Consider the following 55,594-nt stretch of genomic DNA (forward strand, 5'->3'; position numbering starts at 1 on the left):
GTGTCGGAGTGCGGGGTGTCAGCCGCATGGATGCGGCTGCCAAGCCTACAAGGACGTACTTGCGGCGTCCCCGCACTCCGACACCGCCCCGCCATTCCACGGAAATCCCGCTCTGGCTGTTGCTGTTGCCGTTGCTTGAGCAGGTGCAGGGCCGCAGGCCCTGCCGACCCACCCTAATCCTCGACCGGGAAGTTCTCGATCGGCTTCAGCACATCGTAGTGCTCGCGATGCAGCTTGCCCTTCAGCTTCGGCAGCTCCGGCAACGGCGCATCCACGCGCGTGTCCGGCAACCGGTCCAGCAGGTTGCGCACCAGCGTCAGCCGGCCCAGCCGCTGGTCGTTGAAATCCACCAGCGTCCACGGCGCCGCCTCGCGATGCGTCGCGCGCAGCATCGCCTCGCGGGCTTCGGTATAGGCGCTGTACTTGCTGCGCGATTTCAGGTCCACCGGGGACAGCTTCCAGCCCTTCAGCGGATCGAGGTGGCGCTCGGCGAAGCGCTTCTCCTGCTGCTCCTGGTCCACGCACAGCCAGTACTTGAACAGCAGGATGCCGTCGTCCACCAGCAGCTGTTCGAACACCGGCGCCTGGCGCAGGAACTGCTGGTACTCGGTCTCGCTGCAGTAGCCCATCACCCGTTCGACGCCTGCGCGGTTGTACCAGCTGCGGTCCATCAGCACGATCTCGCCGGCGGCGGGCAAGTGCGAGGCGTAGCGCTGGAAGTACCACTGCGTGGCTTCGCGGTCGGTGGGCTTGGGCAGTGCCACCACGCGGCACTGGCGCGGGTTGAGGTGCTGGCTGATGGCCTGGATCGCGCCGCCCTTGCCCGCCGTGTCGCGCCCTTCAAACAGCACCAGCAGGCGTTGCCCGCTGTGCTGCACCCAGCGCGCCATGGCGGTCAGTTCCAGCTGCAAAGGCAGCAGCAGTTCGTCGTAGTCCTTGCGCTTGAGCTTGGCCATCGTCACACCCGCGGGGAGGAAGCCCGAGCGTAGCGCAGGGGCTGCCCAAGCGATGTCGACGCTACCTGGTCGCGCTTACCCTGCTGCGCCCGTCCAGCCGTTCTCACGTGCCAGCTGCTGCACCAACGCTGACAGATCGCGGGCAAACCCGCCCATGTCGAACAGCCCGCTGCGCTCGCGCGCCTGTGCCAGTTCAGCGCGCAACGCGGCCAGCGCCGCCGGGTCATTGCCCAGCGCGCTGGCAGTGGTGATGAACGCCGCATCGTCGGCGACATTCATCCGCGCCAGCCCCAGATGGTGGTTGAGGCTGCCGGCCACGCGCGCGGCGAACGTGTCGCCGGGGCAGGTCAGCACCGGGCAGCCGGCCCACAGCGCGTCGGACGCGGTGGTGTGGGCGCTGTACGGATGCGTGTCGAGGAACAGGTCGGCCAGCTGATAGCGGGCCAGATACTGCGGATGCGGCAGTTTGGCCATGAACACCAGCCGCGTTGGGTCCAGGCCAGCGGCCTGTGCGGCGCTGCGCAGGCGGGCGTCGGCATGGCCGGGGCCGGACAGCAGCCACAGCACGCTGCCGGGCACCGCCTGCAGCACTGCGAAGGCGCGGCCCATGCTGCGCGGGTTGAGCTTGTAGCTGTTGTTGAAGCAGCAGAACACGACGCCGTTTCCGGGCAACCCGCACTCGGCGCGGGACGGTGCCGGCTCCAGCATGCGGGTGTTGTCCGAGGGCTGGAAGGCACGCGGCAGGCGCAGCACCCGTTCGCTGTAGTGCGGCTCCAGTGAAACTGGCAAAACGAAGCTGTCGCCGATCACGGCATCCATCCACGGCGCCCCGGACGTGCCGGGGTAAGCCAGCCAGTTCAACTGCAGCGGGGCAGGGCGCATCGCCAGTACCTCCGGCGTGCCGCCGCCGCCCCATCCGCGCAGGTCGAACAGCAGGTCGATGCCCTGTGCGCGGATGCGTGCGGCGGTATCGGCATGTCGCAGGCCAGCCACATCATGCAGCTGTGCCGCTGCCTGCAGCCGCTGGCGGATGCGGCTGCCGTCATCACGATTCAACGCGAACAGATGCAGTTGCACTGCCGGGTCATGACGCAACTGCTCGAACAAGGCCACGGTCAGCAGCCCGGTGGGATGGGCGCCAAAGCCATTGGACAGGAAGCCGACCCGCAAGGGGCCGCGCCCGCGCACCTTCGTGGCGGGAAGGGGACGCACTCCCGAAGCAATCACCGCAGCGCGCGCGCGCGCGCAGGCCAGCTGTTCGGCTGCGGTGGCATCCTCGCTGAGGAACGCGAACGGTTCGACCACACCTTGGCCGCTGGCCAGTGCGCCACGCACTTGTGTGGCCAGTGCGTCCACGTCCTGCCAGTCGCACAGGCGGCGCTGCCAGGCCAGGCGCTGGGCGGCGATATAGGGTTCGCCCGGCATCAGCGCATGCGCGCGGCGATAGGCCGTCGCCGCCCCTTCGGCATCATCGGCATCTTCCAGCGCATGGCCCAGCCACAACGCGATGCCCGGGTGCTGCGGGGCCAGTGCCGAAGCCTGGCCCAGCAGCTTCGCTGCATCGCCATGTGCGCCGGCCATCCAGGCCACGCGGCCCAGCCGCGCCAGCGCTTCGGGGTGGTTGGGGCGCAGTTGCAGTGCGCGTCGTGCGGCCTGCTCGCCGGCAGCGATGTCGCCGGCTTCCAGTTCCAGGTCGGCCAGCATCACCCAGGCCACGAAGTCGCCGGGCTGGCGCGCGATCGCCTGCTGCAGGTGCTGTCGCTGCTGCCAGGCCGTCATCGTGATCAGTCCGCCGACAACTGCGCCAGGGCGTCGACCTGGTGTTCGTGGCTGAGTCGCTGCAGCAGCGGGTCGAGGTCGCCGGCCAGGATGTTGGGCAGGTCGTACAGGGTCAGGCCTTCCACGCGGTGGTCGGTGATCCGGCCCTGCGGGAAGTTGTAGGTGCGGATGCGCTGGCTGCGGTCGCCGCTGCCGACCTGCAGGCGCCGCGATTCGGCCTGCGCCGCGTCCTGGCGCTGGCGTTCGGCATCGAGCAGCTGCGCCTTCAGGCGCTTCATCGCCTTGTCGCGATTGGCGTGCTGGCTGCGTTCGGTCTGGCATTCCACCACTACGCCGGTCGGCAGGTGGGTGATGCGGATCGCCGACTCGGTCTTGTTGACGTGCTGGCCACCGGCGCCGGACGAGCGGAACGTATCCACCTTCAGGTCGGCGGGGTTGATGACGATGTCATCGACTTCGTCGGCCTCCGGAATGATTGCCACGGTGGCCGCCGAGGTGTGGATGCGGCCCTGCGATTCGGTGGCCGGCACGCGCTGCACGCGGTGCGTGCCCGATTCGAACTTCAGGCGCGAGAACGCTCCCCGGCCGACCACGCGTGCCACCACCTCCTTGTAGCCGCCGTGCTCGCCCGGGCTGTCCGATTCGATCTCGACCTTCCAGCCCTGGCGCTCGGCATAGCGGGCGTACATGCGGAACAGGTCGCCAGCGAAGATCGCGGCTTCGTCGCCGCCAGTGCCGGCGCGCACTTCCAGGAACAGGTTGCCTTCGTCGCGCGGGTCGCGTGGCACCAGCAGCAATGCGAGCTCCTGCTCCAGCGCCTGCAGGCGCGCCTGCGCGGCGGCGATCTCCTCGTCGGCCAGCTCGCGCAGATCGGGATCGGCGCGCATGCCTTCGGCGGCGGCCAGGTCGGCCTTGGCACGGGCTTCATCGGCCAGTGCAGTGGCAACCGGTTCAAGTTGGGCGAATTCGCGCGAAAGGTCGCGGAAACGGGTGTTGTCGGCGACCACATCGGGTTCGGCGAGCAGGCGTTCCAGTTCTTCGCGGCGCTCGGCCAGCGCTTCCAGCTTACGGCGCAGGGTCGGCGTCATCGGGTCTCACGGGTGGGTGGCGGTAACCCGGCGTGGCCGGGAACAGGCGCTCGGCGGCGCGGGTCAGGTCGGCATCGCCACTCAGCGCGGCGGCGCGCAGTGCGGCGGTCGGCGGGTGCAGCAGGCGGTTGGTCAGGCCGTGGGCCAGCAGTTCCAGCACTTCGTCGGCGGGCTTGCCGTTGGCCAGCTGCTGGCGCGCGCGCTCCAGCAGCTCGGCACGGGTGGCTTCGCCGAACGCGCGCAGCTGCCGCAGTGGTGCCTGGTGGGCGCTGGCCTGCTGGGTCTCGATGAAGCGCGATACCTGCAGGTCGATGATCGCCTCGGCCTCGGCAGCGGCCTCGCGGCGGCCACGACGGTTGTCTTCCACCGCGCGTTCCAGGTCATCGACGGTGTAGAGGAAGGCGTCGTTGAGCGTGCCGACCTCGGCTTCGATGTCGCGCGGCACGGCCAGGTCGAACAGCAGCATCGGCTTGTGCCGGCGTGCACGCAGGGCCTTGGCCACCATCTCGCGATGGATCACCGGCTCGCGCGCGGCGGTGGCCGAGAACACCACGTCGGCCTCGCCCAGGTGGCGGTCCAGTTCGGTCAGCGGCAGGGCCACGCCGCCATGGCGGCTGGCCAGTTCCTGCGCGTGGGCCAGGGTGCGGTTGGCGATCAGCAGCCGCCGCACCTTGCCTTCACTCAGGTGCCGTGCAGCCAGTTCGATGGTCTCGCCGGCACCGACCAGCAGCACGGTGGAATCGTCCAGACGGGCGAACGCGTTCTGTGCCAGGCGCACGGCCGCCGAGGCCACCGACACCGGGTTGGTGCCGATCTGGGTATCGGTCCGCGCACGCTTGGCCACCGAGAAGGTCTGCTGGAACAGGCGGTCCAGGCGCTGGCCGAGCAGGCCATGGTCGCGCGCGGTCGACCAGGCGTCCTTCACCTGGCCGAGGATCTGCGGTTCGCCCAGGACCATCGAGTCCAGCCCGGTGGCGACCCGGAACAGGTGGCGCACAGCTTCGGCATCGGCATGCTGGTACAGATAGCCCTGCAGGTCACCGGCCTGGCTGCGCAGCCACTGGTCCAGCGCCTGTGCCGACTCGGCCACGGCGTACAGTTCGGTGCGGTTGCAGGTGGACAGCAGCACCGCCTCGGCAATCTGCGGGGTATCGCGCAGCGAACCGAGCGCGCGCGGCAACGCCTCACCGGCGAAGGCCGCGCGTTCGCGCAGCTCCACCGGTGCGGTCTGGTGATTCAGTCCGAGCACCCACAGGGTCATTGTTCAGTTGCTTGCGATAAGCTGCTGGCCATTGGACGACATTTTAAGGCCCCGATGCCGACGATGCCCGCATTGATTCGCATCCCCAGTGTTCTGCTGCTGTCCCTGGCCTGCAGCCAGGCCCTGGCGGCGGTGCCGGCCAAGGCCCCTGTAAGGGCCCCGGCCACTGAGGAACTGGCGCTGGAACCGGTGATGGCCGGTGAGTTCGCGCTGCAGGCCGGCAAGCTGGCCGAGGCGGCGCGCTGGTACCTGCAGGCGGCCCAGCAGACTGACGGCGACGCCGGCCTGGCCGAGCGCGCGACCCGCATTTCCATGCTCGCCAACGATGACGCCAGCGCCGCCAAGGGCCTGGCGCTGTGGCAGCAGCGCGCCCCGCGCTCGTTGACCATGCGCAGCGCCGCCGGTGCGCTGGCCATGCGCCAGGGCGATGTGAAGGCTGCCCGCACCGAGCTGCAGGCGCTGCTGGCCGACCCCGACGAGCGCGGCTGGAGGTTCGCTCTGGCCGCGCTGATCGGCGGTGGCCGCGACCCGGCAGTGCCGGCGCAGGTGCTCGGCGAGCTGGTCGATGCCAATGCGATTCCGCCGAAGATCGAGGCCTGGCAGGAGTTCGGTCGCCTGGCCCTGCGCATGGAAAAGCCCGAGCTGGCGCGGCGGATGATCGATGAGGTGGTCAAGCGCTTCCCGGAAGAGCCACGTGTGGCACTGCTGCGCGCCAGCCAGTTGCAACAAGCGGGCGAGACCGACAAGGCGCTGTCGCTGCTGCACGATGTGGAGCCGAAGACGCGCCAGGACCCGGAACTGCGCAATGCGGTGGCCATCGCCTACGACAGCCTGGGGCAGCCTGCTGCGGCCGAGCGCGTGCTGGCGTTCGGCCCGCAGGACGTGCAGACCTGGGGCATGCGCGCCTCGCTGCTGGCCAAGCAGGGCGACAAGGCAGCGCTGTCCAATCTCTACAACGAACTGTCGCGGCAGGCGGCCAAGCCGGACCCGGCGCAGCGCCTGCTGCTGGGCAAGATCGCCGAGTACCTGAAGCGCTATCCGGAGGCGGTGCAGTGGTACCACAGCGTGCCCGGCGGCGATGAGCTGAGCGAAGCACGCCTGCGTGCGGCCAACGCCCAGGCCCTGGCCGGGCGCCTGCCGCAGGCCCTGGATGAAGTGCACGCGATCCAGTCCGATGCGGTGGTCGATGACGATGTGCGTCGCGACGCCTATCTGCTGGAGGCTGAACTGCGCCAGCGTGGCGATGACAGTGCCGGCGAACTGGATGCATTGGCCCGCGGCCTGGCCGCCTACCCCGATGACAACGGCCTGCTGTACGCCCGTGCACTCGCCTGGGAGCGCCGCGACGATATCCCGCGCGCCGAGGCCGACCTGCGCAAGATCCTGGTGACCGACCCGGAAAACGTGCCGGCCCTGAATGCCTTGGGCTACACCCTGGCCGACCGTACCGGCCGCCTGCAGGAAGCGCTGGAGCTGATCGACCGCGCCCGCGTGGCCGAACCGGACAACGCCGCCATCGTCGACAGCTATGGCTGGGTGCTGTATCGCCTGGGTCGCAAGGAAGAAGCACTGGTGCAGCTGCGCCGGGCCTGGACCCTGGCCAAGGACCCGGAGATCGCTTCCCACGTTGGCGAAGTGCTCTGGGTGCTGGGCAAGCATGACGAGGCCCGCCACTTCTTCGAAGAAGCGGCCAAGCTCGATCCTGAAAACCGCGCGCTGCTGCGCGCCCGCGAGAAATTCAATCCATGAGTGTTTCCCTGATCCGGCCGCTGCTGTTGGCGGCCGTGACCCTGGCGGTGACCGCCTGTACCAGCGTGGGCACGCAGAAGACCCCGGCGCCGGCGGTGGTCGAGGTTGTTTCAGCCGAAGCGGCGCAGGCCGAGGCGGCGCGCGTGGCCGCGCTGCAGGCACAGCCGGACTGGGCTTTCCAGGGCCGGGTCGCGGTCAGCAAGGGCAAGGACGGCGGCAGCGGACGCATCGACTGGAAGCAGGAAGGACGCCGCTATGTGGTCGAGCTGAGCGCGCCGGTGACCCGGCAGAGCTGGAAGCTGGCCGGCGATACCCATTCCGAAGCCGGCCGCCTGGAAGGACTGGCCGGCGGGCCGCGTGACGGCGAGGACGCCCAGCAGCTGCTGCTGGAAGCGACCGGCTGGGACATACCGGTCAACCAGCTGCCGCAGTGGATCCGTGGCCTGGTGGCCGGCGATGCTGCCGGTCCGGAGAAGGTCGAGCGGGACGCTGACGGCCGGCCGCGTCGCATGCAGCAGATGGGCTGGCAGGTGCAGTATCTGGACTGGTACCCGGCCGAGGCCGGACGCCCGGCGCTGCCGCGCCGGATCGAGGCCAGCAATGGCGACGCCAAGGTGCGCCTGCTGGTGGACCAGTGGGGGCAGGGCGCCCCATGAGTGCCGGGCACGATGACGCGGGCTGGTCCTGGTGGCCGGCCCCGGCCAAGCTGAACCTGTTCCTGCACATCACCGGCCGCCGCGCCGACGGCTACCACGAGCTGCAGACCGTGTTCCGCCTGCTGGACTGGGGCGATCGCATTGGCCTGCGCCTGCGTGAAGACGGCCAGGTGCGCCGTGAGGGCGAGGGCCTGGCCGGCGTGGCCGAGGCTGATGACCTGGCGGTGCGTGCCGCGCGCCTGCTCCAGGAAGCGGCAAAGGTCGAGCAAGGTGCAGACATCATCGTCGAAAAGCACGTTCCCGCCGGGGGTGGGTTTGGTGGGGGGTCGTCCGACGCGGCCACGGCGCTGGTGGTGCTGAACCGGCTGTGGCGGGCGGGTCTGGATGAAGAGGCTTTGGCGGCGCTGGGCCTGCGCCTGGGCGCAGATGTGCCGGTATTCGTGCGCGGGCGCAACGCCTGGGCCGAAGGCGTGGGCGAGCGCCTGCAGCCGATCACCCTGGCCCCGGCCTGGTACGTGCTGGTCGAACCGGGCGTTCATGTTCCTACGCCAGCACTGTTTGCAGACCCGGATTTGACGCGCGACAGCCCAGTGGCGAAAATAGAGGACTTCGCTTCCGGGACCCTGGTCGGGAACGCGTTCGAACCGGTGCTGCGCCGCCGTGAGCCTGCCGTCGAGGCAGCGTTCGCCGCGTTGAGCGACATCGGCACGGCGCGGCTGACCGGTTCGGGAAGTGGTTGTTTCGTCGAGTTCGCATCGCAGTCTGCCGCAGAGCAGGGACGGTCGAAGTTGCCGAAGGAGTTGCGGGCAAGGGTGGCAGCGGGCGTAGCGCGTTCGCCACTGCTGGATGCACTCGAGCAACACTGATTTATCACTGCAGGGGCGTCGCCAAGAGGCCCAAGGCACCAGGTTTTGATCCTGGCATTCGTAGGTTCGAATCCTACCGCCCCTGCCAATAGCGGCTGTGTCCGCGCCTTCCAGCGCATCGCCCGCGCGGGACGTGGAAACAACCGCGGTGTTGTCAGCAGCAAGGGTCCATCGGGGTCCTTGCCGACTCCGGATCCCCGCCACTCGTCCCCGCCCGAGACAATCATGATGCAAGAGTCCCCGAACCTGCTGGTCTTTTCCGGCAACGCCAACAAACGTCTGGCGCAGAACATCTGCAAGGAACTGGGGGTTCGCCCGGGCAAGGCGCTGGTCTCGCACTTCTCCGATGGCGAAGTGCAGGTGGAGATCGAAGAGAACGTCCGCAAGCAGGACGTGTTCGTGATCCAGCCGACCTGCGCGCCGAGCGCGGAAAACCTGATGGAGCTGCTGGTGCTGATCGACGCGCTCAAGCGCGCATCGGTGGCCAGTGTCACCGCCGTGGTGCCGTATTTCGGCTACTCGCGCCAGGATCGCCGCATGCGCTCCTCGCGCGTGCCGATCACCGCCAAGCTTGCGGCCAAGATGTTCAGCACCGCGGGCGCTGATCGCGTGCTGACCGTCGACCTGCACGCCGACCAGATCCAGGGCTTCTTCGATATTCCGGTGGACAACGTGTATGCGTCCCCGCTGCTGCTGGCCGACATCTGGCGCGCCTACGGCACCGAGAACCTGATCGTTGTGTCGCCGGACGTGGGCGGCGTGGTCCGTGCCCGTGCGGTGGCCAAGCGCCTGGATGACGCCGACCTGGCGATCATCGACAAGCGCCGCCCGCGCGCCAACGTCTCCACCGTGATGAACATCATCGGTGACGTCGAAGGCAAGACCTGCGTGATGGTCGATGACATCGTCGACACCGCCGGCACCCTGTGCGCCGCTGCTGCTGCCCTGAAGGCGCGCGGTGCGCTCAAGGTCGCCGCCTACTGCACCCACGCGGTGCTGTCGGGCCCGGCGGTGGACAACATCACCAATTCCCAGCTCGACGAGCTGGTGGTGACCGACACCATCCCGCTGAAGGACGCGGCGCGGGTGTGCAGCAAGATCCGCCAGCTGAGCGTGGCGGAAATGCTGGCTGAAACGATGCGCCGCATCGCCTTCGGTGAGTCGGTCAGCTCGCTGTACGTCGACTGAGTTTTCGCCCCTGCCGGCAACGGCGGGGGCATACCCCGGGTGCTTCTGGTCGCGGAAGCATCTTCAACCGCCACGCCGCAGGGCGCGGCAACAACCTGAGTAGTCGAAAATGTCGAAGACCCATGAAATCAAGGTCACCAAGCGTGAACTGCAGCGTAAGGGTGCGAGCCGCCGCCTGCGTCACGCCGGTGTGATCCCGGCCATCGTGTACGGCGGCAACGCCGAGCCGGTCGCCATCAGCCTGGACCACAACGAAATCTGGCTGGCCCAGCAGAACGAGTGGTTCTATGCCTCGATCCTGGACCTGAACCTGGATGGCCAGGTGCAGAAGGTCCTGCTGCGTGACATGCAGCGCCACCCGTACAAGCAGCTGATCATGCACCTGGACTTCCAGCGCGTGAACGAGAACGAAGCCCTGACCGCTTCGGTCCCGCTGCACTTCGTCAACGAAGACACCTCGCCGGCCGGCAAGGCTGCCGACGTCGTGGTCACCCACGAACTGAAGGAAGTGACCATCACCTGCCTGCCGAAGGACCTGCCGGAGTCGATCGAAGTCGACCTGGGCGAGCTGAAGGCCGGTGACGTGGTGTACCTGTCCGACATCAAGCTGCCGAAGGGCGTGGAAATCCCGGCCCTGGCGCTGGGCAAGGACCACGACGACGCCATCGTCACCGCCAAGGCCGGCAAGGCCGACGCGGCCGACGAAGAAGCGGCTGCCGCCGAGTAATACCGCTACGGTGCCTGCCTGCGGGCAGGCACCGTACTGGAAGGAACCATGGCAGGACTGCGACTGATCGTCGGTCTGGGCAACCCCGGATCGGAACACGCCCGGACCCGGCACAATGCCGGGTTTCATTTCGTTGAGGCCCTGGCGGAGAAAGCCGGTGCGCGATGGAATGTGGACAGCAAGCTGTTCGGTGAGACCACCAAGGTCGAGATCGCCGGGCAGACGGTGTGGCTCCTCAAGCCCGCCACCTTCATGAACCTCAGCGGCAAGTCGGTCACCGCCGCGCAGCGGTTCTGGAAGATCGAGCCGGAGGAAACCCTGCTGGCCCACGACGAACTGGACCTGCCGCCCGGCGCGGCACGGCTGAAGTTCGACGGTGGCCACGGCGGTCAGAACGGCCTGCGCGACACCATCCGCCTGCTCGGCCATGGCAAGTTCCATCGCCTGCGCGTGGGCATTGGCCACCCCGGCCACAAGGACCGCGTGGTGGGTTGGGTGCTCGGCCGCCCGTCGAAGGACGATGACGTGCTGATCGCGCGCGCCATCGACGATGCGATCGACGTGCTGCCGCTGGCGGTGCAGGGCGATTTCAACGAAGCGATGAAGCGCCTGCACACCCCGAAATAACCGGTAGGTACCGACCGTTGGCCGGTACGGAGTCAACCAGACCGGTAGGTACCGACCGTTGGTCGGTACGGAGTCAACCAGGCCGGTAGGTACCGACCGTTGGTCGGTACGGAGTCAACCAGGCCGGTAGGTACCGACCGTTGGTCGGTACGGAGTCAACCAGGTCGGTAGGTACCGACCGTTGGTCGGTACGGAGAATGATTGGAAAAGCAGCGCCCACGTCGCTGTTTCCCCAATCACTTTCACCCCAGAGAGCTGTCACCCATGGGTATCAAATGCGGCATCGTCGGCCTGCCCAACGTCGGCAAGTCGACCCTGTTCAATGCGCTGACCAAGGCGGGCATCGCCGCAGCGAACTTCCCGTTCTGCACCATCGAGCCGAACGTCGGCATCGTGCCGGTGCCGGACCCGCGCCTGAACGAGCTGGCGGGCATCATCAACCCGCAGAAGGTCATCCCGACCGCGGTCGAGTTCGTCGACATCGCCGGCCTGGTCGCCGGTGCCGCCAGCGGTGAAGGCCTGGGCAACAAGTTCCTGGCGCACATCCGCGAAGTCGATGCCATCACCCACGTGGTGCGCTGCTTCGAGCACGGTGACATCGTGCACGTGGCCGGCAAGGTCGACCCGATCTCGGACATCGAAACCATCGATACCGAGCTGGCGCTGGCCGACCTGGACAGCGTCGAGAAGGCGCTGAACCGTGCCGAGCGTGCAGCCAAGGGCGGCGACAAGGACGCAGCGGCGCGCAAGCCGGTGCTGGCCAAGCTGCAGGCGGCACTGTCCGACGGCAAGGCTGGTCGTTCGGTCGGCCTGGATGATGAAGAAAAGGCGCTGGTACGCGACCTGTTCCTGCTGACCCTGAAGCCGGTGATGTACATCGCCAACGTGCTGGAAGACGGTTTCGAGAACAACCCGCACCTGGAAGCTGTGCGCGCGCATGCTGCCGCAGAAGGCGCGCAGGTGGTGCCGGTGTCGGCCGCGATCGAGGAAGAGCTGTCACAGCTCGACGATGAAGACCGCGATACCTTCCTGGCCGACCTGGGCCTGAGCGAGCCGGGCCTGAACCGCGTGATCAACGCGGCCTACAGCCTGCTGGGCCTGCAGACCTACTTCACCGCAGGCGTGAAGGAAGTCCGTGCGTGGACGGTGCGCAAGGGTGCCACCGCCCCGCAGGCTGCCGCGGTCATCCACACAGACTTCGAGAAGGGCTTCATCCGCGCCGAAACCATCGCGTATGACGACTTCATCAAGTACAAGGGCGAAGCCGGCGCCAAGGAAGCCGGTCGCCTGCGCCTGGAAGGCAAGGAATACCGCGTGCAGGAAGGCGACATCCTGCACTTCCGCTTCAACGTCTGATCCAGCGGCATCGGATCGACCCCGGACGCCCCGCCTCGTGCGGGGCGTTCGCGTTTCTGAATATGGATAAAAAATCACCACGCTGCGAAACGCTTGCGGCGTGATGTTCGCCGGCACTTGTCCACAGCAAACTCCCATCGCTTTCCACGCCGCATGTGGAAAACCGGCGAAGCCGATGTAGAGCCGAGCCCACGCTCGGCTCCGGCTGGCATCAGCCGAGCATGGGCTCGGCTCTACAAGGGGCTCGCCCGCGCGACCTGGACAGATTTTCACCACGCTTCGAAACGCCTGCGCTGCAATGCTCGCACCCACTTGTCCACACCAAGTTCCCATCGCTTTCCACGCGTGGTGTGGAAAACAACGGGAGGCGTGGATAAAAAATAACCACGCCCGGAAATGCCTGCATCGCAACGCTCGAACCCACTTGTCCACATCAAGTTCCCATCACTCTCCACGCATTGTGTGGAAAACCCCGGTGGCCCGCTCTGATAGCCGCCCACCTTGGTGGGCGCGCGGCGAGACAGTGCCCGCCAAGGTGGGCATCTACCAGAGCGCAAATGACAAGGCCCGCCAATGGCGGGCCTTGTCGTCCACGTCCTGCAAGGCGGCGCGCCTTACAGCGCGGTGCCGCCAAACTTGTGGGTGTACTGCAGGTTGATGGTGCGGCCGACGCTGTCGAACCAGGACACGTCGTAGTACGGGTACGCGGTATACGTGGTGTCCTTCGGCGGCATCTTGTTGAACACATTGACCACCGACAGCGACAGGCGCGAGTGGTCGTCGAAGCGGTACTGCACCGAGGCGTTGTAGCGGTAGGTCGCCTTCACGTACGGGCTGTCGCCGCTGTCCCAGTCGAACGACTGGTCGTAGCTGTCCGAAGTTGGCAGCTTGCCCAGGCGCGAGCCATAGACCGTCGCCGACCACGCGTCCTTCTCCCAGGTCACGCTCAGGCTGGTCTTGGTACGCGGGATGTCGAATCCGCTGTTGACCGCGAACTGGTCCAGGGTCGGGTCACCGGGGTAGCGCTGGAAATCGTGCTTCTTCACCCAGGTGTGGGTGCCGTTGAGGATGAAATCGCCGATGCCGGTCTGCATGCGGTAGCGCAGGCCGACGTCGATACCGGAGGTCGATTCGCGGGCGACGTTGATCGGAGCGACGCGCACGCCGTATAGGCGGCCATCACCGGTGCGGGTGATGCGGTCGAGCGCGTCCACGCAGGTCGGCGAGTTGATGTCGGCAGTACCCAGGCGGCAGTTGGCTTCGTTGGCCAGGAGCGTGCGAACGTCCATGTCCTGCACCTGCTTGCGCATGTCGATGTCAAACCAGTCCACGGACAGGTCCAGGCCGATCGCCGGCGACCAGACGAAGCCTGCACTCCACGAGGTGCTGGTTTCCGGGTCGAGCTGGCGGTTGCCGGTGCGGCTGCGGATCAGGTTGCGCTCGTAGTCGGAACAGTCGCTAGCGCCATCGGCGCGGCAGCTGTACAGGTCTTCGGCGGTGGTCTCGTCGTTGCCCGGTCCGGCGAACACGTAGTGCAGGTCCGGCGCGCGGAACGCGGTGCCATACGAACCGCGCACCAGCAGCGTGTCGATCGGGCGCCATTCCAGACCGCCGCTCCAGGTCGCCTTGCCGATGGTGTGGCCGGAATAGCGGTACTGGTCGTAGCGGCCGGCCACGCTCAGGTTGACCGTCTCGTGCAGCGGCATGCGCAGCTCGGCGGCGGTCGCCCAGCGGTTGCGCGAGCCCTGGCCGTCCGAATCCTTCCAGCTGTAGTAGTAGTACTGCGTGGCCAGCGGATCGGGATTCAGCGCATAGGCCTGCTGGCCCACTTCCACGGTCGCGGCGAACCCGGCATCACCGCCCGGCAGGCCGAACAGCGCGGAATTGGTCAGCGTGAATGCAGCCGTCTCGGTGCGCGACTTCGGCGAATAGGTAGTGCGTGCGGCAATCGAATCGTACTCGGCGCGGGTCAGCGGCCGGTACAGCCGCGACGGGTCCGCGTTGTAGATCGGGAAACCGTCGTCGTCCACGCCCTGCTGCGGGCCCAGGAACAGGTCATTGGCCTTGGCGGCGATGATCTGCGCCCAGCTGATCCGCGACTGGTACTGCGAATGGCTCAGCGCCGCTTCGTAGTCCCAGTTGCCGGCCAGATTGCCCTTGAAGCCGGTGGTCACGCTGAAGGTCTTCTGCGTGCTGCGTACCATCGCATTGCGCAGGCCCCCCATTTCCTCGGGTGAGAACTGGCGCTGCCAGAACTCGATCTCGCCGGTGGCCTGGTTGTTGAAGTAGCCCGACTCATCGCCATTGGCGTCCATGCGGCCCCACTTGGTGACGTCGCGCATCAGCGACATCGTGTGGTAGCCCAGCTGCACATCGGCGAACCATTGCTGGCCGTTGTCGAAGTCGTAGCTCAGCGAGGCGTAGCCATTGGCGCCGCGGCGCTTGCTGAGGATGGTGCCGTAGCCGATCGAGCTGTCGCTGCCGCAGTAGTAACCGTAGCGCGGGCGGTAGGCGCGGTAGGTGCTGCCCTGGTTCTGCCCGGCCAGCGCTTCGCAGGTGGCCGCGCCCGGATCCAGGTAATCGTCGTTGTAGTCCGTACGCAGGTAAGCGCGGCGGGCGATGCGCGAGCCCTCGGTGGGGCCGTCCTGGGTCGAATCCTGGATGTCGCGCTCATAGGCCCACAGCGGGGTCTGCGACTGCAGCTCGACGCTGTACACGGCGTTGAAGTTGCCGCGGCTGAAGCCGCTGGCCAGGCTCATGTCGAACGACTCGCCACCGCCTTCGCTGGTGGTGCCCATGCGCATGTCGATCGTGGTGCCGTCGGCCTTTTTCTTCAGGATGAAGTTGACCACGCCGGCGATCGCGTCCGAGCCGTAGATGGCCGAGGCACTGCCGGTCAGCACTTCGATGCGCTCGATCATTCCCAGCGGGATGTTGGAGACGTCGGTGAAGTTGCTGCGGCCCTTGAACGGCATCGGGAAGTCGGCGATGCGGCGGCCGTTGACCAGTACCAGCGTGTGGTTCGGGCCGAGGCCACGCAGGTCCACCTGCTGGGCGCCGGGCGAGAAGTCGGCGCCGCTGGAGGACTGCTGGCTCTGCGTCTCACCGCCGTTCTGGGTCATTGCACGCAGCACGTCCGGCACGCTGGTGAAGCCGCTGGAGCGGATCTGTTCGGCGTTGATCACCGTGATCGGGGCGGGGCCTTCCACCTGGGCGCGCGGAATGCGCGAGCCGGTGACCTGCACCGCGTCCAGTTGTTGCACCGAAGAGGAAGCCGGTGCCTGGGCCGCCGCGGAAGCAGCCACGCCCATCAACGCCAGCTGGATCGACCACGCCATCGCCTGTCTACGCATGAGGAATTCTCGGAAATGAAGCCGGCCCGCAGAGGAGGGGCCCTGTCCCCCATTCAGATTTCCGGAACGGGCGCGCGCATTTAACGCCTTTTTCATGTCCTTGACTACTGGGTCCCTATCTGGCAAAGAGTGGAAACGCTTGCAAGTCGATTTTGTTCAGGGAGATCAAGATGCGACGCCTCCATCGGACCGTGCGTGCCCCCTTCGCCTGGCTGGCGCTGCTGGTCTTGGCCGTGCCGTTGGTCGCCCTTGCGCAGGACCTGCAGGGCCCGGGCTTCGCCTACTACGAAGCCGGCGATCTCGACGCGCCCCGGCCCGGTCCGCGCGCACCGGCCATGATGCTGATGGGCGGTGGCGAATGGGTGCCGGAGGCCTTCCACTGGTGGCTGAAGCAGGCTGGCAATGGCCGCGTGCTGATCCTGCGCGCTTCTGGCAGTGATGAGCTGCAGGACCGCCTGTACCGCGAGATCGGCGGTACCACCGCAGTGCAGACGCTGGTCTTCGACAGCCGCCGCGGCGCCGACGATCCGGCCGTGCTGCGCGTGGTTGCCGCCGCCGATGCCATCTTCATTGCCGGTGGTGACCAGTCGCGCTACATCCGCTTCTGGAAGGGCACTGCGCTCAACCGCGCGCTGAACGCCCATGTGCGCGCCGGCAAGCCGATTGCCGGTACCAGCGCTGGGCTCGCCATCCTCGGTGGCTATGCCTACGGCGCGATGGACGGCGGCAGCATCACCTCCGCCGGTGCGCTGGCCGACCCGATGGGCAGTGCGGTGACCATGGACAGTGGCTTCCTGCAGATGCCCTACCTGCAGCGCGTGGTCACCGACACCCACTTCGACAAGCGCGACCGGCTCGGTCGCCTGATCGTGTTCGTGGCGCGCGCCGCCCAGGACAGTGGCGACCCCGGCATCGTCGGCATCGGCGTCGACGAGGACACCGCTCTGTGCGTGGAGCCTGATGGCCAGGCGCAGGTCTACAGTGCTGACGGCGAGGGCAAGGTCTGGGTGGTCAGCCCCGGCCGCGATGCCGACCGCCTGGTCGAAGGTGAGCCGCTGCGCTTCCACGCGGTGCCGGTAACGGTGGTCGCCAGCGGCAGCCGCATGCGCCTGGATGACTTCCAGGCCGAGGCCGACTACCAGGCCGTGGCCGACGTCAGCGATGGCGAGATCGAAGTCATCCGCCAGTGACCCGGCGATCCTGTGGCCACGCATGGGATGCTGTAGAGCCGAGCCCGCGCTCGGCTGCTCTTCAATCGAGGCATCAGCCGAGCATGGGCTCGGCTCTACGATGATGCCTCCCTTGCCCACCTGCTGGAGACGTACCCGATGAAACTGCGCCTGGCGCTGTCTATGCTGCTGTCCCTGCCCATGCTTGCCCAGGCCGCACCGGCCGCTTCACCGCTGCTGGTCATCCACGGCGGCGCCGGCGTCGAGCGCAAGGACCTGTCGCCGGCCGAGGAAAAGGCCGCACGTGACGCGCTGCGGGCAGCACTGCTGAAGGGTCATGCGGAACTGGTGGCCGGTCGCCCTGCGCTCGCAGCGGTCACTGCGGCGATCACCGTGCTGGAGGACGATCCCACCTTCAACGCCGGCAAGGGCGCAGTGTTCACCCACGACGGCCGCAACGAGCTGGATGCGGCGGTCATGGATGGCGCGAACCAGGCGGCGGGCGCGGTGGCGGGCGTGCAACGGGTGCGCAACCCGATCCTGCTGGCGCAGACTGTGATGCAGAAATCCCGCCACGTGATGATGGTCGGGCAGGGCGCCGAAGCCTTCGCGGCCGAGCAGGGCATTCCTCTGGTCGATCCCTCCTACTTCCGTACAGAGAAGCGTTGGCAACAGCTGCAGCGCGCCCTCAAGGAAGAGGCCAGTGGCCAGGCACATGCCGACCTGGAGACTGCAAAGCACTTCGGTACCGTTGGTGCGGTCGCATTGGACGCGCAGGGGCATCTGGCCGCCGGCACCTCCACCGGGGGCATGACCAACAAGCGCTACGGCCGGGTCGGTGACTCGCCGATCATCGGTGCCGGCACCTGGGCCGACGCACGCTGCGCGGTGTCCGGCACCGGGTGGGGCGAGTACTACATCCGCACTGCGGCCGCGCACGAGATCTGTGCGCGCATGCGCTACCAGGGGCAGAGCCCGGAGCAGGCCGGCAAGGGCGTGATCAACGAGACGATTCCGCAGATGGGCGGCGACGGCGGTGCGATCGTGCTCGGCGCAGACGGAAAAATGGCCACGCCGTTCAACACCCAGGGCATGTATCGGGGCTGGATCGGCGGCGACGGCGTCCCTCATGTCGCAATTTTCGCCAACGAGACCCTGCCGGTTCCCGGGCAATAACCTTGCGTATCAATGGGTTTGCGACAGCGTGTGAAAAAAATGGAAAAAAGCGTTGACAGCCCCCCGTCCCATCAGCAGAATAAGCGGCTCACCACCACACACCGCAACGCTTCGGCGGCAACGGGTTGGGGTGGTAAGGAGGGATACCCAAGCGGCCAACGGGGGCAGACTGTAAATCTGCTGGCTTACGCCTTCGGTGGTTCGAATCCACCTCCCTCCACCAGTTTCACGTTGTGACATTCCCGGCGCGGGAGTAGTTCAATGGTAGAACCTCAGCCTTCCAAGCTGATGGTGCGGGTTCGATTCCCGTCTCCCGCTCCATTGAATGAACTTTGAATATTATCGAGTTCATGTCATAATGCAAAACTCGGCTCACGTAGCTCAGTCGGTAGAGCACTTCCTTGGTAAGGAAGAGGTCGAAGGTTCGATTCCTTTCGTGAGCACCATCTCAAGCATCACCTCTCAGACGAATTCGAGATAAGCAGCCATGGCCAAGGGTAAGTTCGAGCGCACCAAGCCGCACGTCAATGTCGGCACCATCGGTCACGTCGACCACGGCAAGACCACGCTGACCGCCGCACTGACCAAGATCGGTGCCGAGCGCTTCGGTGGCGAGTTCAAGGACTACTCCTCGATCGACGCCGCTCCGGAAGAAAAGGCACGTGGCATCACGATCTCGACCGCGCACGTCGAATACGAATCCCCGACCCGTCACTACGCCCACGTTGACTGCCCGGGCCACGCTGACTACGTCAAGAACATGATCACCGGTGCCGCCCAGATGGACGGCGCGATCCTGGTGTGCTCGGCCGCTGACGGCCCGATGCCGCAGACCCGCGAGCACATCCTGCTGTCGCGCCAGGTCGGCGTGCCGTACATCGTCGTGTTCCTGAACAAGGCCGACATGGTTGACGACGCCGAGCTGCTCGAGCTGGTCGAGATGGAAGTGCGTGAGCTGCTGAGCAAGTACGACTTCCCGGGCGATGACACCCCGATCATCGCCGGTTCGGCCCGCCTGGCGCTGGAAGGCGACCAGAGCGACATCGGCGTGCCGGCTATCCTGAAGCTGGTCGATGCCCTGGACAGCTGGATTCCGGAGCCGGAGCGTGCGATCGACAAGCCGTTCCTGATGCCGGTGGAAGACGTGTTCTCGATCTCGGGCCGCGGCACCGTGGTGACCGGCCGTATCGAGCGCGGCGTGATCAAGGTCGGCGACGAAATCGAAATCGTCGGCATCCGTCCGGTGCAGAAGACCACCGTGACCGGCGTTGAAATGTTCCGCAAGCTGCTGGACCAGGGTCAGGCAGGCGACAACGCTGGCCTGCTGCTGCGCGGCACCAAGCGTGACGACGTCGAGCGTGGCCAGGTGCTGGCCAAGCCGGGCACGATCAAGCCGCACACCAAGTTCGAGGGTGAAGTCTACGTCCTGTCGAAGGACGAAGGCGGCCGTCACACCCCGTTCTTCAACGGCTACCGTCCGCAGTTCTACTTCCGCACCACCGACATCACCGGCGCAGCTGCACTGCCGGAAGGCGTCGAAATGGTGATGCCGGGTGACAACGTCAAGATGGTCGTCACCCTGATCAACCCGGTGGCGATGGACGAAGGCCTGCGCTTCGCCATCCGCGAAGGCGGCCGCACCGTCGGCGCCGGCGTGGTCTCGAAGATCATCGAGTAAGCCTGCAGTACCGGTGGTTGCATAGCGCCGCCGGTTACGCGAATGGCGGGCCGGGAACCTCGGTCCGCCTTCGCCGTCTAAGGGAAGGCAAGTTTCAACACGTACGCCAGTAGCTCAATTGGCAGAGCAGCGGTCTCCAAAACCGCAGGTTGGGGGTTCGAGTCCCTCCTGGCGTGCCATCTGCCCACCTTATCCAGCGGCCTGGGCCGCTAAAGCAGACACAGCCGGATGAACAGCAAGATCGAACACTCCAAGGACAACTCCGCCAATGGCGGGGATATCGTCAAGTACGTCGCCGCATCGCTGCTGGTGCTGGCCGGTCTGTTCGTCTGGTTCTGGTTCTCCGCCGATTCCGGTCGCGCCACCCAGCTGGGTGCGTGGGCGGGTCAGCTGCGTGCGTTGGCGGTTGTGGTCGGTCTGGTTGGCGGTATCGGCGTGTTCATGCTGACCGGCAAGGGGCGCGACACCCGCGAATTCCTCTCCGAGTCGCGCTTCGAACTGCGCAAGGTGGTCTGGCCGACGCGCCAGGAAGCCATCCGCATGACCTGGGTCGTGATGGTGGTGGTGACCATTCTCAGTCTGTTGCTGGGTGGGTTCGATTACGTCATTCAGTGGCTGGTTCAGTTGTTCCTGAGCCGCTAAGGAGAATTGCATGAAGCGTTGGTACGTCGTTCACGCCTATTCGGGCTTCGAGAAGTCGGTGGCGCAGGCCCTGCGTGATCGCATCGTCCGTGACGGCATGGAAGAGCGCTTCGGCGATGTCCTGGTCCCGACCGAAGAAGTGGTCGAGATGCGCGCTGGCCAGAAGCGCCGCTCCGAGCGCAAGTTCTTCCCGGGTTATGTGCTGGTCCAGATCGAGACCCACGAAGAAGCCGGTATTCCGCGCATCGACAACGAAAGCTGGCATCTGGTCAAGGAAACCCCGCGCGTCATGGGCTTCATCGGCGGCACCGCCGACCGTCCGCTGCCGATCGCCGATTCCGAGGCCGAGGCCATCCTGAACCGCGTTCAGGAAGGTGTCGAGAAGCCGCGTCCGAAGGTGCTGTTCGAGCCGGGCCAGATGGTCCGCGTCACCGATGGCCCGTTCAACGATTTCAATGGCGTCGTCGAAGAAGTCAACTACGAGAAGAGCCGTCTGCGCGTTTCCGTGCTGATCTTCGGTCGCGCTACTCCGGTCGAACTCGAGTTCGGCCAGGTCGAAAAAGCCGTCTGATCCAGCTGCAGAGTCGAGCCATGCTCGGCTCCTGAACAGAAACCGGGCTTGGCCCGGTTTCTCTCGTTTATGTGCCACTTCAGGCATGTGAAGAAAAAACCTGATATAGTGCGCGGCTCCCCGCTGGGAAGCCAGCAGGATGAGGCCGCCGCAAGGCGGCCTTCAGCATGATTTCAAAACGCGATGCCGGGACGCGTGATTCCCGGTCCGATGGGGAGCCTGTTGTCGAAAGGCGCTAGCACCCGGAGAGTACTCACATGGCAAAGAAAGTTGTCGGTTACATCAAGCTGCAGGTGAAGGCCGGTCAGGCCAACCCCTCGCCGCCGGTCGGCCCTGCGCTGGGTCAGCGCGGTCTGAACATCATGGAATTCTGCAAGGCGTTCAACGCTGCCACGCAGAAGCTCGAGCCGGGCCTGCCGGTTCCGGTGATCATCACGGCCTACTCGGACCGTACGTTCACCTTCATCACCAAGAGCACCCCGGCCACCACCCTGCTGAAGAAGGCTGCTGGCATCTCGTCGGGCTCCAAGCGCCCGAACACCGAGAAGGTCGGCAAGGTCACCCGTAAGCAGCTGGAAGAGATCGCCAAGGCGAAGGAACCGGATCTGACTGCCGCCGATCTGGACGCCGCCGTGCGTACCATCGCTGGCTCTGCCCGTTCCATGGGCCTCGTGGTGGAGGGTTAATAAGATGGCACAGACCAAGCGTGAGAAGGCCATCAAGGCCGCCGTCGTTCCGGGCAAGGCATACGCCTTCGAGGACGCGATCAACATCCTGAAGACCGCCACCAAGGCCAAGTTCGTCGAGTCGATCGACGTCGCTGTGCGCCTGGGCGTCGATGCGAAGAAGTCCGACCAGCAGGTCCGTGGCTCCACCGTGCTGCCGGCCGGTACCGGCAAGTCGGTCCGCGTCGCCGTGTTCGCTCCGGCCGGTGCCAAGGCTGACGAAGCCCTGGCCGCTGGCGCCGAAGCCGTCGGTATGGATGACCTGGCCGAGAAGATGCAGGCCGGCGATCTGAACTACGACGTCGTCATCGCGACCCCGGACGCCATGCGCGTCGTCGGCAAGCTGGGCACCGTGCTGGGCCCGCGTGGCCTGATGCCGAACCCGAAGGTCGGCACCGTTTCCCCGAACCCGGGTGAAGCCGTGAAGAACGCCAAGTCGGGCCAGGTCCGTTACCGTACCGACAAGGCCGGCATCATCCACTGCACCATCGGCAAGGCCGACTTCGCCGAAGACGCGCTGAAGTCGAACCTGACCGCGCTGCTGCTGGACCTGATCAAGGCCAAGCCGGCCACCTCCAAGGGCACCTACCTGCAGAAGGTTTCGGTCAGCTCGACGATGGGCCCGGGCGTCACCGTCGACCAGTCGTCGCTGACCCTGAAGTAATTGTTTCAAGCGGTCACGGTACCTTCGGTGCCGTGACCGTGACATTTGAAGGCATCGCTGGCAGTGCATCGCCCGCGGTAGCCGTCAAAGACCGCAGGCGCGGTCGTGGCAATACCGGCGACGGGCACGGAAGCTCGATCTGGCAAGGAGTCGCCGCCGGAGCAGTCATGAGCGCTTAATCGATTCCCCGGAATCACCCTGCGTAGATGGTGCCCTTCTGGAGTTTTTCTGGTTCACGCACGTCTGGGTTTCCCAGGTTGGCCCACTCCAGGTCTAGAACGGCCCACCCCCGGAACATCATCCCGATGTTCCCGGCGTCCAGGACGGATGCCGCACAGGACCGCACACGGCAGGAGCCGTAAGCGGAGTTCAATAGGAGGAGTGCAATGGCTCTCAATCTGTCCCAGAAGCAAGAAGTAGTCGCCGAGCTGGCAGACGTCGCCGCCAAGGCCCACTCCTTGATCGCAGCCGAATACGCTGGCACCACGGTCGCCCAGATGACCGCGATGCGCAAGCAGGCTCGTGAAACCGGTGTTTTCTTGAAGGTTGTCAAGAACACCCTGGCTTCGCGCGCCGTTGAAGGCACCGAGTTCGCAGTCGCCCAGGACCAGATGGTTGGTCCGCTGCTGTACGCGTTCTCGCTCGAGGAGCCCGGCGCTGCCGGTCGCCTGATCAAGGAAGCCGCCAAGGGCAACGACAAGCTGAAGGCTAAGGTCGTCGCCATCGGTGGCGAAGTGTTCCCGGCAAGCCACGTCGAAGTGCTGGCCTCGCTGCCGACCCGCGACCAGGCCCTGGCCATGCTGGCCCGCGTCCTGACCGAGCCGGTCACGATGTTTGCCCGCGCCATCAAGGCCGTTGGCGAGAAGCAGGGTGGTGGCGACGTCGCTGCCGACGCTGCCGAGCCGGCCGCCGAGACCGCCTGAGTTTCGACTTATCGTGGTTCCTGACGGAACCTCAACCCAGAAAATCATCCAAAGGTATTAATCATGTCCCTTACCAACGAACAGATCGTCGACGCCATCGCCGAGAAGTCCCTGATGGAAGTGATGGAGCTGGTCAAGGCCATCGAAGAGAAGTTCGGCGTCTCCGCCGCTGCTCCGGTTGCCGTGGCTGCCGCCGCTGGCCCGGCCGCTGCTGTTGAAGAGCAGACCGAGTTCACCGTCACCCTGAAGTCGGCCGGCGACAAGAAGGTCGAAGTCATCAAGGCCGTCCGCGCCATCACCGGCCTGGGCCTGAAGGAAGCGAAGGACCTGGCCGAAGCCGGTGGCGTCCTGAAGGAAGGCGCTTCGAAGGAAGACGCCGAGAAGATGAAGAAGGACCTGGAAGCTGCTGGCGCGACTGTCGAAGTCAAGTAAGCAGTTACCTTGCATCGTCATCGATTCGCGGCGATGCAGCCAAGGCTGGGGGCGTAAGCCCCCGGCCTTTGGTCGTTGTTGCGGTGGTGTAGAGTCGACTGTTAGTCGACTGCTGTGAAGGAAGTCGACTAACAGTCGACTCTACCTTTTCAAATGCAGGAAAAAAGCCCAACACGGGCTGCAGTCAAACCCCGGCAGGCCAGCGCATGGCGCGGCAGCGGGGGAGTGGAAGCAGACGAGTTGGCAGTTGGAAGTAGCGGGAGAAGGCGTGCTGGTGCCGGCAATACCAGCGACTTCCAACTGACAATTTCAAGTTCCCTTCGGATCGTGGGCGCACGATCCGCACAACAAGGTGGAAGACCTCATGACGTCCTATTCGTTCACCGAAAAAAAGCGTATCCGCAAGGATTTCGGCAAGCAGCGCTCGATTCTCGAAGTGCCGTTCCTGCTCGCCATCCAGGTGGATTCCTATCGTGAATTCCTGCAGGAGAACGTCGATCCGGCCAAGCGCACGGACCACGGCCTGCACGCTGCGCTGAAGTCGGTCTTCCCGATCGCCAGCTACAGCGGCAACGCTGCTCTGGAATACGTCGGCTACAAGCTGGGCGAACCGGTCTTCGACGAGCGTGAGTGCCGCCAGCGTGGCATGAGCTACGGCGCCCCGCTGCGCGTGACCGTGCGCCTGGTGATCTACGACCGTGAGTCGTCGACCAAGGCCATCAAGTACGTGAAGGAGCAGGAGGTCTATCTGGGCGAAATCCCGCTGATGACCGAGAACGGCACCTTCATCGTCAACGGTACCGAGCGCGTCATCGTCTCGCAGCTGCACCGCTCGCCGGGCGTGTTCTTCGACCACGACCGCGGCAAGACCCACAGCTCGGGCAAGCTGCTGTACAGCGCCCGCATCATTCCTTACCGCGGTTCCTGGCTGGACTTCGAGTTCGACCCGAAGGATGCGCTGTTCACCCGTATCGACCGCCGCCGCAAGCTGCCGGTGTCGATCCTGCTGCGCGCGCTTGGTTACAGCAACGAAGAGATGCTGGCCGAGTTCTTCGAGATCAACACCTTCCACATCAACCCGGATGAAGGCGTCCAGCTGGAGCTGGTGCCCGAGCGCCTGCGTGGCGAAACCCTGGGCTTCGACCTCGCCGACGGCGACAAGGTCATCGTGGAAGCCGGCAAGCGCATCACCGCGCGCCACATCAAGCAGCTGGAAGCCTCGGGCATCGCCGCCCTGGCCGTGCCGGACGACTACATCGTCGGCCGCATCCTGTCGCACGACGTGGTCGATGCCTCGACCGGCGAACTGCTGGCCCAGGCCAACGACGAGATCACCGACGAACAGCTGCAGGCCTTCCGCAAGGCCGGCGTGGACGCGGTCGGCACCCTGTGGGTGAACGACCTGGATCGTGGTCCGTACCTGTCCAACACCCTGCGCATCGACCCGACCAAGACCCAGCTGGAAGCGCTGGTCGAGATCTACCGCATGATGCGTCCGGGCGAGCCGCCGACCAAGGATGCCGCGCAGAACCTGTTCCACAACCTGTTCTTCACCTTCGAGCGCTACGACCTGTCCGCGGTCGGCCGCATGAAGTTCAACCGTCGCGTGGGCCGCAAGGAAACCACCGGCGAAGCCGTGCTGTACGACAGCAAGTACTTCGGTGAGCGCAACGACGAAGAGTCCAAGCGCCTGGTCGCCGCCCACGGCGACAGCTCCGACATCCTCGACGTGATCAAGGTCCTGACCGAGATCCGCAACGGTCGCGGCGTGGTCGACGACATCGATCACCTGGGCAACCGTCGCGTGCGCTCGGTCGGTGAAATGGCCGAGAACGTGTTCCGCGTGGGCCTGGTCCGCGTCGAGCGCGCGGTCAAGGAGCGCCTGTCGATGGCCGAGTCGGAAGGCCTGACCCCTCAGGAGCTGATCAACGCCAAGCCGGTCGCCGCTGCCATCAAGGAGTTCTTCGGCTCCTCGCAGCTGTCGCAGTTCATGGATCAGAACAACCCGCTGTCGGAAGTGACGCACAAGCGTCGCGTCTCGGCCCTGGGCCCGGGCGGCCTGACCCGTGAGCGCGCCGGCTTCGAAGTGCGCGACGTGCACCCGACCCATTACGGTCGCGTCTGCACCATCGAAACCCCGGAAGGCCCGAACATCGGCCTGATCAACTCGCTGGCCGTGTACGCCCGCACCAACCAGTACGGTTTCCTCGAGACCCCGTACCGAAAGGTCGTGGACGGCAAGGTCTATGACGAAGTCGAGTTCCTGTCGGCGATCGAAGAAAACGAGTACGTCATTGCGCAGGCCAACGCGCTGACCGACGCCAAGGGCACCCTGACCGAGCAGTTCGTGCCGTGCCGCTTCCAGGGCGAATCGCTGCTGAAGCCGCCGGCGGAAGTGCACTTCATGGACGTCTCGCCGATGCAGACCGTGTCGATCGCGGCCGCGCTGGTTCCGTTCCTGGAGCACGATGACGCCAACCGCGCACTGATGGGCGCCAACATGCAGCGTCAGGCCGTGCCGACCCTGCGTGCGCAGAAGCCGCTGGTGGGTACCGGCATCGAGCGCGCCGTGGCGCGTGACTCCGGCGTGACCGTGAACGCCCGCCGTGGTGGCGAGATCGTGCAGATCGACGCAGCCCGCATCGTGGTCAAGGTCAACGAGGAAGAGATCGTTGGCGCCACCGACGCGGGCGTGGACATCTACAACCTGGTCAAGTACACCCGTTCGAACCAGAACACCTGCATCAACCAGCGTCCGCTGGTCCAGGTGGGTGACGTCATCGCCCGCGGTGACGTGCTGGCCGACGGTCCGTCCACCGACATCGGCGAACTGGCCCTGGGCCAGAACATGCTGATCGCGTTCATGCCGTGGAACGGCTACAACTTCGAAGACTCCATCCTGCTCTCCGAGCGCGTGGTGGAAGAAGATCGTTACACCACGATCCACATCGAAGAGCTGACCTGCGTCGCGCGTGATACCAAGCTGGGGCCGGAGGAAATCTCCGCCGACATCCCGAACGTCTCCGAGCAGGCGCTGAACCGCCTGGACGAGAGCGGCGTGGTGTACATCGGTGCGGAAGTCCGTGCCGGCGACATCCTGGTCGGCAAGGTCACCCCGAAGGGTGAAAGCCAGCTGACTCCGGAAGAGAAGCTGCTGCGCGCCATCTTCGGCGAGAAGGCTTCGGACGTGAAGGACAGCTCGCTGCGCGTTCCGCCGGGCATGGACGGCACCGTCATCGACGTGCAGGTCTTCACCCGCGACGGCATCGAGAAGGACAAGCGCGCCCGCCAGATCGAAGAGTCTGAAATCAAGCGCGTCAAGAAGGACTTCGACGACCAGTTCCGCATCCTGGAGGCCGCCATCTACATGCGTCTGCGTTCGCAGATCGTGGGCAAGGTGGTCAACGGTGGCGCTGGCCTGAAGAAGGGTGACGTGATCACCGACGCGTTCCTGGATGGCCTGAAGAAGGCTGACTGGTTCGCCCTGCGCATGAAGGACGAAGACGCTTCGGAAGCCATCGAGCGCGCACAGAAGCAGATCCAGGCGCACGAGAAGGAGTTCGAGCGTCGCTTCGCCGACAAGCGCGGCAAGATCACCGCCGGTGACGACCTCGCCCCGGGCGTGCTGAAGATGGTCAAGGTGTTCCTGGCCGTGAAGCGCCGCATCCAGCCGGGCGACAAGATGGCCGGCCGCCACGGCAACAAGGGTGTGGTCTCCAACGTGGTGCCGGTCGAGGACATGCCGTACATGGCCTCGGGCGAAACCGTGGATATCGTGCTGAACCCGCTGGGCGTGCCGTCGCGCATGAACATCGGCCAGATCCTGGAAGTGCACCTGGGCTGGGCCGCCAAGGGCCTGGGTCGCAAGATCCAGGCGATGCTGGAAGCCCAGGCGGCGGTGGCCGACCTGCGCAAGTTCCTGGACGACATCTACAACCACGACGATACCAACGTGGCCAACCGTGTCGACCTGTCGCAGTTCAGCGACGAGGAACTGCTGCGCCTGGCCCGCAACCTGACCGACGGCGTGCCGATGGCCACCCCGGTGTTCGACGGCGCCACCGAAGCGGAAATCAAGCGCATGCTGGAACTGGCCGACCTGCCGAGCAGTGGCCAGACCCAGCTGTACGACGGCCGCACCGGTGAAGCATTCGATCGCCACACCACGGTTGGTTACATGCACTACCTGAAGCTGAACCACCTGGTCGACGACAAGATGCACGCCCGTTCGACCGGCCCGTACTCGCTCGTCACCCAGCAGCCGCTGGGCGGCAAGGCGCAGTTCGGCGGCCAGCGCTTCGGTGAAATGGAAGTCTGGGCGCTGGAAGCCTACGGCGCGGCCTACACCCTGCAGGAAATGCTGACGGTGAAGTCCGACGACGTGCAGGGCCGCAACCAGATGTACAAGAACATCGTCGACGGTGAGCACGAGATGGTCGCGGGCATGCCGGAATCCTTCAACGTGCTCGTGAAGGAAATCCGCTCGCTGGCCATCAACATGGAACTGGAAGACAACTGATCCATGCCGGCGCGGCGGCCTCCACCGCCGCGCCGCTGGCAGTGAACTGAAAGCCCATCGACACAGCATTCCTCCTTCTGGAGAACACCATGAAAGACCTGCTCAACCTCTTCAACCAGCAGCGCCAGACGCTGGACTTCGACGCGATCAAGATCGCGCTGGCTTCGCCGGACCTGATCCGTTCGTGGTCCTTCGGCGAAGTGAAGAAGCCGGAAACCATCAACTACCGCACCTTCAAGCCGGAACGCGACGGCCTGTTCTGCGCCGCCATCTTCGGACCGGTGAAGGACTACGAGTGCCTGTGCGGCAAGTACAAGCGCATGAAGCACCGCGGCGTGGTCTGCGAAAAGTGCGGCACCGAAGTGACCCTGGCCAAGGTGCGCCGCGAGCGCATGGGCCACATCGACCTGGCCTCGCCGGTCGCCCACATCTGGTTCCTGAAGTCGCTGCCGTCGCGCATCGGCCTGATGCTGGACATGACCCTGCGCGACATCGAGCGCGTGCTGTATTTCGAAGCCTACGTGGTGACCGAGCCGGGCCTGACCGCCCTGGAACGCCGCCAGCTGCTGACCGAGGAACAGTACCTGCAGGCCCGCCAGGAGCACGGTGACGACTTCGACGCCGCCATGGGCGCCGAGGCCGTGTACGAACTGCTGCGCACGATCGACCTGCAGTCGGAAATGACCCGCCTGCGCGAGGAAATCGCCGCTACCGGTTCGGAAACCAAGCTCAAGCGCCTCACCAAGCGCATCAAGCTGATCGAAGCCTTCCTGGAATCGGGCAACCGTCCGGAATGGATGGTCATGACCGTGCTGCCGGTGCTGCCGCCGGACCTGCGTCCGCTGGTCCCGCTGGATGGCGGCCGCTTCGCGACCTCCGACCTGAACGACCTGTACCGCCGCGTCATCAACCGCAACAACCGCCTGCGCCGCCTGCTCGAACTGAGCGCGCCGGACATCATCGTGCGCAATGAAAAGCGCATGCTGCAGGAGTCGGTCGATGCGCTGCTGGACAACGGCCGTCGTGGCCGTGCCATTACCGGCACCAACAAGCGCCCGCTGAAGTCGCTGGCCGACATGATCAAGGGCAAGCAGGGTCGCTTCCGCCAGAACCTGCTCGGCAAGCGCGTCGACTACTCGGGCCGTTCGGTCATCGTGGTCGGCCCGTACCTGCGCCTGCACCAGTGCGGCCTGCCGAAGAAGATGGCGCTGGAGCTGTTCAAGCCGTTCGTCTTCGCCAAGCTGCAGCGTCGTGGCCTGGCCACCACCATCAAGGCCGCCAAGAAGCTGGTCGAGCGCGAAGAAGCCGAAGTCTGGGACATCCTGGAAGAGGTCATCCGCGAGCATCCGGTGATGCTGAACCGTGCGCCGACCCTGCACCGTCTGGGTATCCAGGCGTTCGAGCCGGTGCTGATCGAAGGCAAGGCCATCCAGCTGCACCCGCTGGTCTGCACCGCGTTCAACGCCGACTTCGACGGTGACCAGATGGCCGTCCACGTGCCGCTCTCGCTGGAAGCCCAGCTGGAAGCGCGTGCGCTGATGATGTCGACCAACAACATCCTGTCGCCGGCCAACGGCGAGCCGATCATCGTGCCGTCGCAGGACGTCGTGCTGGGTCTGTACTACATGACCCGCTCGCTGGAGAACAAGAAGGGCGAGGGCATGGCCTTCGCCAACATCGCCGAAGTCAAGCGCGCCTACGACAACCGCGTGGTGGAACTGCACGCCAAGGTCAAGGTCCGCATCACCGAGGTGGTGACCGACGAAGATGGCAACAAGCAGAACAAGACCTCGATCGTGGACACCACGATCGGTCGCGCCCTGCTGGCTGAAATCCTGCCGGAAGGCCTGCCGTTCGCACTGGCCAATGTCGAACTGACCAAGAAGAACATCAGCCGCCTGATCAACTCCAGCTACCGCCAGCTGGGCCTGAAGGACACGGTCGTGTTCGCTGACAAGCTGATGTACACCGGCTTCGCCTACGCGACCCGTGCCGGCGTCTCGATCGGCATCGACGACATGCTGATCCCGGACGAGAAGAAGGGCATCCTCACCGAGGCCGAAGCCGAAGTGCTGGAAATCCAGGAGCAGTACCAGTCGGGCCTGGTCACCGCCGGCGAGCGCTACAACAAGGTGGTCGACATCTGGTCGCGCACCAACGAGCGCATCGCCAAGGCGATGATGGACACCATCGGTACCGAGAAGGTGGTCAATGCCAAGGGTGAGACCATCGACCAGAAGTCGATGAACTCGCTGTACATCATGGCCGACTCCGGTGCGCGTGGTTCGCAGGCGCAGATCCGTCAGCTGGCCGGCATGCGCGGCCTGATGGCCCGCCCGGACGGCTCGATCATCGAGACGCCCATCAAGGCGAACTTCCGCGAAGGCCTGAACGTGCAGGAGTACTTCAACTCCACCCACGGTGCCCGTAAGGGTCTGGCCGATACCGCGCTGAAGACCGCGAACTCGGGTTACCTGACCCGTCGTCTGGTCGACGTCGCGCAGGACGTGGTGATCACCGAGGTGGATTGCGGTACCACCGAAGGCCTGATCATGACCCCGATCGTGGAAGGCGGCGACGTGGTCGAGCCGCTGAAGGACCGCGTGCTGGGTCGCGTGGTGGCCGAGGACGTGTTCCTGCCGGGCAACGATGAAGATCCGATCGTCACCCGCAACACCCTGCTGGACGAAGCCTGGGTGGCCAAGCTGGAAGATGCCGGCGTGCAGACCATCAAGGTCCGCTCGACCATCTCCTGCGAATCGGCCTTCGGTGTCTGCTCGCGCTGCTACGGCCGCGATCTGGCCCGCGGCCACCTGGTCAACATCGGTGAAGCGGTCGGCGTCATCGCCGCCCAGTCCATCGGTGAGCCGGGTACCCAGCTGACCATGCGTACGTTCCACATCGGTGGTGCGGCGTCGCGAGCTGCTGCGGTCGACAACATCACCGTCAAGACCACCGGCTCGGTCAAGTTCAGCAACCTCAAGTCGGTCGAGCACGCCAACGGCTCGCTGGTGGCGGTGTCGCGCTCGGGCGAAATCTCGGTGCTCGATGCCCACGGTCGTGAGCGTGAGCGTTACAAGCTGCCGTACGGTGCGACCATCACGTCCAAGGACGGTGATGCGATCAAGGCTGGCCAGACCGTGGCCAACTGGGATCCGCATAACCACCCGATCGTGTCGGAAGTGGCCGGCTTCATCCGCTTCATCGACTTCGTCGACGGCATCACCGTCATCGAGAAGACCGACGAGCTGACCGGCCTTGCCTCGCGCGAAATCACCGATCCGAAGCGTCGTGGTACCCAGGCCAAGGACCTGCGCCCGATCGTGCGCATCGTCGACGCCAAGGGCAATGACCTGTCGATCCCGGGCACCGATCTGCCGGCGCAGTACCTGCTGCCGCCGCGCTCGATCGTCAACCTGCAGGACGGCGCTGCCGTCGGCGTGGGTGACGTGGTCGCCAAGATTCCGCAGGAAGCGTCGAAGACCCGCGACATCACCGGTGGTCTGCCGCGCGTGGCCGATCTGTTCGAAGCCCGCAAGCCGAAGGATCCGGCGGTGCTGGCCGAGCGTTCGGGCATCATCAGCTTCGGCAAGGACACCAAGGGCAAGCAGCGCCTGATCATCAAGGACACCGATGGTTCGGAGCACGAAGAGCTGATCCCGAAGTACCGCCAGGTCATCGTGTTCGAAGGCGAGCATGTCACCAAGGGTGAAACCATCGTGGACGGCGAGCCGAGCCCGCAGGACATCCTGCGCCTGCTGGGTGTCGAACCGCTGGCTGCCTACCTGGTGAAGGAAATCCAGGACGTGTATCGCCTGCAGGGCGTGAAGATCAACGACAAGCACATCGAGGTGATCACCCGCCAGATGCTGCGCAAGGTCGAGATCACCGACCAGGGCAGCAGCAAGTTCCTGAACGGCGAACAGGTGGAGCGCCAGCGCGTTATCGAGGAGAATGCGCGCCTCGCGGCCCGCAACGAGCTGCCGGCTCGTTTCGATCCGGTGCTGCTGGGTATCACCAAGGCCTCGCTGGCGACCGAATCGTTCATCTCGGCCGCGTCGTTCCAGGAAACCACCCGTGTGTTGACCGAAGCGGCCGTCCGCGGCACCTCGGACAACCTGCGCGGCCTGAAGGAAAACGTCATCGTGGGTCGCCTGATTCCGGCCGGTACCGGCCTGGCGTACCACAGCAACCGCCGCCGCGGCGCCTCCGGCCTTACCGAGTCGGAAATGCAGACCCTGGCCGGCACTCCGGCTGCGGTCGAGGCAGCGGTGGTTGAAGCTGAAGCTGAACAGGCCTCGGGCGAAGAATGATGCATCCGGTCCGGCCGCAAGGCCGGACCACCCGGGCTACCGGCGCAGGGCAGGGTGGACCTCGTGGTTCACCCCGCCAACCTGAACGGGGTACATGGAGGCCCCCCAGTAACGTTCCGGGATCAGGAGCGGGCTTGACAGGAGGCGTTTGACTGCTTTCCTGGCAGGTTGCTACAATCGTCTGTCTCAGCAGGCCAGAATTTTGGCCTGCTTTAACATTTCCGCATCTCTGGCCGGATTTTCCGGCCACCAATCAGAAGAACCTACTGATGGCGACGATCAACCAGCTGGTCCGCAAGCCGCGGCAAGCGACCACCTACAAGAGTGCCTCGCCGGCGCTCGACAAGTGCCCGCAGCGCCGTGGCGTCTGCACCCGTGTCTACACCACCACTCCGAAGAAGCCGAACTCGGCTCTGCGCAAGGTTGCCAAGGTCCGCCTGACCAACCAGGAAGAAGTGATTTCCTACATCGGTGGTGAAGGCCACAACCTGCAGGAGCACTCCGTGGTCCTGATCCGCGGCGGTCGCGTCAAGGACCTGCCGGGTGTGCGTTACCACACCGTTCGTGGCTCGCTCGACGCCGCCGGCGTTGCCAAGCGTCGCCAGGCCCGTTCCAAGTACGGCGCCAAGCGTCCGAAGGCATAAGGAGAGAGCACAATGTCGCGTAAGGGTAATACTCCGCAGCGTTCCGTCCTGCCCGATCCGAAGCACGGAAGCGAAACCATCGCCCGTTTCATCAACATGGTCATGCAGAGCGGCAAGAAGTCCGTCGCCGAGAAGATCGTGTACGGCGCCATGGACGTGATCACCGAGAAGAACAGCAGCGCCAACGCTATTGAACTGGTGCAGAAGGCTCTGGACAACGTCGCTCCGGCGGTCGAAGTCAAGTCGCGCCGCGTCGGTGGTGCCACCTACCAGGTGCCGGTCGAAGTGCGTTCGTCGCGCAAGATGGCCCTGGCCATGCGCTGGCTGATCGACTCCGCGCGCAAGCGCGGCGAGAACACCATGCCGAAGAAGCTGGCTGCTGAACTGATCGACGCCTCGGAAAACCGTGGCGGCGCCATCAAGAAGCGCGAAGAAACCCACCGCATGGCCGAAGCCAACAAGGCATTCGCCCACTACCGCTGGTGAGTTTGACGGCCTTGTAAAACAGGCAGGGCAGCACCACTTCGGTGCGTGCTGCCTCGCGGTCCCAGAAAGACTGCGCCAATCCGAAGGCCGCCGAAAGGCGGCGTTCGGCCATCCGAAATCCAAGAAATCTGAGAGGCTCCCGTGGCCCGTTCCACTCCCATCGAGCGTTACCGTAACTTCGGCATCATGGCTCACATCGATGCCGGCAAGACCACCACGTCCGAGCGCATCCTGTTCTACACCGGCAAGAGCCACAAGATCGGTGAAGTGCACGACGGCGCCGCCACCATGGACTGGATGGAGCAGGAGCAGGAGCGTGGCATCACGATCCAGTCCGCTGCCACCACCGCGTTCTGGAAGGGCATGGACAAGTCCCTGCCGGAGCACCGCTTCAACATCATCGACACCCCGGGGCACGTCGACTTCACCATCGAAGTTGAGCGCTCGCTGCGCGTGCTCGACGGTGCCGTCTTCGTCCTGTGCGCCGTCGGTGGCGTGCAGCCGCAGTCGGAAACCGTGTGGCGCCAGGCCAACAAGTACCACGTGCCGCGCATCGCGTTCGTCAACAAGATGGACCGCACCGGTGCCAACTTCCAGAAGGTCGTCGGCCAGCTGAAGGCCAAGCTGGGCGCGGTTGCCGTGCCGATGCAGCTGCCGATCGGCGCTGAAGACAACTTCAAGGGCGTTGTCGACCTGCTGAAGATGAAGGCCATCCACTGGGATGAAGCCTCGCAGGGCATGAAGTTCGAGTACAGCGACATCCCGGCCGATCTGCAGGCGGCTGCGGAAGAAGCTCGCCAGTTCATGGTCGAGACCGCTGCTGAAGCCAGCGAAGAGCTGATGGAAAAGTACCTGGGCGGCGAAGAGCTGGCCGAGGCCGAAATCATCAACGCGCTGCGTACCCGTACCCTGGCCACCGAGATCGTGCCGATGTACTGCGGCTCGGCCTTCAAGAACAAGGGCGTGCAGGCCATGCTGGACGGCGTGATCCAGCTGCTGCCGTCGCCGGTCGACGTGCCGGACGTGAAGGGCGTGGACGTTGACGACGACACCGTCGAAATGACCCGCAAGTCGGACGACAAGGCGCCGTTCTCGTCGCTGGCCTTCAAGATCATCACCGACCCGTTCGTCGGCGCGCTGACCTTCTTCCGTGTCTACTCGGGCACCCTGAACGGTGGCGACACCGTGCTGAACTCGGTGAAGGGCAAGAAGGAGCGCATCGGCCGCATCCTGCAGATGCACTCGAACAACCGCGAGGAAATCAAGGAAGTTCTGGCTGGTGACATCGCTGCTGCCGTGGGCCTGAAGGACACCACCACCGGTGACACCCTGTGCGCCGTGGATGCGCCGATCATCCTGGAGCGCATGACGTTCCCGGAGCCGGTGATCTCGATGGCCGTCGAGCCGAAGACCAAGTCGGACCAGGAAAAGATGGGTCTGGCGCTGGGGCGCCTTGCGCAGGAAGATCCGTCGTTCCGCGTCAAGACCGACGAAGAATCCGGCCAGACCATCATCTCGGGCATGGGCGAGCTGCACCTGGACATCATCGTCGACCGCCTGAAGCGCGAGTTCAACGTTGAAGCCAACGTCGGCGCGCCGCAGGTGGCCTACCGCGAAACCATCACCCTGGCTGACGTCAAGTCGGACTACAAGCACGCCAAGCAGTCCGGTGGTAAGGGTCAGTACGGTCACGTCGTGATCGAGCTGTCGCCGATCACCGCTGAAGATCGTGCCGATCCGAAGATCGCTCCGATGATCAAGGACGATTTCCTGTTCATCAACGACATCACCGGCGGCGTGATCCCGAAGGAATTCATTCCGTCGGTTGAAAAGGGCCTGCGCGAAACCATCACCAGCGGCCCGCTGGCTGGCTTCCCGGTCGTGGACGTCAAGGTGAAGCTGGTGTTCGGTTCGTACCACGACGTCGACTCCTCGGAAATGGCGTTCAAGCTGGCTTCGTCGATGGCCTTCAAGCAGGGCTTCGCCAAGGCCAAGCCGGTGCTGCTGGAGCCGATCATGAAGGTCGAGATCGTGACCCCGGAGGATTACCAGGGTGACGTGATGGGCGACGTCAGCCGTCGTCGCGGCGTGCTGCAGGGTTCCGACACCACCGGTGACGGTTCGGCCAGCATCATCAACGCGATGATCCCGCTGGGTGAAATGTTCGGCTACGCCACTGCGCTGCGTTCGCAGACCCAGGGCCGCGCCACCTTCACCATGGAATTCGATCACTACGAGCCGGCTCCGACCAACATCGCCGAAGCCGTCATGAAGAAGGGCTGAGCCTCGCTCAGCCTCTCTTGAAACCATTTACGAACAATCAAGGTATAGAACAATGGCAAAGGGTAAGTTCGAGCGCACCAAGCCGCACGTCAACGTCGGCACCATCGGTCACGTCGACCACGGCAAGACCACGCTGACCGCCGCACTGACCAAGATCGGTGCCGAGCGCTTCGGTGGCGAGTTCAAGGATTACTCCTCGATCGACGCCGCTCCGGAAGAAAAGGCGCGTGGCATCACGATCTCGACCGCGCACGTCGAATACGAATCCCCGATCCGTCACTACGCCCACGTTGACTGCCCGGGCCACGCTGACTACGTCAAGAACATGATCACCGGTGCTGCCCAGATGGACGGCGCGATCCTGGTGTGCTCGGCCGCTGACGGCCCGATGCCGCAGACCCGCGAGCACATCCTGCTGTCGCGTCAGGTCGGCGTGCCGTACATCGTCGTGTTCCTGAACAAGGCCGACATGGTGGACGACGCCGAGCTGCTCGAGCTGGTCGAGATGGAAGTGCGTGAGCTGCTGAGCAAGTACGACTTCCCGGGCGACGACACCCCGATCATCGCCGGTTCGGCCCGCCTGGCGCTGGAAGGTGACCAGAGCGACATCGGCGTGCCGGCCATCCTGAAGCTGGTCGATGCCCTGGACAGCTGGATTCCGGAGCCGGAGCGTGCGATCGACAAGCCGTTCCTGATGCCGGTGGAAGACGTGTTCTCGATCTCGGGCCGCGGCACCGTGGTGACCGGCCGTATCGAGCGCGGCGTGATCAAGGTCGGCGACGAAATCGAAATCGTCGGCATCCGTCCGGTGCAGAAGACCACCGTGACCGGCGTTGAAATGTTCCGCAAGCTGCTGGACCAGGGTCAGGCAGGCGACAACGCTGGCCTGCTGCTGCGCGGCACCAAGCGTGACGACGTCGAGCGTGGCCAGGTGCTGGCCAAGCCGGGCACGATCAAGCCGCACACCAAGTTCGAGGGTGAAGTCTACGTCCTGTCGAAGGACGAAGGCGGCCGTCACACCCCGTTCTTCAACGGCTACCGTCCGCAGTTCTACTTCCGCACCACCGACATCACCGGCGCAGCTGCACTGCCGGAAGGCGTCGAAATGGTGATGCCGGGTGACAACGTCAAGATGGTCGTCACCCTGATCAACCCGGTGGCGATGGACGAAGGCCTGCGCTTCGCCATCCGCGAAGGCGGCCGCACCGTCGGCGCCGGCGTGGTCTCGAAGATCATCGAGTAATCTGGTAGTATCTGCGCCCCGATGTTGCCTGGGTAGGGCATCGGGGCGTATCAAATGGGAAAGCAGGCACAGGATGTGCCTTGTGTTCCCCGGACCAGGAAGGGTCAATGCCATTCAGGCGGCGTCAACAGGCGACTGTTGACAGCTGCCTTGCGTGCCATTATGCTTCTACGTCTGGGCAGGCCGGGAAACTGGTCTGCCTACGTTTTTGAGGTCTATGGAGTGACCTTGTCGGCCTGCAGGAGTGTGGGCCGTCCGTATTCAGGAATTTCATGGGGCAAAGCAACCCAGAGGCTTTGTCTGTCGCTCTTTTAACGAAGGAACCTACCGCCATGGCGGACCAAAAGATCCGGATCCGGCTGAAAGCGTTCGATCATCGTCTGATCGACCGTTCGGCCAGCGAGATCGTTGAAACGGCAAAGCGGACCGGCGCGCAAGTGCGTGGCCCGATCCCGCTGCCGACCAAGATCGAGCGCTACACCGTTCTCGTCTCCCCGCACGTCGACAAGGACGCGCGTGACCAGTACGAGACCCGCACGCACAAGCGCGTGCTCGATATCGTTGACCCGAATGACAAGACCGTGGACGCGCTGATGAAGCTCGAACTGGCTGCCGGCGTCGACGTTCAGATCAAGCTGACCTGAGGACTACGACCATGACGAAGAAGTATTCGTTGGGCTTCGTGGGCCGCAAGGCCGGCATGAGCCGCGTGTTCACTGAAGATGGCCGCTCCATCCCGGTGACCCTGATCGAAGCAACCCCGAACCGCATCGCGCAGATCAAGACCGTCGAAACCGACGGCTACAGCGCCGTGCAGGTGACCGTCGGCGCGCGTCGCGCTGCCCTGGTCAACAAGCCGGAAGCCGGCCACTTCGCCAAGGCGAAGGTGGAAGCGGGTCGTGGCCTGTGGGAATTCCGCGTTGAAGACGCGCAGCTCGGCGATTTCGCCGTTGGCGGCGAAGTCAAGGCGGACATCTTCGAAGTCGGCCAGATCGTCGACGTCCAGGGTGTCACCAAGGGTAAGGGCTTCCAGGGCACCATCAAGCGCCACAACTTCCGTATGGGCGATGCAACCCACGGTAACTCGCTGTCGCATCGCGCGCCGGGTTCGCTGGGTCAGCGCCAGACCCCGGGTCGCGTTTTCCCGGGCAAGAAGATGTCGGGCCACATGGGCGCGGTGCAGCAGAGCACCCAGAACCTGGAAGTGGTCAAGGTCGACGTCGAGCGCGGTCTGATCGCCGTTCGCGGCGCCGTTCCGGGCGCGGCCGGTGGCGATGTGATCGTCCGTCCGGCGAGCAAGGCATAAGGAGAGATGACGATGGAACTCGTTATCACGGGTAGCAACAACAAGGTCTCGGTCTCCGAAGCCGTGTTCGGTCGCGATTTCAGCGAAGATCTGGTCCACCAGGTCGTCGTTGCTTACCGCAACGCCGGTCGCGCCGGCACCAAGGCACAGAAGACTCGCTCCGAAGTGGCTGGTACCACCAAGAAGTCGAAGAAGCAGAAGGGCGGCGGCGCGCGTCATGGCGCACTGACGGCTCCGATCTTCGTCGGCGGCGGTGTCACCTTCGCGGCCAAGCCGCGCAGCTTCGAGCAGAAGGTCAATCGTAAGCAGTACCGTGCCGCCATGTGCGCGATCCTGTCCGAGCTGAACCGTCAGGGCCGTCTGACCATCGTGGAGTCCTTCGACGTCGAAGTGACCAACACGAAGGGTCTGGTCGCCAAGCTGGCCGGCCTGGAAGTGGGCAAGCGCCCGCTGATCGTCACCGAAGAAGCGTCCGAGCACCTGTACCTGTCCGCCCGCAATCTGCCGTACGTGCAGGTGCGTGACGTCCAGGGCCTGGATCCGGTCTCGCTGGTGGGTGCCGACACGGTCGTCATCACCGCTGACGCGGTCAAGAAGGTCGAGGAGTGGCTGGCATGAACAGCAACGAAAAAATCTTCAGCGTGCTGCGTGCCCCGCGTGTCTCCGAAAAGACCGCGCGCCTGCAGGAACTCTCCAACCAGTATGTCTTCGAAGTTTCGAACGAAGCCACCAAGGCCGATGTAAAGGCCGCGGTTGAGCAGCTGTTCGACGTCAAGGTCGAAGCTGTCAACGTGGTCAACGTGAAGGGCAAGAACAAGTCCTTCCGTAACCGTGCTGGCCGCCGCGGCGATTGGCGCAAGGCGTACGTTCGCCTGGCCGATGGCCAGTCGATCGATGTAACGGCCAAGGCCTGAGGTACATCCCATGCCATTGATGAAATTCAAGCCCACTTCCCCCGGCCGCCGTTCGGCCGTGCGCGTGGTCACTCCCGACCTGCACAAGGGTGCTCCGCACGCTGCCCTGGTCGAGTCGCAGAGCCGCTCGGGTGGTCGTAACCACCATGGCCGCATCACCGTGCGTCACGTCGGTGGTGGTGCCAAGCAGCACTACCGCATCATCGACTTCAAGCGCAACAAGCTGGGCATCCCGGCGCGCGTGGAACGCATCGAATACGATCCGAACCGCACCGCCCACATCGCCCTGCTGTGCTACGTCGACGGTGAGCGCCGCTACATCATCGCCCCGAAGGGCCTGAAGGCCGGTGATCAGGTGATCGCTGGTTCGGATGCCCCGATCAAGGCTGGCAACACCCTGCCGCTGCGCAACATCCCGGTCGGTACCACCATCCACTGCATCGAACTGAAGCCCGGCAAGGGCGCTCAGATCGCCCGCGCCGCCGGTGCGGCCGTGCAGCTGGTGGCCCGCGAAGGCATCTACGCCACCCTGCGCCTGCGCTCGGGTGAAATGCGCAAGGTGCCGGTCGAGTGCTGCGCCACCATCGGCGAAGTCGGCAACGACGAGCACAGCCTGGAAAAGCTGGGCAAGGCCGGTGCCAAGCGTTGGCGCGGCGTCCGCCCGACCGTTCGTGGTGCTGCCATGAACCCGGTTGACCACCCGCACGGTGGTGGTGAGGCCAAGGCCGGCCAGGGTAACCCGCATCCGGTCACCCCGTGGGGTGTCCCGACCAAGGGTTACAAGACGCGCCATAACAAGCGCACTCAGCAGTTCATCGTCCGCGATCGTAGGGGCTAATCGACCATGGCACGTTCACTCAAGAAGGGCCCGTTCGTCGATCACCACCTCGTCAAGAAGGTGGAGGCCGCTGCGGGCAGCAAGAAGCCGATCAAGACCTGGTCGCGCCGTTCGATGATCCTGCCTGACATGGTAGGCATCACCATTGCCGTGCATAACGGCAAGAACCACATCCCGGTTCTCGTCAACGAGAACATGGTCGGCCACAAGCTCGGCGAATTTGCCATCACCCGGACCTTCAAGGGTCACGGTGGTGACAAGAAGTCGGGCAAGTAAGGAGAGATGACAATGGAAGCGAAAGCCATCCTGCGCACTGCGCGCATCTCCCCGCAGAAGGCTCGTCTGGTCGCTGACCAGGTGCGCGGTCTGCCGGCCGAACGTGCGGTCAACCTGCTGAAGTTCTCGGACAAGAAGGCTGCCCACCTGATCAAGAAGGTGGTGGAGTCGGCTATTGCCAATGCCGAGAACAACCAGGGCGCCGACGTCGACGAGCTGAAGGTTCAGACCATCATGGTTGATGAAGGTCCGACCCTGAAGCGTTTCATGGCGCGGGCGAAAGGCCGCGGTACCCGCATCCTCAAGCGCACCAGCCACATCACTGTGGTTGTGGGCGCCGCCAAGTAAGCGGATAAGGAAAAGACCATGGGTCATAAAGTTCATCCGATTGGTATCCGCCTCGGCATTTCCAAGGACTGGAACTCCAAGTGGTACGCCAACAAGGCCGAGTTCGCCGGTTACCTGGCAGCCGACCTGAAAGTGCGCGACATGCTGCGCAAGAAGCTGGCCCAGGCCGGCATCAGCAAGATCCTGATCGAGCGTCCGGCCAAGACCGCTCGCGTGACGATCCACACCGCCCGTCCGGGCGTGGTGATCGGCAAGCGCGGTGAGGACATCGAGAAGCTGCGCAAGGAAGTGAGCGAGATGATGGGCGTCCCGGCGCACATCAACGTCACCGAAGTGCGCAAGCCGGAACTGGACGCGCAGCTCGTTGCCGAGTCGATCGCCCAGCAGCTGGAGCGTCGCATCATGTTCCGCCGTGCAATGAAGCGCTCGGTCGGCAACGCGATGCGCCTGGGTGCCCTGGGCATCAAGGTCAACGTCGGTGGCCGCCTCAACGGTGCAGAAATCGCCCGTTCGGAGTGGTACCGCGAAGGCCGCGTGCCGCTGCACACCCTGCGTGCCGACATCGACTATGGCTTCGCTGAAGCCAAGACGACCTACGGCATCATCGGCATCAAGGTCTGGATCTACAAGGGCGAGGTCTTCGATTTCTCCCAGGTTGGCCAGGAAAAGCAGGACGACACTCCGTCGCGCAACGATCGTCACGATCGCGGCGACCGTGGTGACCGTCAGCGCCCGGCCCGTGAAGCGAGGTAACGACAATGTTGCAACCCAAGCGAACCAAGTACCGCAAGGTACACAAGGGCCGTAACGATGGCCTGAGCTGGAGCGCCAACGCTGTCAGCTTCGGCGAATACGGCCTGAAGGCAACCGCACACGGTCAGCTGACCGCGCGCCAGATCGAAGCGGCCCGCCGCTCGATCAGCCGCTACGTCAAGCGCGGCGGCAAGATGTGGATCCGCGTGTTCCCCGACAAGCCCATCACCAAGAAGCCCATCGAAGTCCGAATGGGTTCGGGTAAGGGTAACGTGGAATACTGGGTGGCCCAGATCCAGCCCGGCCGCATGATCTATGAAATCGAGGGTGTTTCCGAGGAAGTGGCTCGCGAGGCGTTCCGCCTGGCCGCCGCCAAGCTCTCGGTCACCACCACTTTCGTGACCCGTACGGTGCGCTGATGGATATCAAAACTCTCCGTGAAAAGTCGGCTGACGAACTCAAGGCCCACCTGATCGACCTGCGTAAGGAACAGTTCTCTGTCCGTATGCAGCAGGTCACCGGCCAGCTGCCGAAGACCCACGACATTCGCCGGGTCCGTCGCGAGATTGCTCGCGTCAAGACCCTGCTCGGCAGCACGAAGTAAGGATGGCCGCTATGAGCGACAATACTGAAAAGAAGACGCTGCGCACGGTCGAAGGCCGTGTCGTCAGCAACAAGATGGACAAGACGGTTACCGTCCTGGTTGAGCGTCAGGTCAAGCACGCGCTGTACGGCAAGTACATCAAGCGCTCGACCAAGCTGCACGCCCACGATGCCGACAACGCCTGCAAGGAAGGCGATGTCGTCCGCGTGACCGAGATTGCTCCGATGTCCAAGACCAAGAACTGGCGCGTGGTGGAAGTCATCACGCGTGCGGCTGAATAAGGAGTCTGAATCATGATCCAGATGCAGAGCTACCTTGACGTCGCGGACAATTCGGGTGCCAAGCAGGTGATGTGCTTCAAGGTGCTGGGTGGTTCCAAGCGCCGTTACGCCGGCATCGGCGACATCATCAAGGTCACCGTGAAGGATGCGATTCCGCGCGGCAAGGTCAAGAAGGGTGAAGTGTATGACGCCGTCGTGGTGCGTACCCGCAAGGGTGTGCGTCGCGCCGACGGTTCGCTGATCCGCTTCGACGGCAACGCGGCCGTCCTGCTGAACAACAAGCAGGAGCCGATCGGTACCCGTATCTTCGGGCCGGTGACCCGTGAACTTCGTTCGGAGAAGTTCATGAAGATCGTCTCGCTCGCTCCCGAAGTGCTGTGAGCGACAGGAGATAATCATGGCTAACCGTATCAAGAAGGGCGACCAGGTTGTCGTCAACGCTGGCAAGGACAAGGGCAAGCAGGGCGAAGTCGTCCGCGTCGACGGCGACCGTGTGGTCGTCGCCAACGTGAACATCGTCAAGCGCCACACCAAGCCGAACCCGCAGGCAGGTGTTGCCGGCGGCGTGGTCGAGCGCGAAGCTTCGATCCATATCTCCAACGTGAACGTGCTGAACCCGGCTTCGGGCAAGGGCGAACGCGTTGGCTTCAAGGTGCTGGAGGATGGACGCAAACTGCGTGTGTTCCGCTCCAGCGGTGAGGCGCTCGACGCCTGAGGAATGTGAAGATGACTTCCCGTCTCGAAAAGATCTACAAGGAAGAAGTGGTGCCGGCGCTGATGAAGCAGTTCGGCTACACCAATCCGATGGAAGTACCGAAGCTCGTCAAGGTCACCCTGAACATGGGTGTCGGCGAGGCTGCCACCAACAAGAAGATCCTGGAAAACGCCGTCGCGGACATGACCAAGATTTCCGGCCAGAAGCCGGTTGTCACCAAGTCGCGTATCTCGGTTGCGTCGTTCAAGATCCGTGATGGTTGGCCGATCGGCTGCAAGACCACGCTGCGTCGCCACAAGATGTACGAGTTCCTGGACCGCCTGATCAACATCTCGCTGCCGCGCGTGCGCGACTTCCGTGGTGTTTCCGGTCGTTCCTTCGACGGCCGTGGCAACTTCAACATGGGTGTGAAGGAACAGATCATCTTCCCGGAAATCGACTTCGACGCCGTCGACGCGATCCGCGGCATGGATATCGCCATCACCACCACTGCGAAGACCGACGCGGAAGCGAAGGCGCTGCTGGCAGCGTTCAAGTTCCCGTTCCGTAACTGATCTGTCGAGGAAACCGAAATGGCAAAGACCTCCATGGTCAACCGCGACATCAAGCGGGAAAAGCTGGCCAAGAAGTACGCTGAAAAGCGTGCGGCTCTGAAGAAGATCGTGTCCTCCGTGGACGCGACCTACGAAGAGAAGATCGAGGCCGCAACCAAGCTGGCCAAGCTGCCGCGCGATTCGTCGCCGAGCCGCCAGCGTAATCGTTGCGAGCTGTCGGGTCGTCCGCGTGGCGTCTACAGCAAGTTCGGCCTGGGCCGTAACAAGCTGCGTGAAGCCACCATGCGTGGCGACGTGCCGGGTCTGCGCAAGGCCAGCTGGTAACCCCAGCCGGCCCTGCGTTCAGGAGCCCCTTCGGGGTTCCTGAACCGGGCAGGGGAGGCATTCAGCTTTCCCGACGCAAAAAAACCGAGGAGCCCGGCGCAAGCCGGGCTCTTTTGGCGTATACTCCCGCGTCTTGCCCTGCGCAAACGGGGTCGTAGGAGTGGGCTTCCGGCCCGCTGCATCAAGGGACCTGGCCCGTTTCCAGGAGACAACAGATTTTCGCGAAAGCGGATATCGGTGCACTCAAAGGTACTCATATGAGCATGACTGATCCCATCGCCGACCTGCTGGTCCGCATCAAGAATGCGGCCGCGGTGGGCAAGCAGACGGTGAAAGCCCCGTCGTCCAAGATCAAGGTTGCGATCGCCCAGGTCCTGAAGGACGAGGGTTACATCGCCGACCTGCGCGTGACCCAGCTGGAAAACAACAAGTCCGAGCTGGAAATCGTGCTGAAGTATTTCGAAGGCAAGCCGGTCATCGCGACCCTGAAGCGCTTCTCGCGTTCGGGCCTGCGCCAGTACCGCGGCAAGAGCGAGCTGCCGAAGGTCATGAACGGCCTGGGTATCTCCATCATTTCCACCTCCAAGGGCATCATGACTGATGCGCAGGCGCGCCAGCTGGGCGTCGGCGGCGAAGTCCTGTGCTTCGTGGCCTAAGGCGAAAGGAGTAGAACTATGTCCCGCGTAGCCAAGAAGCCGATTACCCTGGGTAAGGTTGAACTGAACGTCCAGTCGGACAGCGTCACCGCCAAGGGCCCGAAGGGCACCCTGTCGCTGGCCAAGCCGGCCGGTATTGCCATCAACGTCGACAACGGCGTTGCCACCCTGAGCACCGAAAGCGCCGACCTGGTCGCACTGACCGGTACCGTGCGTGCGATCCTGTCCAACATGGTCAAGGGCGTGTCCGAAGGCTTCGAGCGCAAGCTGGAGCTGGTGGGCGTGGGTTACCGCGCTGCCATGCAGGGCAAGGACCTGAACCTGTCGCTGGGCTTCTCGCACCCGGTCGTGTTCGTGGCGCCGGAAGGCATCACGCTGTCGACCCCGACCCAGACCGAGATCCTGGTCCAGGGCGCTGACAAGCAGGTCGTCGGTGAAGTTGCCGCCAAGATCCGTGCGTTCCGCAAGCCGGAACCGTACAAGGGCAAGGGCGTGAAGTACTCCGACGAAGTCATCATCCGTAAGGAAGCCAAGAAGGCATAAGCGCGAGTCCCTCGCAAGAGCCCGCACATCCCTGTGCGGACTTCTCAGGGAAAAGCTCTTCCTTCAGCTTTCAAGGAATAATCAAAATGAACAAGAACATCGCCCGCCTGCGTCGCGCCAAGTCGACCCGTGCCCACATCCGTGAGCTCGGCGTCGCCCGCCTGTCGGTGCTGCGCACCGGCCAGCACCTGTACGCCCAGGTCTTCACCGCCGACGGCTCCAAGGTGCTGGCTGCTGCCAACACCACCCAGGCCGACGTCATCGAAGGCCTGAAGAACGGCAAGAACGCCGATGCTGCTGCCAAGGTTGGCCGCATCGTTGCCGAGCGCGCCAAGGCCGCCGGCATCGAGAAGGTTGCCTTCGATCGTTCGGGCTACCGCTACCACGGCCGCATCAAGGCCCTGGCAGAAGCCGCCCGCGAAGCCGGCCTGCAGTTCTAAGGGACAAGGGCAGGGGGCCATTGGCCTCCTGCCCACCTGCTCGCCAGCCTGAGTGAGGCTGGACGGCGCCGCTCTTCTGCAGCGGCCCACCGGAACAACGCGTCACGCCACAACCATAAGCGGCTTCGAGCCGTACATACCCAAACAACCAAGGAATCAACATGGCAGAAGAGCGTCAGCAGCGGGGTCGCGATCGCGACCGTAACCGCGAAGAGAAGATCGACGACGGCATGATCGAAAAGCTGGTCGCGGTCAACCGCGTCAGCAAGACCGTCAAGGGTGGCCGCCAGTTCACCTTCACCGCCCTGACCGTCGTCGGCGACGGCGAAGGCAAGGTCGGTTTCGGCTATGGCAAGGCCCGCGAAGTGCCGGTTGCCATCCAGAAGTCGATGGAACAGGCCCGCAAGAACCTGGTCAGCGTTGACCTGAACAACGGCACCCTGTGGCACACCATCAAGGATGGTCACGGCGCAGCCCGCGTGTTCATGCAGCCGGCTTCGGAAGGTACCGGCGTGATCGCCGGCGGTGCCATGCGCGCCGTGCTGGAAGCCGTTGGCGTGAAGAACGTGCTGGCCAAGGCCACCGGTTCGCGCAACCCGATCAACCTGGTGCGTGCCACCGTGAAGGGCCTGGCTGCTGCACAGTCGCCGGCTCGCATCGCGGCCAAGCGCGGCAAGAAGGTGGAGGAACTCAACCATGGCTAATGAGTCCAACAAGACTGTCAAGGTCCGCCTGGTGCGTGGCCTGCGTGGCACCCAGTCGCGTCACCGCCTGTCGGTGCGTGCGCTGGGCCTGAACAAGCTCAACGATGTGCGTGAACTGAAGGACAGCCCGCAGGTGCGCGGCCTGATCAACAAGGTTCAGTACCTCGTCCAGGTTGAGGAGTAATCGACCATGACTCTGCGTCTCAATGAACTGAGCCCGGCACCGGGCGCCCGCACCGAGCGTACCCGCGTCGGTCGCGGTATCGGCTCGGGCCTGGGCAAGACTGCCGGCCGCGGCCACAAGGGTTCGTTCGCCCGCAAGGGTGGCGGCAAGATCAAGGCTGGCTTCGAAGGCGGCCAGACCCCCATGCAGCGTCGTCTGCCGAAGATCGGCTTCCGTTCGCCGATCGCCAAGGACACCGCTGAAGTGCTGCTGTACGCACTGGACAAGCTGCCGGCCGGTGAGATCGACTTCGCCGCCCTGCGTGCTGCCAAGCTGGTTCCGAGCACTGCCAAGAAGGCCAAGGTCGTCGTCAAGGGCGAAGTGACCAAGGCGTTCACCCTGAAGGGTATTGCTGCCACGGCGGGTGCCAAGGCCGCGATCGAAGCTGCCGGCGGCAGCGTAACGGAGTAAGAAAATCATGGCGCAAGCTGGCATCGGTAACCTCGCGGGCGGAATGGGCAAGTTCACTGAACTTCGCCAACGTTTGCTGTTCGTCGTCGGGGCTTTGATCGTCTATCGCATCGGCTGCTACGTGCCGGTGCCGGGCGTCAATCCCGATGCCATGCTTGCCATGATGCAACAGCAGGGCGGCGGCATCGTGGACATGTTCAACATGTTCTCGGGCGGCGCCCTGCACCGTTTCAGCATCTTCGCGCTGAACGTGATGCCGTACATCTCGGCATCGATCGTGATGCAGCTGGCCGTGCACATCTTCCCCGCCCTGAAGGCGATGCAGAAGGAAGGTGAGTCCGGCCGCCGCAAGATCACCCAGTATTCGCGCATCGGCGCCGTGCTGCTGGCAGTGGTGCAGGGCGGTTCGATCGCACTGGCCCTGCAGGGCCAGGTCTCGCCGTCGGGCGCTCCGGTCGTGTATGCGCCGGGCATGGGCTTCGTGCTCACCGCCGTGGTCGCGCTGACCGCCGGCACCATGTTCCTGATGTGGGTCGGTGAGCAGGTCACCGAGCGCGGCATCGGCAACGGCGTGTCGCTGATCATCTTCGCCGGTATCGTCGCTGGCCTGCCGGGTGCGATCATCCACACCTTCGACGCCTACCGCGACGGCAACATCCAGTTCATCCAGCTGCTGCTGATCGCCATTGTCGTGCTCGCGTTCACCTTCTTCGTGGTGTTCGTCGAGCGTGGCCAGCGCCGGATCACGGTCAACTACGCACGCCGCCAGGGCGGTCGCAACGCGTACATGAACCAGACCTCGTTCCTGCCGCTGAAGCTCAACATGGCCGGCGTCATTCCGGCAATCTTCGCCTCGAGCCTGCTGGCCTTCCCGGCCACCCTGGCCATGTGGTCCGGCCAGGCGGCCAACCAGAGCAGCTTCGGCCAGGTCCTGCAGAAGGTCGCCAATGCCCTGGGCCCGGGCGAGCCGCTGCACATGATCGTGTTCGCTGCGCTGATCACCGGTTTCGCGTTCTTCTATACCGCGCTGGTGTTCAACTCCCAGGAAACCGCTGACAACCTGAAGAAGTCGGGCGCGCTGATTCCGGGCATCCGTCCGGGCAAGGCCACCGCCGATTACATCGACGGCGTGCTGACCCGCCTGACCGCGGCCGGCTCGGCCTACCTGGTGATCGTCTGCCTGCTGCCGGAACTGATGCGCACGCAGCTGAACGCCTCGTTCTACTTCGGCGGTACTTCGCTGCTGATCGTGGTGGTGGTGGTGATGGACTTCATCGCCCAGGTGCAGGCGCACCTGATGTCCCACCAGTACGAGAGCCTGCTGAAGAAGGCCAACCTGAAGGGCGGCAACCGCGGCGGTTTTGCCCGCGGCTGATTGGCCTGTTATACTTTCGTCTTCCTGACGTGATGGTCCCTCCGCTTCGCGGACTCCGGCCACACAAACGAAGGGCGGCCCCCGCAGCGGTTCCGGGTGGGGGTGTGATGAGGTGGTCCCGCGCTGGAGTAGCGCGGGCGGCCCCGGGGGATACCCCGGGTCCAACCCCATCCGGCGCCGGAGCCTGGGCACACTCCCCAGGCCGGGTTCATGAAACCAGTGGTTTCACGGGCTTCCATGTAAACCGGAACCTTGTTAGTATCGCTAGTTCACTTTTTTGATCCATCCTGCCGGATTGGCGTGCCCGAGGCGCGCTGTCGGCCATCACTCAGCTGGAGAACCGCGTCATGGCGCGTATTGCAGGCGTCAACCTGCCAGCCCAGAAGCACGTCTGGGTCGGGTTGCAAAGCATTTACGGCATCGGCCGTACCCGTTCGAAGAAGGTCTGCGAAGTCGCAGGCGTTGCTTCGACCACCAAGATCCGCGATCTGTCGGAGCCGGAAATCGAGCGCCTGCGCGCCGAAGTCGGCAAGTACATCGTGGAAGGCGATCTGCGCCGTGAGATCGGCATCGCGATCAAGCGCCTGATGGACCTGGGCTGCTACCGCGGCCTGCGTCACCGTCGTGGCCTCCCGCTGCGTGGCCAGCGCACCCGTACCAACGCCCGCACCCGCAAGGGTCCGCGCAAGGCGATCAAGAAGTAAGGGACTGAGAAATGGCTAAGCCCGCTGCTAAGACCAAGAAGAAGATCAAGCGCGTCGTCACCGACGGCGTTGCCCACGTCCACGCTTCGTTCAACAACACCATCGTCACCATCACCGACCGCCAGGGCAATGCTCTGTCGTGGGCGACCTCCGGTGGCGCTGGCTTCCGCGGTTCGCGCAAGTCGACCCCGTTCGCTGCCCAGGTGGCTGCTGAAAAGGCCGGTCGTGCTGCGCTGGACTACGGCGTGAAGTCGCTGGAAGTCCGCATCAAGGGCCCGGGTCCGGGCCGTGAGTCGGCCGTGCGTTCGCTGAACAACGTCGGCTACAAGATCACCAACATCATCGACGTGACGCCTATCCCGCACAACGGGTGCCGTCCGCCGAAGAAGCGTCGCGTCTAAAGGGAGCGATAAGAAATGGCTCGTTATATCGGTCCTACCTGTAAGCTCGCCCGTCGCGAAGGCGCCGACCTGTCCCTGAAGAGCCCGGCGCGTGCGCTGGACTCCAAGTGCAAGCTGGAGCAGAAGCCCGGCCAGCACGGCGCCACTGCCCGCAAGGGCAAGCTGTCCGACTACGCCACCCAGCTGCGTGAAAAGCAGAAGGTCAAGCGTATCTACGGCCTGCTGGAGCGTCAGTTCCGCAACTACTACAAGAAGGCCTCGACCAAGAAGGGCAACACCGGCGAGAACCTGCTGCAGCTGCTGGAAACCCGCCTGGACAACGTCGTCTACCGCATGGGCTTCGCCGTGACCCGTCCGGCTGCTCGTCAGCTGGTGTCGCACCGCGGCGTCACCGTGAATGGCAAGTCGGTCAACCTGGCTTCGTACCAGGTCAAGGCTGGCGACGCCATCGCCCTGTCTGAAAAGGCTGCCAAGCAGCTGCGCGTCCAGGAAGCCCTGACCGTCGCCGCCCAGCATGACCTGAGCCCGTCGTGGGTTGAAGTGGATTCCGGCAAGTTCACCGGCATCTTCAAGGCCGTTCCGGATCGTTCGGATCTGCCTGCGGACATCAACGAAGCGCTGATCGTCGAGCTGTATTCGAAGTAATTCACATTGGAGAGCCCCCGGCGACGGCCGGGGGTTCACTAGGAGAACCCGCAACATGACGGTTACCGCCAACCAGGTTCTGCGTCCTCGCGGTCCGCAGATCGAACGCCTTACCGACACCCGTGCAAAGGTCGTTATCGAACCTTTGGAGCGGGGTTACGGGCATACGCTGGGCAACGCCCTGCGTCGCGTGCTGCTGTCGTCCATCCCGGGCTTCGCCATCACGGAAGTCGAAATCGACGGCGTGTTGCATGAGTACACCACGGTCGAAGGTCTGCAGGAGGACGTGCTCGAAGTCCTGCTGAACCTGAAGGACGTGGCCATCCGTATGCACTCCGGCGACAGCGCCACCCTGTCCCTGTCCAAGCAGGGCCCGGGCGTTGTCACCGCTGCCGACATCAAGGTCGACCACAATGTGGAGATCCTGAACGGCGACCATGTGATCTGCCACCTGACCAAGGACACGGCGATCAACATGCGTCTGAAGATCGAACGTGGTTTCGGCTACCAGCCGGCTGCCGCGCGTCGTCGTCCGGACGAAGAAACCCGTGCCATCGGCCGCCTGGTCCTGGATGCCTCGTTCTCGCCGGTCCGCCGCGTCGCCTATGCCGTGGAAGCGGCCCGCGTCGAACAGCGTACCGACCTGGACAAGCTGGTCATCGATATCGAGACCAACGGCACCATCGATGCCGAGGAAGCCGTGCGCACCGCCGCCGACATCCTCAGCGACCAGCTGTCGGTGTTCGGTGACTTCACCCACCGCGACCGCGGTGCGGCCAAGCCGGCCAACAACGGCGTGGATCCGGTGCTGCTGCGCCCGATCGACGATCTGGAGCTGACCGTGCGTTCGGCCAACTGCCTGAAGGCTGAAAGCATCTACTACATCGGCGATCTGATCCAGAAGACCGAAGTGGAGCTGCTGAAGACCCCGAACCTGGGCAAGAAGTCGCTCACCGAGATCAAGGAAGTGCTGGCTCAGCGCGGCCTGTCGCTCGGCATGAAGCTGGAGAACTGGCCGCCGGCCGGCGTCGCCAGCCACGGCATGCTGGGCTGATATCGGTAATGCCTGAAGGCTCCACCGTTCGCGGTGGAGCCTTCAACGCAACACAACACGCCACGACGAACCGCAGGTTCGCGGGCAGGCCGTCCAGGACGGAGGGCCAGGACCAACCGCAGTCCGCGCAGCAACGCCAGGATGGCGACAACGATCCGCACAGCCTCATCATTAACCAAGGAATATCACCATGCGTCACCAGAAGTCTGGCCGTAAGTTCAGCCGCACCAGCGCCCACCGCGAAGCGATGTTCAAGAACATGGCCGCCTCGCTGTTCAAGCACGAGCTGATCAAGACCACCCTGCCGAAGGCCAAGGAACTGCGCCGCGTTGCCGAGCCGCTGATCACCCTGGCCAAGGTCGACTCCGTCGCCAACCGCCGTCTGGCCTTCGCCCGCCTGCGCGACAACGAAGCGGTGGGCAACCTGTTCACCATCCTGGGCCCGCGCTACGCGAACCGTCCGGGCGGCTACCTGCGCCTGCTGAAGTGCGGTTTCCGCGCCGGCGACAACGCGCCGATGGCCTACGTCGAGCTGGTCGACCGTCCGGTCGTGGCCGAGGAAGTGGCCGAGTAATCGGACCGCTCCAACGCGACACAGCGAAAGCCCGGCCTCTGCCGGGCTTTTGCGTTCTGGTAGCGCCGGGCCATGCCCGGCGTTTCCGTATCCGCTACGCTCGCCGGGCATGGCCCGGCGCTACCTGCGGCACAATGCGACCCGCACCGTTCCGACAGGCGTCACCTGTGGCGGTTCGAATGGCGCGCGCTCTCGGTTACGCTTGGCGCCCTGATCCATTCGAGCGTTGACGATGAATCCACTGCGCTGGCCCTTCCGCGCCCAGTTCTTCCTGGGCTTCCTGATCTGCGCGGGCCTGCTCGGCTACGCGATCTTCCTGCAGCTCAAGATGGGCCTGGAGCCGTGTCCGCTGTGCATCTTCCAGCGGCTGGCCTTCGCCGCGCTGGGCCTGCTGTTCCTGATCGGTGCGCTGCACGGGCCGTCCAACCGCCCGGGACGCGCGACCTACGGGATTCTCGCCTTCATTGCCGCCGCGGTAGGCGTCGGCATTGCCGCGCGCCACGTCTACGTGCAGATGCTGCCGCCGGAGATGGGCGCGACCTGCGGCCCGCCGCTGAGCTTCCTGCGCGAGACCATGGGGCCGCTGGAAGTGTTCCGCACGGTGCTCACCGGTACCGGCAACTGCGGCAACATCGACTGGACCTTCCTGGGCCTGACCATGCCGATGTGGTCGGGCGTGTGGTTCGTGCTGCTGGCGCTGTGGGCGCTGGTGGTGTCGCTGCGCAGGGTCAAGCGCTGAACGCAGGGTAGTGCCGGCCGCTGGCCGGCACACCGTGGGAATACCGGCCAGCGGCCGGCGCTACCTCAGAAATCCTGCTGCAGGCTCAGGTAAGCACCTCGGCGCGGTCCCCACTGCGGGGCGAAGACGCCGACACCGCCACCGTCGCGCAGCTGGTAGCTGCGATCCAGTGCGTTGATCACGGCCAGTTGGACGTGCAACGGATGGCCGCTGTCGGCATTGAAGTCGTGCCCGGCGCTGAGGTTCACCTGCAGGTACGACGGCAGCTCGCCGCCGTTGGGTACGCCCTCGATGTCCGAACGCAGGCCGCTGCCGAACACGTAGTTGGCACCGATCCGGTTGTGTCCGGCAAAGGCGTAGCTGAAGCCACCCGATGAGGTCAGTTTCTGGTCGTGGTCGAGGTGGATCCAGTGGTCGGCCACATAGGCCAGCGCGTCCGGATCGAGGTTGTACTGGCTGGTGATCACCTGGGTGCCGATGGCCTTGTTGTACGCCGCGTTGAAGTAGGCGCTGAACGGGCCGTTGCTGTAGTCGGCACTGAACTCCAGCCCACGGATGTGGCCACGGCGATAGTTGAACGTCGAGTAGATGTAGGCGGCGCCGAACTGGCCTTCGTCCTGCAGGCGCGCAACGCGGCGATCGTAGGCGTCCAAGCCCAGGGTGAGGTGGTCGCCCACCTGCTGCGACACGCCGATGTCGTAGTAGTCGCTGCGTTCGGCCAGTGGCGTGTTGTTGCCGCCGCTGGGCTGCTGGTTGGTGGTGCCGTCGTATAGGGCGATATCGCTGCTGGCGATCAGCTCACTGGCCGGTGGCGTGAAGTAACGCGAATAGCCGGCATGCACGGTGGTGCTGTCGCTGGCATTCCAGACCACTCCCATGCGGGGGCTGAGCTGGCCCTCGGTGTGGCCAAAGGCCTTGTAGCGATCTCCGCGCAGGCCGTAGTTGACGGTCCAGTCGTCGCCGATCTTCCATTCATCCTGCACGTACAGCGCCAGCGTGCTGGCATGGAAGGCACTGCGGTCAGGTATCAGCAGCGGTGTGGTGCTGGACTGCTGGCCGGCGTCATCGACCGGAAACACCCAGCTGCTGTTGCTGGCCCGCGCATTCTCGTAGTTGCCGTACAGGCCATAGCGCAGCGTGTGGTCGTTGCCCAGTGGGGTGGAGAAATCGGCCTGCAGCGTGTTGGCGCGGTTGCTGCGTTGCACCTGCGAGGCGACGCCACTGAACACCAGGTCGCCGACGACATCCGGATGGAATGCCACATCGCTGTAGCGCTGCCCGGCCGAGAGCTGATATGCGGTGCTGCCCAACGTGCCCTGCAGCACCAGCATGCCGAAGCGGGTGGCCTCGCGCTGGGTTTCATCCAGCTGGCTGGAGTCGAAGGTGGTGGTATCGAGGTAACCGAACTGCGGCGTCTGCCCGGGGTTGACCGGGATCTGGAAGCGATTGTTGGCAAAGCCGGCGAACACGCTCAGGCGGGTGTTCTCGTTGACGAGGTAGGTAAGGTCAGCGAACGCTTTGCCCTGGTGGGTGTCGTCGTGCAGCGGCTTGCGCGAGCGGGTCGGGTTCTCCAGGCCAACCTCGTTCTGGTCGTAGTTGCCAGTCAGGAACCAGCTCCAGCGCCCCTGGTTGCCCCACCACGAGGCGTTGGGATTGATCTTGCCGAACGAGCCTGCGGCCAGCCCGGCGCTGCCGCTGTTGCCGAGCTCGGCGCCGCTGCGGGTGGTGATGTCGACCACTGCAGCGGTGCGCTCGCCGAACTGCGCCGGCAGCGCGCCATCCATCAGGCGGATGCTCTTGATGGTGCGTGCATCCAGCGTCTGGCCGAAGCCCGAGATCGATTCGGGCAGCAGCACGCCGTTGATGCGGTACTGCAGATTGGCGTGGTCGCCGCGCACGTGCACGCCGCCGTAGGAATCCTGGACCACGCCGGGCGCCTGCAGCAGCACCTGGCTGAGCGGCGCGGAGGCGCCCAGCGGCTGCTTCTGGATGTCCTCGGCGGTGATCTGGTACTGGCTGCTGCCGATGTCCGGCGACAGCGTGTTGCGGGCCTGGTCGAGCTGGGCGTGGACGGTGACCGCGTCGAGGTCCTTCACGGGAGCGGCGGCATCGGCGGCCACGGCGAGGGAAGGCAGGCTGGCCAGGGTCAGGGCGAAGGTGATGCCGGTAGCAAGCAGGGAGGGCTTCATGGCGGATAGGCTGTGGAAGGGGCCATTGGGGATTGAGTGTTACTTCGTAACAGTGCGTGGCGAATCATGCGCCTGACCGGCTGGCCGTGGGCATGCCGCTTTTGGCCAATCGCGATGCCCTTTCCCCGGCGTTCAGTCATGTGCAGACGCCGTTCGGCCCTTTGCGACAGCGGTCGGCTCTGCGACCATGAACGTCCCCCACCTCCGGATGCCTGCAATGAGCCTGTCCGCCGTTTCGCCTGTCCCCGATCCCGTCGCAGCCGCCACCGGCGCTGCCTGGTCGCCGGAGAGCTGGCGTGGCAAGACCGCGCTGCAGATGCCGACCTACCCGGACCCGGTGGCGCTGGACGCTGCCCTGCACGAGCTGAAGCGGCTGCCGCCGCTGGTCACCTCGTGGGAGATCCTGGCCCTGAAGCAGCAGTTGGCGGAGGCCCAGGAGGGCAAGCGCTTCCTGCTGCAGGGCGGCGACTGCGCCGAGAACTTCAGCGACTGCGAATCGGGCACCATCTCCAACCGCCTGAAGGTGCTGCTGCAGATGAGCCTGGTGCTGGTGCATGGGCTGCGCCAGCCGGTGATCCGCGTGGGTCGCTTCGCCGGCCAGTACGCCAAGCCGCGTTCGGCCGACACCGAGACCCGTGACGGCGTGACCCTGCCCAGCTACCGCGGTGACGTGATCAATGCCCCGGCGTTTACCGAAGCCGCGCGCCTGCCGGACCCGAAGCGGATGCTGCAGGCGCACGCGCATTCGGCGATGACGATGAACTTCGTACGGGCGCTGATCGATGGTGGTTTCGCCGACCTGCACCACCCCGAGTACTGGAACCTGGAATGGGTGAGCCATTCGCCGCTGGCCGCCGAGTACCAGAAGATGGTGGCCTCGATCGGCGATGCCGTGCATTTCATGGAGACGTTGGCCGGGGCCCGCGTGCACAACCTCAACCGCATCGAC

Annotated in this window: 57 protein-coding genes and 5 tRNA genes (1 of these 62 cut by a window edge); 56 read left to right on the top strand and 6 right to left on the bottom strand. The window is 64.7% G+C overall.

What is annotated here, in order from left to right:
- Window positions 1-173: 173 nt before the first annotated feature.
- The 4 genes from ppk2 to hemA all read right to left on the bottom strand — a co-directional run bounded on the left by ppk2 (window position 174) and on the right by hemA (window position 5,084).
- Complete coding sequence (gene ppk2, locus VG543_RS18465; protein ID WP_111099048.1) at window positions 174-956, bottom strand: polyphosphate kinase 2; 783 nt, start codon at window positions 954-956, stop codon at window positions 174-176.
- A 75-nt stretch (window positions 957-1,031) separates the two neighbouring features.
- On the bottom strand, window positions 1,032-2,735 hold the full coding sequence (locus tag VG543_RS18470; protein WP_423177781.1) for a tetratricopeptide repeat protein: 1,704 nt from the start codon (window positions 2,733-2,735) through the stop codon (window positions 1,032-1,034).
- Between the two features lie 5 nt (window positions 2,736-2,740).
- A complete protein-coding gene (gene prfA / locus VG543_RS18475; protein WP_019661162.1) occupies window positions 2,741-3,823 on the bottom strand; it encodes a peptide chain release factor 1 in 1,083 nt (360 codons plus the stop codon).
- The gene (hemA, locus tag VG543_RS18480; RefSeq protein ID WP_021202249.1) at window positions 3,801-5,084 is read right to left on the bottom strand and encodes a glutamyl-tRNA reductase; all 1,284 of its coding nucleotides are present in this window, start codon (window positions 5,082-5,084) and stop codon (window positions 3,801-3,803) included. Before hemA ends, prfA begins: the two co-directional genes overlap by 23 nt.
- 63 nt (window positions 5,085-5,147) lie before the next feature.
- Between hemA and VG543_RS18485 the strand changes: the two genes are divergently transcribed.
- From VG543_RS18485 to ychF, 8 genes are all read left to right on the top strand, one after another.
- On the top strand, window positions 5,148-6,833 hold the full coding sequence (locus VG543_RS18485) for a tetratricopeptide repeat protein (RefSeq protein ID WP_423177779.1): 1,686 nt from the start codon (window positions 5,148-5,150) through the stop codon (window positions 6,831-6,833).
- On the top strand, window positions 6,830-7,489 hold the full coding sequence (gene lolB / locus VG543_RS18490) for a lipoprotein insertase outer membrane protein LolB (RefSeq protein WP_019661165.1): 660 nt from the start codon (window positions 6,830-6,832) through the stop codon (window positions 7,487-7,489). The genes VG543_RS18485 and lolB overlap by 4 nt, the downstream gene beginning before the upstream one ends.
- Window positions 7,486-8,355, top strand: a complete 870-nt coding sequence (gene ispE, locus VG543_RS18495) for a 4-(cytidine 5'-diphospho)-2-C-methyl-D-erythritol kinase (protein ID WP_021202247.1) — start codon at window positions 7,486-7,488, stop codon at window positions 8,353-8,355. Before lolB ends, ispE begins: the two co-directional genes overlap by 4 nt.
- A gap of 11 nt (window positions 8,356-8,366) precedes the next feature.
- Window positions 8,367-8,443, top strand: a tRNA-Gln gene (locus VG543_RS18500).
- A gap of 140 nt (window positions 8,444-8,583) precedes the next feature.
- Window positions 8,584-9,543: a ribose-phosphate diphosphokinase gene (locus VG543_RS18505; protein ID WP_005415400.1), complete on the top strand. Its 960-nt coding sequence runs from the start codon at window positions 8,584-8,586 to the stop codon at window positions 9,541-9,543.
- A 109-nt stretch (window positions 9,544-9,652) separates the two neighbouring features.
- On the top strand, window positions 9,653-10,270 hold the full coding sequence (locus tag VG543_RS18510; RefSeq protein WP_005415401.1) for a 50S ribosomal protein L25/general stress protein Ctc: 618 nt from the start codon (window positions 9,653-9,655) through the stop codon (window positions 10,268-10,270).
- 48 nt (window positions 10,271-10,318) lie between these two features.
- A complete protein-coding gene (gene pth, locus VG543_RS18515) occupies window positions 10,319-10,897 on the top strand; it encodes an aminoacyl-tRNA hydrolase (protein ID WP_423177776.1) in 579 nt (192 codons plus the stop codon).
- A 264-nt stretch (window positions 10,898-11,161) separates the two neighbouring features.
- Window positions 11,162-12,253, top strand: coding sequence for a redox-regulated ATPase YchF (gene ychF, locus VG543_RS18520; RefSeq protein WP_057502606.1), 1,092 nt, complete (start codon window positions 11,162-11,164; stop codon window positions 12,251-12,253).
- A gap of 614 nt (window positions 12,254-12,867) precedes the next feature.
- Here the strand turns inward: ychF and VG543_RS18525 are convergent.
- Window positions 12,868-15,606: a TonB-dependent receptor plug domain-containing protein gene (locus VG543_RS18525; protein WP_111105025.1), complete on the bottom strand. Its 2,739-nt coding sequence runs from the start codon at window positions 15,604-15,606 to the stop codon at window positions 12,868-12,870.
- Between the two features lie 170 nt (window positions 15,607-15,776).
- On the opposite strand from VG543_RS18525, the gene VG543_RS18530 reads away from it, so the two are divergent.
- The 47 genes from VG543_RS18530 to VG543_RS18760 all read left to right on the top strand — a co-directional run bounded on the left by VG543_RS18530 (window position 15,777) and on the right by VG543_RS18760 (window position 52,456).
- Window positions 15,777-16,796, top strand: coding sequence for a Type 1 glutamine amidotransferase-like domain-containing protein (locus tag VG543_RS18530; protein ID WP_164143860.1), 1,020 nt, complete (start codon window positions 15,777-15,779; stop codon window positions 16,794-16,796).
- Between the two features lie 138 nt (window positions 16,797-16,934).
- Window positions 16,935-17,951, top strand: a complete 1,017-nt coding sequence (locus tag VG543_RS18535; RefSeq protein ID WP_021204466.1) for an isoaspartyl peptidase/L-asparaginase family protein — start codon at window positions 16,935-16,937, stop codon at window positions 17,949-17,951.
- Between the two features lie 137 nt (window positions 17,952-18,088).
- Window positions 18,089-18,174, top strand: a tRNA-Tyr gene (locus tag VG543_RS18540).
- 24 nt (window positions 18,175-18,198) lie between these two features.
- Window positions 18,199-18,272 (top strand) — tRNA-Gly (locus tag VG543_RS18545).
- 49 nt (window positions 18,273-18,321) lie between these two features.
- Window positions 18,322-18,397: transfer RNA gene (locus VG543_RS18550), tRNA-Thr, on the top strand.
- A 41-nt stretch (window positions 18,398-18,438) separates the two neighbouring features.
- Window positions 18,439-19,629: an elongation factor Tu gene (tuf, locus tag VG543_RS18555; RefSeq protein WP_423177773.1), complete on the top strand. Its 1,191-nt coding sequence runs from the start codon at window positions 18,439-18,441 to the stop codon at window positions 19,627-19,629.
- Between the two features lie 103 nt (window positions 19,630-19,732).
- Window positions 19,733-19,808, top strand: a tRNA-Trp gene (locus VG543_RS18560).
- A 49-nt stretch (window positions 19,809-19,857) separates the two neighbouring features.
- Window positions 19,858-20,271 carry a preprotein translocase subunit SecE gene (secE, locus tag VG543_RS18565; protein ID WP_005408202.1) on the top strand — a complete coding sequence of 138 codons (414 nt, stop codon included), beginning with the start codon at window positions 19,858-19,860 and terminating at the stop codon, window positions 20,269-20,271.
- A gap of 10 nt (window positions 20,272-20,281) precedes the next feature.
- Window positions 20,282-20,842, top strand: a complete 561-nt coding sequence (nusG, locus tag VG543_RS18570; RefSeq protein ID WP_004154362.1) for a transcription termination/antitermination protein NusG — start codon at window positions 20,282-20,284, stop codon at window positions 20,840-20,842.
- 257 nt (window positions 20,843-21,099) lie between these two features.
- Window positions 21,100-21,528, top strand: coding sequence for a 50S ribosomal protein L11 (rplK, locus tag VG543_RS18575; protein WP_004145248.1), 429 nt, complete (start codon window positions 21,100-21,102; stop codon window positions 21,526-21,528).
- 4 nt (window positions 21,529-21,532) lie between these two features.
- Complete coding sequence (gene rplA / locus VG543_RS18580) at window positions 21,533-22,231, top strand: 50S ribosomal protein L1 (RefSeq protein ID WP_014646045.1); 699 nt, start codon at window positions 21,533-21,535, stop codon at window positions 22,229-22,231.
- Between the two features lie 386 nt (window positions 22,232-22,617).
- Window positions 22,618-23,154 carry a 50S ribosomal protein L10 gene (gene rplJ, locus VG543_RS18585; RefSeq protein WP_010480377.1) on the top strand — a complete coding sequence of 179 codons (537 nt, stop codon included), beginning with the start codon at window positions 22,618-22,620 and terminating at the stop codon, window positions 23,152-23,154.
- Between the two features lie 63 nt (window positions 23,155-23,217).
- Entirely contained in the window at window positions 23,218-23,586 is a 369-nt protein-coding gene (gene rplL / locus VG543_RS18590) for a 50S ribosomal protein L7/L12 (RefSeq protein ID WP_005408204.1), read from the top strand.
- Window positions 23,587-23,950: 364 nt separating this feature from the next.
- Window positions 23,951-28,105 carry a DNA-directed RNA polymerase subunit beta gene (gene rpoB / locus VG543_RS18595; protein WP_019662235.1) on the top strand — a complete coding sequence of 1,385 codons (4,155 nt, stop codon included), beginning with the start codon at window positions 23,951-23,953 and terminating at the stop codon, window positions 28,103-28,105.
- Window positions 28,106-28,194: 89 nt separating this feature from the next.
- Window positions 28,195-32,418, top strand: a complete 4,224-nt coding sequence (gene rpoC / locus VG543_RS18600) for a DNA-directed RNA polymerase subunit beta' (RefSeq protein ID WP_019662236.1) — start codon at window positions 28,195-28,197, stop codon at window positions 32,416-32,418.
- A gap of 269 nt (window positions 32,419-32,687) precedes the next feature.
- Entirely contained in the window at window positions 32,688-33,062 is a 375-nt protein-coding gene (rpsL, locus tag VG543_RS18605; protein WP_004145320.1) for a 30S ribosomal protein S12, read from the top strand.
- 12 nt (window positions 33,063-33,074) lie between these two features.
- Window positions 33,075-33,548, top strand: a complete 474-nt coding sequence (rpsG, locus tag VG543_RS18610; protein ID WP_004145321.1) for a 30S ribosomal protein S7 — start codon at window positions 33,075-33,077, stop codon at window positions 33,546-33,548.
- A 141-nt stretch (window positions 33,549-33,689) separates the two neighbouring features.
- On the top strand, window positions 33,690-35,831 hold the full coding sequence (gene fusA / locus VG543_RS18615; protein WP_019662237.1) for an elongation factor G: 2,142 nt from the start codon (window positions 33,690-33,692) through the stop codon (window positions 35,829-35,831).
- Window positions 35,832-35,883: 52 nt separating this feature from the next.
- Window positions 35,884-37,074, top strand: coding sequence for an elongation factor Tu (gene tuf / locus VG543_RS18620; protein WP_033835886.1), 1,191 nt, complete (start codon window positions 35,884-35,886; stop codon window positions 37,072-37,074).
- Between the two features lie 332 nt (window positions 37,075-37,406).
- Complete coding sequence (gene rpsJ, locus VG543_RS18625; RefSeq protein ID WP_005408208.1) at window positions 37,407-37,718, top strand: 30S ribosomal protein S10; 312 nt, start codon at window positions 37,407-37,409, stop codon at window positions 37,716-37,718.
- An 11-nt stretch (window positions 37,719-37,729) separates the two neighbouring features.
- On the top strand, window positions 37,730-38,380 hold the full coding sequence (gene rplC, locus VG543_RS18630) for a 50S ribosomal protein L3 (RefSeq protein ID WP_004145336.1): 651 nt from the start codon (window positions 37,730-37,732) through the stop codon (window positions 38,378-38,380).
- A 12-nt stretch (window positions 38,381-38,392) separates the two neighbouring features.
- A complete protein-coding gene (gene rplD / locus VG543_RS18635) occupies window positions 38,393-38,998 on the top strand; it encodes a 50S ribosomal protein L4 (RefSeq protein ID WP_019659578.1) in 606 nt (201 codons plus the stop codon).
- Window positions 38,995-39,294 carry a 50S ribosomal protein L23 gene (gene rplW / locus VG543_RS18640; protein WP_004145338.1) on the top strand — a complete coding sequence of 100 codons (300 nt, stop codon included), beginning with the start codon at window positions 38,995-38,997 and terminating at the stop codon, window positions 39,292-39,294. Before rplD ends, rplW begins: the two co-directional genes overlap by 4 nt.
- 10 nt (window positions 39,295-39,304) lie before the next feature.
- Window positions 39,305-40,132 (top strand): 50S ribosomal protein L2, encoded by an 828-nt coding sequence (gene rplB, locus VG543_RS18645; protein WP_004145339.1) that lies wholly within the window; start codon window positions 39,305-39,307, stop codon window positions 40,130-40,132.
- Window positions 40,133-40,138: 6 nt separating this feature from the next.
- Entirely contained in the window at window positions 40,139-40,408 is a 270-nt protein-coding gene (rpsS, locus tag VG543_RS18650) for a 30S ribosomal protein S19 (RefSeq protein ID WP_005415413.1), read from the top strand.
- Window positions 40,409-40,420: 12 nt separating this feature from the next.
- Window positions 40,421-40,756 carry a 50S ribosomal protein L22 gene (gene rplV / locus VG543_RS18655; protein ID WP_004145348.1) on the top strand — a complete coding sequence of 112 codons (336 nt, stop codon included), beginning with the start codon at window positions 40,421-40,423 and terminating at the stop codon, window positions 40,754-40,756.
- An 18-nt stretch (window positions 40,757-40,774) separates the two neighbouring features.
- Complete coding sequence (rpsC, locus tag VG543_RS18660; protein ID WP_005415414.1) at window positions 40,775-41,509, top strand: 30S ribosomal protein S3; 735 nt, start codon at window positions 40,775-40,777, stop codon at window positions 41,507-41,509.
- Between the two features lie 5 nt (window positions 41,510-41,514).
- Window positions 41,515-41,928 carry a 50S ribosomal protein L16 gene (rplP, locus tag VG543_RS18665; RefSeq protein ID WP_004154486.1) on the top strand — a complete coding sequence of 138 codons (414 nt, stop codon included), beginning with the start codon at window positions 41,515-41,517 and terminating at the stop codon, window positions 41,926-41,928.
- Entirely contained in the window at window positions 41,928-42,113 is a 186-nt protein-coding gene (rpmC, locus tag VG543_RS18670) for a 50S ribosomal protein L29 (protein WP_004154487.1), read from the top strand. Before rplP ends, rpmC begins: the two co-directional genes overlap by 1 nt.
- A gap of 11 nt (window positions 42,114-42,124) precedes the next feature.
- Complete coding sequence (gene rpsQ, locus VG543_RS18675; RefSeq protein ID WP_004154489.1) at window positions 42,125-42,394, top strand: 30S ribosomal protein S17; 270 nt, start codon at window positions 42,125-42,127, stop codon at window positions 42,392-42,394.
- 12 nt (window positions 42,395-42,406) lie between these two features.
- Complete coding sequence (gene rplN, locus VG543_RS18680) at window positions 42,407-42,775, top strand: 50S ribosomal protein L14 (RefSeq protein ID WP_010483978.1); 369 nt, start codon at window positions 42,407-42,409, stop codon at window positions 42,773-42,775.
- A gap of 16 nt (window positions 42,776-42,791) precedes the next feature.
- Entirely contained in the window at window positions 42,792-43,109 is a 318-nt protein-coding gene (gene rplX, locus VG543_RS18685; RefSeq protein WP_004154490.1) for a 50S ribosomal protein L24, read from the top strand.
- Between the two features lie 11 nt (window positions 43,110-43,120).
- On the top strand, window positions 43,121-43,663 hold the full coding sequence (gene rplE / locus VG543_RS18690) for a 50S ribosomal protein L5 (protein WP_005415416.1): 543 nt from the start codon (window positions 43,121-43,123) through the stop codon (window positions 43,661-43,663).
- 18 nt (window positions 43,664-43,681) lie between these two features.
- Window positions 43,682-43,987, top strand: coding sequence for a 30S ribosomal protein S14 (rpsN, locus tag VG543_RS18695; protein ID WP_019659577.1), 306 nt, complete (start codon window positions 43,682-43,684; stop codon window positions 43,985-43,987).
- Window positions 43,988-44,244: 257 nt separating this feature from the next.
- Window positions 44,245-44,643 (top strand): 30S ribosomal protein S8, encoded by a 399-nt coding sequence (gene rpsH, locus VG543_RS18700; protein ID WP_021204581.1) that lies wholly within the window; start codon window positions 44,245-44,247, stop codon window positions 44,641-44,643.
- A gap of 18 nt (window positions 44,644-44,661) precedes the next feature.
- Complete coding sequence (gene rplF, locus VG543_RS18705; RefSeq protein ID WP_019659576.1) at window positions 44,662-45,186, top strand: 50S ribosomal protein L6; 525 nt, start codon at window positions 44,662-44,664, stop codon at window positions 45,184-45,186.
- An 80-nt stretch (window positions 45,187-45,266) separates the two neighbouring features.
- The gene (gene rplR, locus VG543_RS18710) at window positions 45,267-45,626 is read left to right on the top strand and encodes a 50S ribosomal protein L18 (protein WP_026346969.1); all 360 of its coding nucleotides are present in this window, start codon (window positions 45,267-45,269) and stop codon (window positions 45,624-45,626) included.
- Window positions 45,627-45,787: 161 nt separating this feature from the next.
- The gene (gene rpsE, locus VG543_RS18715) at window positions 45,788-46,330 is read left to right on the top strand and encodes a 30S ribosomal protein S5 (RefSeq protein ID WP_004154496.1); all 543 of its coding nucleotides are present in this window, start codon (window positions 45,788-45,790) and stop codon (window positions 46,328-46,330) included.
- A complete protein-coding gene (gene rpmD / locus VG543_RS18720; RefSeq protein ID WP_005408214.1) occupies window positions 46,323-46,514 on the top strand; it encodes a 50S ribosomal protein L30 in 192 nt (63 codons plus the stop codon). The genes rpsE and rpmD overlap by 8 nt, the downstream gene beginning before the upstream one ends.
- A gap of 6 nt (window positions 46,515-46,520) precedes the next feature.
- Window positions 46,521-46,964, top strand: a complete 444-nt coding sequence (rplO, locus tag VG543_RS18725) for a 50S ribosomal protein L15 (protein ID WP_004154498.1) — start codon at window positions 46,521-46,523, stop codon at window positions 46,962-46,964.
- 7 nt (window positions 46,965-46,971) lie between these two features.
- Window positions 46,972-48,339 carry a preprotein translocase subunit SecY gene (gene secY / locus VG543_RS18730; protein WP_005408215.1) on the top strand — a complete coding sequence of 456 codons (1,368 nt, stop codon included), beginning with the start codon at window positions 46,972-46,974 and terminating at the stop codon, window positions 48,337-48,339.
- A gap of 347 nt (window positions 48,340-48,686) precedes the next feature.
- On the top strand, window positions 48,687-49,043 hold the full coding sequence (gene rpsM, locus VG543_RS18735) for a 30S ribosomal protein S13 (RefSeq protein ID WP_004154500.1): 357 nt from the start codon (window positions 48,687-48,689) through the stop codon (window positions 49,041-49,043).
- Window positions 49,044-49,054: 11 nt separating this feature from the next.
- On the top strand, window positions 49,055-49,444 hold the full coding sequence (rpsK, locus tag VG543_RS18740) for a 30S ribosomal protein S11 (protein WP_004145443.1): 390 nt from the start codon (window positions 49,055-49,057) through the stop codon (window positions 49,442-49,444).
- Between the two features lie 15 nt (window positions 49,445-49,459).
- Window positions 49,460-50,089 carry a 30S ribosomal protein S4 gene (gene rpsD / locus VG543_RS18745; protein ID WP_004145446.1) on the top strand — a complete coding sequence of 210 codons (630 nt, stop codon included), beginning with the start codon at window positions 49,460-49,462 and terminating at the stop codon, window positions 50,087-50,089.
- Window positions 50,090-50,144: 55 nt separating this feature from the next.
- Window positions 50,145-51,143 carry a DNA-directed RNA polymerase subunit alpha gene (locus tag VG543_RS18750; protein WP_005408216.1) on the top strand — a complete coding sequence of 333 codons (999 nt, stop codon included), beginning with the start codon at window positions 50,145-50,147 and terminating at the stop codon, window positions 51,141-51,143.
- Window positions 51,144-51,333: 190 nt separating this feature from the next.
- A complete protein-coding gene (gene rplQ, locus VG543_RS18755; RefSeq protein WP_005408217.1) occupies window positions 51,334-51,717 on the top strand; it encodes a 50S ribosomal protein L17 in 384 nt (127 codons plus the stop codon).
- A 232-nt stretch (window positions 51,718-51,949) separates the two neighbouring features.
- Entirely contained in the window at window positions 51,950-52,456 is a 507-nt protein-coding gene (locus VG543_RS18760; RefSeq protein ID WP_058980348.1) for a disulfide bond formation protein B, read from the top strand.
- Between the two features lie 65 nt (window positions 52,457-52,521).
- Here the strand turns inward: VG543_RS18760 and VG543_RS18765 are convergent, their stop codons facing one another.
- Window positions 52,522-54,645 (bottom strand): TonB-dependent receptor, encoded by a 2,124-nt coding sequence (locus VG543_RS18765; protein WP_423177770.1) that lies wholly within the window; start codon window positions 54,643-54,645, stop codon window positions 52,522-52,524.
- Between the two features lie 217 nt (window positions 54,646-54,862).
- On the opposite strand from VG543_RS18765, the gene VG543_RS18770 reads away from it, so the two are divergent.
- On the top strand, window positions 54,863-55,594 hold the 5' portion of the coding sequence (locus VG543_RS18770; protein WP_019659572.1) for a class II 3-deoxy-7-phosphoheptulonate synthase. 660 nt of this gene lie beyond the right edge of the window; the window shows 732 of its 1,392 coding nt (coding positions 1-732); it begins with the start codon at window positions 54,863-54,865; its stop codon lies beyond the right edge, outside the window.

It is taken from the genome of Stenotrophomonas sp. CASM101, from assembly GCF_049384845.1.
Taxonomy (GTDB): domain Bacteria; phylum Pseudomonadota; class Gammaproteobacteria; order Xanthomonadales; family Xanthomonadaceae; genus Stenotrophomonas; species Stenotrophomonas hibiscicola.

Excerpts from the sequence above, each read along its gene's own strand:
- rplX (WP_004154490.1), top strand. The coding sequence starts at position 42,792 with ATGGCTAACCGTATCAAGAAGGGCGACCAGGTTGTCGTCAACGCTGGC.
- rpmD (WP_005408214.1), top strand. The coding sequence starts at position 46,323 with ATGGCTAATGAGTCCAACAAGACTGTCAAGGTCCGCCTGGTGCGTGGC.
- VG543_RS18760 (WP_058980348.1), top strand. The coding sequence starts at position 51,950 with ATGAATCCACTGCGCTGGCCCTTCCGCGCCCAGTTCTTCCTGGGCTTC.
- rpsK (WP_004145443.1), top strand. The coding sequence starts at position 49,055 with ATGGCTAAGCCCGCTGCTAAGACCAAGAAGAAGATCAAGCGCGTCGTC.
- rplO (WP_004154498.1), top strand. The coding sequence starts at position 46,521 with ATGACTCTGCGTCTCAATGAACTGAGCCCGGCACCGGGCGCCCGCACC.
- secE (WP_005408202.1), top strand. The coding sequence starts at position 19,858 with ATGAACAGCAAGATCGAACACTCCAAGGACAACTCCGCCAATGGCGGG.
- VG543_RS18470 (WP_423177781.1), bottom strand. The coding sequence starts at position 2,735 with ATGACGGCCTGGCAGCAGCGACAGCACCTGCAGCAGGCGATCGCGCGC.
- rplC (WP_004145336.1), top strand. The coding sequence starts at position 37,730 with ATGACGAAGAAGTATTCGTTGGGCTTCGTGGGCCGCAAGGCCGGCATG.
- ychF (WP_057502606.1), top strand. The coding sequence starts at position 11,162 with ATGGGTATCAAATGCGGCATCGTCGGCCTGCCCAACGTCGGCAAGTCG.
- tuf (WP_423177773.1), top strand. The coding sequence starts at position 18,439 with ATGGCCAAGGGTAAGTTCGAGCGCACCAAGCCGCACGTCAATGTCGGC.
- ispE (WP_021202247.1), top strand. The coding sequence starts at position 7,486 with ATGAGTGCCGGGCACGATGACGCGGGCTGGTCCTGGTGGCCGGCCCCG.
- secY (WP_005408215.1), top strand. The coding sequence starts at position 46,972 with ATGGCGCAAGCTGGCATCGGTAACCTCGCGGGCGGAATGGGCAAGTTC.
- VG543_RS18750 (WP_005408216.1), top strand. The coding sequence starts at position 50,145 with ATGACGGTTACCGCCAACCAGGTTCTGCGTCCTCGCGGTCCGCAGATC.
- tuf (WP_033835886.1), top strand. The coding sequence starts at position 35,884 with ATGGCAAAGGGTAAGTTCGAGCGCACCAAGCCGCACGTCAACGTCGGC.
- rpsS (WP_005415413.1), top strand. The coding sequence starts at position 40,139 with ATGGCACGTTCACTCAAGAAGGGCCCGTTCGTCGATCACCACCTCGTC.
- rplP (WP_004154486.1), top strand. The coding sequence starts at position 41,515 with ATGTTGCAACCCAAGCGAACCAAGTACCGCAAGGTACACAAGGGCCGT.
- rpsQ (WP_004154489.1), top strand. The coding sequence starts at position 42,125 with ATGAGCGACAATACTGAAAAGAAGACGCTGCGCACGGTCGAAGGCCGT.
- rplE (WP_005415416.1), top strand. The coding sequence starts at position 43,121 with ATGACTTCCCGTCTCGAAAAGATCTACAAGGAAGAAGTGGTGCCGGCG.
- VG543_RS18485 (WP_423177779.1), top strand. The coding sequence starts at position 5,148 with ATGCCCGCATTGATTCGCATCCCCAGTGTTCTGCTGCTGTCCCTGGCC.
- pth (WP_423177776.1), top strand. The coding sequence starts at position 10,319 with ATGGCAGGACTGCGACTGATCGTCGGTCTGGGCAACCCCGGATCGGAA.
- rpsD (WP_004145446.1), top strand. The coding sequence starts at position 49,460 with ATGGCTCGTTATATCGGTCCTACCTGTAAGCTCGCCCGTCGCGAAGGC.
- rpsM (WP_004154500.1), top strand. The coding sequence starts at position 48,687 with ATGGCGCGTATTGCAGGCGTCAACCTGCCAGCCCAGAAGCACGTCTGG.
- VG543_RS18765 (WP_423177770.1), bottom strand. The coding sequence starts at position 54,645 with ATGAAGCCCTCCCTGCTTGCTACCGGCATCACCTTCGCCCTGACCCTG.
- nusG (WP_004154362.1), top strand. The coding sequence starts at position 20,282 with ATGAAGCGTTGGTACGTCGTTCACGCCTATTCGGGCTTCGAGAAGTCG.
- rpsL (WP_004145320.1), top strand. The coding sequence starts at position 32,688 with ATGGCGACGATCAACCAGCTGGTCCGCAAGCCGCGGCAAGCGACCACC.
- rplL (WP_005408204.1), top strand. The coding sequence starts at position 23,218 with ATGTCCCTTACCAACGAACAGATCGTCGACGCCATCGCCGAGAAGTCC.
- VG543_RS18530 (WP_164143860.1), top strand. The coding sequence starts at position 15,777 with ATGCGACGCCTCCATCGGACCGTGCGTGCCCCCTTCGCCTGGCTGGCG.
- rpoB (WP_019662235.1), top strand. The coding sequence starts at position 23,951 with ATGACGTCCTATTCGTTCACCGAAAAAAAGCGTATCCGCAAGGATTTC.
- rpsC (WP_005415414.1), top strand. The coding sequence starts at position 40,775 with ATGGGTCATAAAGTTCATCCGATTGGTATCCGCCTCGGCATTTCCAAG.
- VG543_RS18505 (WP_005415400.1), top strand. The coding sequence starts at position 8,584 with ATGCAAGAGTCCCCGAACCTGCTGGTCTTTTCCGGCAACGCCAACAAA.
- rpmC (WP_004154487.1), top strand. The coding sequence starts at position 41,928 with ATGGATATCAAAACTCTCCGTGAAAAGTCGGCTGACGAACTCAAGGCC.
- rplB (WP_004145339.1), top strand. The coding sequence starts at position 39,305 with ATGCCATTGATGAAATTCAAGCCCACTTCCCCCGGCCGCCGTTCGGCC.
- VG543_RS18510 (WP_005415401.1), top strand. The coding sequence starts at position 9,653 with ATGTCGAAGACCCATGAAATCAAGGTCACCAAGCGTGAACTGCAGCGT.
- rpsG (WP_004145321.1), top strand. The coding sequence starts at position 33,075 with ATGTCGCGTAAGGGTAATACTCCGCAGCGTTCCGTCCTGCCCGATCCG.
- ppk2 (WP_111099048.1), bottom strand. The coding sequence starts at position 956 with ATGGCCAAGCTCAAGCGCAAGGACTACGACGAACTGCTGCTGCCTTTG.
- rplK (WP_004145248.1), top strand. The coding sequence starts at position 21,100 with ATGGCAAAGAAAGTTGTCGGTTACATCAAGCTGCAGGTGAAGGCCGGT.
- rplQ (WP_005408217.1), top strand. The coding sequence starts at position 51,334 with ATGCGTCACCAGAAGTCTGGCCGTAAGTTCAGCCGCACCAGCGCCCAC.
- rpoC (WP_019662236.1), top strand. The coding sequence starts at position 28,195 with ATGAAAGACCTGCTCAACCTCTTCAACCAGCAGCGCCAGACGCTGGAC.
- rplF (WP_019659576.1), top strand. The coding sequence starts at position 44,662 with ATGTCCCGCGTAGCCAAGAAGCCGATTACCCTGGGTAAGGTTGAACTG.
- rplW (WP_004145338.1), top strand. The coding sequence starts at position 38,995 with ATGAACAGCAACGAAAAAATCTTCAGCGTGCTGCGTGCCCCGCGTGTC.
- rplN (WP_010483978.1), top strand. The coding sequence starts at position 42,407 with ATGATCCAGATGCAGAGCTACCTTGACGTCGCGGACAATTCGGGTGCC.
- rpsH (WP_021204581.1), top strand. The coding sequence starts at position 44,245 with ATGAGCATGACTGATCCCATCGCCGACCTGCTGGTCCGCATCAAGAAT.
- VG543_RS18525 (WP_111105025.1), bottom strand. The coding sequence starts at position 15,606 with ATGCGTAGACAGGCGATGGCGTGGTCGATCCAGCTGGCGTTGATGGGC.
- rpsN (WP_019659577.1), top strand. The coding sequence starts at position 43,682 with ATGGCAAAGACCTCCATGGTCAACCGCGACATCAAGCGGGAAAAGCTG.
- rplD (WP_019659578.1), top strand. The coding sequence starts at position 38,393 with ATGGAACTCGTTATCACGGGTAGCAACAACAAGGTCTCGGTCTCCGAA.
- VG543_RS18535 (WP_021204466.1), top strand. The coding sequence starts at position 16,935 with ATGAAACTGCGCCTGGCGCTGTCTATGCTGCTGTCCCTGCCCATGCTT.
- rpsE (WP_004154496.1), top strand. The coding sequence starts at position 45,788 with ATGGCAGAAGAGCGTCAGCAGCGGGGTCGCGATCGCGACCGTAACCGC.
- hemA (WP_021202249.1), bottom strand. The coding sequence starts at position 5,084 with ATGACCCTGTGGGTGCTCGGACTGAATCACCAGACCGCACCGGTGGAG.
- lolB (WP_019661165.1), top strand. The coding sequence starts at position 6,830 with ATGAGTGTTTCCCTGATCCGGCCGCTGCTGTTGGCGGCCGTGACCCTG.
- rpsJ (WP_005408208.1), top strand. The coding sequence starts at position 37,407 with ATGGCGGACCAAAAGATCCGGATCCGGCTGAAAGCGTTCGATCATCGT.
- rplV (WP_004145348.1), top strand. The coding sequence starts at position 40,421 with ATGGAAGCGAAAGCCATCCTGCGCACTGCGCGCATCTCCCCGCAGAAG.
- rplJ (WP_010480377.1), top strand. The coding sequence starts at position 22,618 with ATGGCTCTCAATCTGTCCCAGAAGCAAGAAGTAGTCGCCGAGCTGGCA.
- rplA (WP_014646045.1), top strand. The coding sequence starts at position 21,533 with ATGGCACAGACCAAGCGTGAGAAGGCCATCAAGGCCGCCGTCGTTCCG.
- prfA (WP_019661162.1), bottom strand. The coding sequence starts at position 3,823 with ATGACGCCGACCCTGCGCCGTAAGCTGGAAGCGCTGGCCGAGCGCCGC.